General features: G+C 68.1%; 46 protein-coding genes, 1 pseudogene and 1 riboswitch (1 of these 48 running past the window's edge). Of the genes and pseudogenes, 32 read left to right on the top strand and 15 right to left on the bottom strand.

Features of this window, described 5'->3' with window-relative positions; genetic code table 11:
* Positions 1–338: 338 nt before the first annotated feature.
* Positions 339–1115: an NRDE family protein gene (locus tag NSQ78_RS03395; RefSeq protein WP_064237663.1), complete on the bottom strand. Its 777-nt coding sequence runs from the start codon at positions 1113–1115 to the stop codon at positions 339–341.
* 369 nt (positions 1116–1484) lie between these two features.
* Between NSQ78_RS03395 and NSQ78_RS03400 the strand changes: the two genes are divergently transcribed.
* From NSQ78_RS03400 to lpxC, 15 genes and pseudogenes are all read left to right on the top strand, one after another.
* Positions 1485–1886 carry a division/cell wall cluster transcriptional repressor MraZ gene (locus NSQ78_RS03400; RefSeq protein ID WP_008266948.1) on the top strand — a complete coding sequence of 134 codons (402 nt, stop codon included), beginning with the start codon at positions 1485–1487 and terminating at the stop codon, positions 1884–1886.
* A 14-nt stretch (positions 1887–1900) separates the two neighbouring features.
* Positions 1901–2869: a 16S rRNA (cytosine(1402)-N(4))-methyltransferase RsmH gene (rsmH, locus tag NSQ78_RS03405; RefSeq protein WP_049468237.1), complete on the top strand. Its 969-nt coding sequence runs from the start codon at positions 1901–1903 to the stop codon at positions 2867–2869.
* Entirely contained in the window at positions 2866–3129 is a 264-nt protein-coding gene (ftsL, locus tag NSQ78_RS03410; RefSeq protein WP_005415286.1) for a cell division protein FtsL, read from the top strand. The genes rsmH and ftsL overlap by 4 nt, the downstream gene beginning before the upstream one ends.
* Positions 3126–4970 (top strand): penicillin-binding transpeptidase domain-containing protein, encoded by a 1845-nt coding sequence (locus tag NSQ78_RS03415; protein ID WP_049406060.1) that lies wholly within the window; start codon positions 3126–3128, stop codon positions 4968–4970. Before ftsL ends, NSQ78_RS03415 begins: the two co-directional genes overlap by 4 nt.
* The gene (locus NSQ78_RS03420; RefSeq protein ID WP_053505689.1) at positions 4967–6475 is read left to right on the top strand and encodes a UDP-N-acetylmuramoyl-L-alanyl-D-glutamate--2,6-diaminopimelate ligase; all 1509 of its coding nucleotides are present in this window, start codon (positions 4967–4969) and stop codon (positions 6473–6475) included. Before NSQ78_RS03415 ends, NSQ78_RS03420 begins: the two co-directional genes overlap by 4 nt.
* On the top strand, positions 6472–7866 hold the full coding sequence (gene murF, locus NSQ78_RS03425; RefSeq protein ID WP_064237665.1) for a UDP-N-acetylmuramoyl-tripeptide--D-alanyl-D-alanine ligase: 1395 nt from the start codon (positions 6472–6474) through the stop codon (positions 7864–7866). Before NSQ78_RS03420 ends, murF begins: the two co-directional genes overlap by 4 nt.
* Positions 7856–8941 (top strand): phospho-N-acetylmuramoyl-pentapeptide-transferase, encoded by a 1086-nt coding sequence (gene mraY / locus NSQ78_RS03430; protein ID WP_033834434.1) that lies wholly within the window; start codon positions 7856–7858, stop codon positions 8939–8941. Before murF ends, mraY begins: the two co-directional genes overlap by 11 nt.
* A gap of 1 nt (position 8942) precedes the next feature.
* A complete protein-coding gene (ftsW, locus tag NSQ78_RS03435; RefSeq protein ID WP_064237666.1) occupies positions 8943–10268 on the top strand; it encodes a putative lipid II flippase FtsW in 1326 nt (441 codons plus the stop codon).
* Entirely contained in the window at positions 10265–11353 is a 1089-nt protein-coding gene (gene murG, locus NSQ78_RS03440; protein WP_064237667.1) for an undecaprenyldiphospho-muramoylpentapeptide beta-N-acetylglucosaminyltransferase, read from the top strand. The genes ftsW and murG overlap by 4 nt, the downstream gene beginning before the upstream one ends.
* Positions 11354–11393: 40 nt before the next feature.
* Positions 11394–12830, top strand: a complete 1437-nt coding sequence (gene murC / locus NSQ78_RS03445; protein ID WP_049468223.1) for a UDP-N-acetylmuramate--L-alanine ligase — start codon at positions 11394–11396, stop codon at positions 12828–12830.
* Positions 12827–13789, top strand: a complete 963-nt coding sequence (locus NSQ78_RS03450; RefSeq protein ID WP_064237668.1) for a D-alanine--D-alanine ligase — start codon at positions 12827–12829, stop codon at positions 13787–13789. The genes murC and NSQ78_RS03450 overlap by 4 nt, the downstream gene beginning before the upstream one ends.
* Positions 13786–14460, top strand: a pseudogene (locus NSQ78_RS03455) (cell division protein FtsQ/DivIB); the annotation flags it as partial. The gene NSQ78_RS03450 and the pseudogene NSQ78_RS03455, both read left to right, overlap by 4 nt.
* A gap of 71 nt (positions 14461–14531) precedes the next feature.
* Positions 14532–15767, top strand: a complete 1236-nt coding sequence (gene ftsA, locus NSQ78_RS03460) for a cell division protein FtsA (RefSeq protein WP_005408083.1) — start codon at positions 14532–14534, stop codon at positions 15765–15767.
* A 169-nt stretch (positions 15768–15936) separates the two neighbouring features.
* A complete protein-coding gene (ftsZ, locus tag NSQ78_RS03465) occupies positions 15937–17178 on the top strand; it encodes a cell division protein FtsZ (RefSeq protein ID WP_049468218.1) in 1242 nt (413 codons plus the stop codon).
* 205 nt (positions 17179–17383) lie between these two features.
* Positions 17384–18295 carry a UDP-3-O-acyl-N-acetylglucosamine deacetylase gene (gene lpxC / locus NSQ78_RS03470; RefSeq protein WP_049468216.1) on the top strand — a complete coding sequence of 304 codons (912 nt, stop codon included), beginning with the start codon at positions 17384–17386 and terminating at the stop codon, positions 18293–18295.
* A gap of 281 nt (positions 18296–18576) precedes the next feature.
* Here lpxC and NSQ78_RS03475 read toward each other — a convergent pair whose 3' ends face one another.
* The gene (locus NSQ78_RS03475; protein ID WP_032956682.1) at positions 18577–19026 is read right to left on the bottom strand and encodes a DUF721 domain-containing protein; all 450 of its coding nucleotides are present in this window, start codon (positions 19024–19026) and stop codon (positions 18577–18579) included.
* Positions 19027–19038: 12 nt separating this feature from the next.
* Between NSQ78_RS03475 and NSQ78_RS03480 the strand changes: the two genes are divergently transcribed.
* The 3 genes from NSQ78_RS03480 to NSQ78_RS03490 all read left to right on the top strand — a co-directional run bounded on the left by NSQ78_RS03480 (position 19039) and on the right by NSQ78_RS03490 (position 24051).
* Positions 19039–19995, top strand: a complete 957-nt coding sequence (locus NSQ78_RS03480) for a M23 family metallopeptidase (protein WP_053462174.1) — start codon at positions 19039–19041, stop codon at positions 19993–19995.
* A gap of 267 nt (positions 19996–20262) precedes the next feature.
* Positions 20263–22995 carry a preprotein translocase subunit SecA gene (gene secA, locus NSQ78_RS03485; RefSeq protein ID WP_064237669.1) on the top strand — a complete coding sequence of 911 codons (2733 nt, stop codon included), beginning with the start codon at positions 20263–20265 and terminating at the stop codon, positions 22993–22995.
* Between the two features lie 102 nt (positions 22996–23097).
* Positions 23098–24051, top strand: coding sequence for a Nudix family hydrolase (locus NSQ78_RS03490; protein ID WP_064237670.1), 954 nt, complete (start codon positions 23098–23100; stop codon positions 24049–24051).
* Positions 24052–24155: 104 nt separating this feature from the next.
* On the opposite strand, the gene NSQ78_RS03495 is transcribed toward NSQ78_RS03490, so the two are convergent.
* Together NSQ78_RS03495 and metF are read right to left on the bottom strand one after the other, a co-directional pair.
* The gene (locus NSQ78_RS03495) at positions 24156–24737 is read right to left on the bottom strand and encodes a DUF4124 domain-containing protein (protein WP_053505683.1); all 582 of its coding nucleotides are present in this window, start codon (positions 24735–24737) and stop codon (positions 24156–24158) included.
* A 40-nt stretch (positions 24738–24777) separates the two neighbouring features.
* Complete coding sequence (gene metF, locus NSQ78_RS03500; protein WP_049468206.1) at positions 24778–25605, bottom strand: methylenetetrahydrofolate reductase [NAD(P)H]; 828 nt, start codon at positions 25603–25605, stop codon at positions 24778–24780.
* Positions 25606–25808: 203 nt separating this feature from the next.
* Between metF and NSQ78_RS03505 the strand changes: the two genes are divergently transcribed.
* Genes NSQ78_RS03505 through NSQ78_RS03520 form a run of 4 tightly spaced genes read left to right on the top strand, consistent with a single transcriptional unit; the run spans position 25809 to position 29144 of the window.
* A complete protein-coding gene (locus NSQ78_RS03505; protein WP_064237671.1) occupies positions 25809–26735 on the top strand; it encodes an alpha/beta hydrolase in 927 nt (308 codons plus the stop codon).
* A gap of 26 nt (positions 26736–26761) precedes the next feature.
* Positions 26762–27808, top strand: a complete 1047-nt coding sequence (locus tag NSQ78_RS03510; protein WP_064239608.1) for a histidine kinase — start codon at positions 26762–26764, stop codon at positions 27806–27808.
* Positions 27805–28536 (top strand): LytTR family DNA-binding domain-containing protein, encoded by a 732-nt coding sequence (locus NSQ78_RS03515; protein ID WP_064237672.1) that lies wholly within the window; start codon positions 27805–27807, stop codon positions 28534–28536. The genes NSQ78_RS03510 and NSQ78_RS03515 overlap by 4 nt, the downstream gene beginning before the upstream one ends.
* Positions 28537–28586: 50 nt before the next feature.
* A complete protein-coding gene (locus tag NSQ78_RS03520; protein WP_064237673.1) occupies positions 28587–29144 on the top strand; it encodes a DUF3228 family protein in 558 nt (185 codons plus the stop codon).
* 76 nt (positions 29145–29220) lie between these two features.
* Here NSQ78_RS03520 and NSQ78_RS03525 read toward each other — a convergent pair whose 3' ends face one another.
* The 3 genes from NSQ78_RS03525 to ahcY form a co-directional block, all read right to left on the bottom strand.
* A complete protein-coding gene (locus NSQ78_RS03525; RefSeq protein WP_064237674.1) occupies positions 29221–29706 on the bottom strand; it encodes a hypothetical protein in 486 nt (161 codons plus the stop codon).
* Positions 29706–30179 carry a Cys-tRNA(Pro) deacylase gene (gene ybaK, locus NSQ78_RS03530; protein ID WP_064237675.1) on the bottom strand — a complete coding sequence of 158 codons (474 nt, stop codon included), beginning with the start codon at positions 30177–30179 and terminating at the stop codon, positions 29706–29708. Before ybaK ends, NSQ78_RS03525 begins: the two co-directional genes overlap by 1 nt.
* 175 nt (positions 30180–30354) lie before the next feature.
* On the bottom strand, positions 30355–31800 hold the full coding sequence (gene ahcY / locus NSQ78_RS03535) for an adenosylhomocysteinase (protein ID WP_053462184.1): 1446 nt from the start codon (positions 31798–31800) through the stop codon (positions 30355–30357).
* Between the two features lie 36 nt (positions 31801–31836).
* Positions 31837–31920: riboswitch (S-adenosyl-L-homocysteine riboswitch) on the bottom strand.
* 120 nt (positions 31921–32040) lie between these two features.
* On the opposite strand from ahcY, the gene NSQ78_RS03540 reads away from it, so the two are divergent.
* A complete protein-coding gene (locus tag NSQ78_RS03540) occupies positions 32041–34557 on the top strand; it encodes a prolyl oligopeptidase family serine peptidase (protein ID WP_064237676.1) in 2517 nt (838 codons plus the stop codon).
* Positions 34558–34683: 126 nt separating this feature from the next.
* The gene (gene ppc / locus NSQ78_RS03545) at positions 34684–37395 is read left to right on the top strand and encodes a phosphoenolpyruvate carboxylase (protein WP_064237677.1); all 2712 of its coding nucleotides are present in this window, start codon (positions 34684–34686) and stop codon (positions 37393–37395) included.
* Positions 37396–37482: 87 nt separating this feature from the next.
* On the opposite strand, the gene NSQ78_RS03550 is transcribed toward ppc, so the two are convergent.
* Both NSQ78_RS03550 and metK read right to left on the bottom strand, forming a co-directional pair.
* Complete coding sequence (locus NSQ78_RS03550) at positions 37483–37989, bottom strand: acyl-CoA thioesterase (protein ID WP_049468190.1); 507 nt, start codon at positions 37987–37989, stop codon at positions 37483–37485.
* 140 nt (positions 37990–38129) lie between these two features.
* Positions 38130–39341: a methionine adenosyltransferase gene (gene metK / locus NSQ78_RS03555; RefSeq protein WP_005408103.1), complete on the bottom strand. Its 1212-nt coding sequence runs from the start codon at positions 39339–39341 to the stop codon at positions 38130–38132.
* Positions 39342–39672: 331 nt separating this feature from the next.
* On the opposite strand from metK, the gene NSQ78_RS03560 reads away from it, so the two are divergent.
* From NSQ78_RS03560 to NSQ78_RS03570, 3 genes are all read left to right on the top strand, one after another.
* Complete coding sequence (locus NSQ78_RS03560) at positions 39673–41388, top strand: lysophospholipid acyltransferase family protein (protein WP_064237678.1); 1716 nt, start codon at positions 39673–39675, stop codon at positions 41386–41388.
* Complete coding sequence (locus NSQ78_RS03565; protein ID WP_064237679.1) at positions 41385–42185, top strand: UDP-2,3-diacylglucosamine diphosphatase; 801 nt, start codon at positions 41385–41387, stop codon at positions 42183–42185. The genes NSQ78_RS03560 and NSQ78_RS03565 overlap by 4 nt, the downstream gene beginning before the upstream one ends.
* 139 nt (positions 42186–42324) lie before the next feature.
* Complete coding sequence (locus NSQ78_RS03570; protein ID WP_064237680.1) at positions 42325–43371, top strand: metal-dependent hydrolase; 1047 nt, start codon at positions 42325–42327, stop codon at positions 43369–43371.
* A 344-nt stretch (positions 43372–43715) separates the two neighbouring features.
* Here NSQ78_RS03570 and NSQ78_RS03575 read toward each other — a convergent pair whose 3' ends face one another.
* The 5 genes from NSQ78_RS03575 to NSQ78_RS03595 all read right to left on the bottom strand — a co-directional run bounded on the left by NSQ78_RS03575 (position 43716) and on the right by NSQ78_RS03595 (position 48641).
* Positions 43716–44543, bottom strand: a complete 828-nt coding sequence (locus tag NSQ78_RS03575) for a class I SAM-dependent methyltransferase (protein WP_049468181.1) — start codon at positions 44541–44543, stop codon at positions 43716–43718.
* Positions 44544–44628: 85 nt separating this feature from the next.
* Positions 44629–45624, bottom strand: a complete 996-nt coding sequence (gene dusB, locus NSQ78_RS03580; RefSeq protein WP_064239609.1) for a tRNA dihydrouridine synthase DusB — start codon at positions 45622–45624, stop codon at positions 44629–44631.
* A 147-nt stretch (positions 45625–45771) separates the two neighbouring features.
* On the bottom strand, positions 45772–46203 hold the full coding sequence (locus tag NSQ78_RS03585) for a hypothetical protein (RefSeq protein ID WP_064237681.1): 432 nt from the start codon (positions 46201–46203) through the stop codon (positions 45772–45774).
* A gap of 148 nt (positions 46204–46351) precedes the next feature.
* Complete coding sequence (locus NSQ78_RS03590) at positions 46352–47317, bottom strand: ribokinase (protein WP_049466532.1); 966 nt, start codon at positions 47315–47317, stop codon at positions 46352–46354.
* 25 nt (positions 47318–47342) lie between these two features.
* A complete protein-coding gene (locus NSQ78_RS03595; RefSeq protein ID WP_049466534.1) occupies positions 47343–48641 on the bottom strand; it encodes a nucleoside transporter C-terminal domain-containing protein in 1299 nt (432 codons plus the stop codon).
* Positions 48642–48834: 193 nt separating this feature from the next.
* On the opposite strand from NSQ78_RS03595, the gene NSQ78_RS03600 reads away from it, so the two are divergent.
* From NSQ78_RS03600 to NSQ78_RS03620, 5 genes are all read left to right on the top strand, one after another.
* A complete protein-coding gene (locus NSQ78_RS03600) occupies positions 48835–49806 on the top strand; it encodes an aldo/keto reductase (RefSeq protein ID WP_064239610.1) in 972 nt (323 codons plus the stop codon).
* 290 nt (positions 49807–50096) lie between these two features.
* Positions 50097–50291, top strand: a complete 195-nt coding sequence (locus NSQ78_RS03605; protein WP_005412278.1) for a hemin uptake protein HemP — start codon at positions 50097–50099, stop codon at positions 50289–50291.
* A gap of 154 nt (positions 50292–50445) precedes the next feature.
* On the top strand, positions 50446–52638 hold the full coding sequence (locus tag NSQ78_RS03610; RefSeq protein ID WP_064237682.1) for a TonB-dependent hemoglobin/transferrin/lactoferrin family receptor: 2193 nt from the start codon (positions 50446–50448) through the stop codon (positions 52636–52638).
* Positions 52639–52642: 4 nt separating this feature from the next.
* Positions 52643–53242 (top strand): hypothetical protein, encoded by a 600-nt coding sequence (locus tag NSQ78_RS03615; RefSeq protein ID WP_064237683.1) that lies wholly within the window; start codon positions 52643–52645, stop codon positions 53240–53242.
* A gap of 73 nt (positions 53243–53315) precedes the next feature.
* Positions 53316–54251 (top strand): DUF6607 family protein, encoded by a 936-nt coding sequence (locus NSQ78_RS03620; protein ID WP_064237684.1) that lies wholly within the window; start codon positions 53316–53318, stop codon positions 54249–54251.
* 102 nt (positions 54252–54353) lie between these two features.
* Here NSQ78_RS03620 and NSQ78_RS03625 read toward each other — a convergent pair whose 3' ends face one another.
* A protein-coding gene (locus tag NSQ78_RS03625; RefSeq protein ID WP_064237685.1) for an FtsX-like permease family protein crosses the window boundary here: on the bottom strand, positions 54354–56787 show its 3' portion. Its footprint extends 77 nt past the window's final position; only the last 2434 of its 2511 coding nucleotides appear in the window; its start codon lies beyond the right edge, outside the window; its stop codon occupies positions 54354–54356.

The raw sequence follows: 56787 nt of genomic DNA on the forward strand, positions 1-56787 counted from the left end.
CACCCTGGGAGGTGAGGGCCGACATTTATAGACACAGTGCCGAATGCGAAAAGGACACAGTGGGCGGGCTGCGATGCTGAAATCCCTGTGGCGCGGACGGATCGCGGTCGGCGCTGGAAGCTGAATGACGTTTCAGGCGTGGTGCGCTGACGACGACCGTCACTTCAATGACGACACGCGTGCGGGTAGTGCTAGGCCGCTGGTACAACGTCCTGTCTGTCCAGACATCGCAGCGCTGTAGGCCAGCGGCGGCACTACCACGCTGGCAATCGAATCCGGCCAGCGGCCGCACTACCTCCCCCGCCGAGAGCATCCGGCCAAGGGCCGTCATGACCGGGTCAGAAAATGACGTGGCTCTGTCCGCTGGGGACACCCTGCGGGCCGAAGCGGCGCTCGTGGATCTCGCCGTGGCCGTCGCCATCGATCAGCAGCACGGTGCTGGCACGGGTGCCGTAGTCGTCGCCGCGGATGAAGGCCGGGCTCAGCCAGCGCTCGCGCTCCAGGCCGATGCCGGTGTCGGGCAGGTCGCTGTCGGCGGGGCGGTGTTCGTCGGCCAGCGCGGCCCAGAGCGGGGTCAGATCCCTTTCGCGCTGCGAAAGGGATCTGACCCCGTCTTCCTGCAGCCAGGCTTCAAGGGCCGCCATCAGCCGCCGGGTCTTCGGCCAGGGGGCGTCCAGCGCGCCGTTGGACATGCCGTGTACGCCCGGACCGAGGGTCTGCCGTTCGGCGGGGTGGTTGCCCAGGTACTCCAGGCTGTCGCTATCGGCCAGCAGGAGATTGAACGGGGCGTAGGCGCCAGCCACGGTCGCCAGGCGGTCGATATGCACGGCCGCCGGCTCGCGGCCGCGCAGGAAGTCGGCCACCAGCGCGCCCCGCGACGGGCCGGTCTGGGCGGCCAGCGGGTCGCGGACGTTGGTGACCACCGCCATCCGGCCCGAGGCGCCAACCCCGGCCCAGCCTCCGCCGGAGCGCAGGTCGCGACCGCCGATGACCGACGTCTCATCCTGCCAGGGGGCCAGCGCCGCCGTCGGGCGGGCGTGGAACTCATCACGGTTGCCGGCCATCACCAGCCGCCACCGCGGGTGGTGCATCCAGCCAAGAGCGAGCAGGCACATGGCTTCATTGTGCACGGTTTGCGCAGTCTGGCGCCGTTTCCGGGCCGCTCCGGATGAATGCGCGGCTGATGTTTCACGCCCTGTCCACGCCCCTGAACTTCCGTTCAATCTCAAAAATTGAGACGGATCAGCAACTTGTGGATAAGCCTTGAACAATTCTCTAAAGGTTGTTGCAAGCCATTGATGCGGCTGGCGATTTCCCTGCTGAAAAGTTGTTGACAACCCTCCGCCCGCTGCTAAGGTGGGCATCAGAGGGAAATCCGGGTGTTTTGTGGGTTTTCGTGGTTCAATGTTTCACCGGGCGAAGGACAAGGTGCAGGCGTCGTGTTCCAGGGCGAGACGGCCATCACAGTTGACGACAAGGGGCGCATGGCGGTTCCCACCGCTTACCGCGACCTCGTCGCGCGCGCCAGCAACAACCGTCTCGTGCTGACCTACAACCCGTTCGAAGCCGGCTGCCTGTGGCTGTACGCAGAGTCGGAATGGGAGCGGGTCCGCGACGATGTGATGTCCAAGCCCAACACCCAGCGCGTCGTGCGCCTGTTGCAGCAGAAGCTGGTCGGCTCGGCCGCCCATCTGGAACTGGACGGCAACGGTCGCATCAGCATCCCCGCCAGCCACCGCGGTGCGGTGGGCATTGAGAAGAAGGCGGTATTGCTCGGCATGGGCGACAAGTTCGAATTGTGGAGCGAGCAGGCGCATCGGGCCCTGATCCAGCAGACGTTGTCTGACGAGGATCTGGGTGATGGGTTGCTCGACCTGAAGTTGTGAGCCGGGGTGCCCGGATGCGCCCAGAAGCGCAGGCCGGTCACCTTCCGGTGTCGCAGTCGCCGGCGGTGCACCTGCCGGTCCTGTACACCCAGGTCCTTGAAGGCCTGAGGGTGATCGAAAACGGACGTTATCTGGATGGCACGTTCGGTCGTGGCGGTCATGCACGTGGCGTGCTCACCCAGCTCGGTCCCGAGGGGCGCCTGCTGGTCATGGACAAGGATCCGGAAGCCATCGCCGTTGCCGAGCGCGATTTCGCGCCGGACCCGCGCGTGTCCATCTTCCGTGGCAGCTTCGCCCAGCTGCTGCAGTGGGATGCGACGGCCGAAGGCCTGGATGGCGTGCTGTTCGACCTGGGGGTGTCGTCGCCGCAGCTGGACGTGGCCGAACGTGGCTTCAGCTTCGGCAAGGACGGCCCGCTGGACATGCGCATGGACCCGGACAGCGGTGAAAGCGCCGCGCAGTGGATCAACCGCGTGGAAGAGCGCGAGATCGCTGATGTGCTGTGGACCTATGGCGAAGAGCGGCAGAGCCGGCGCATCGCCCGCGCCATCGTGGCCCGCCGCGAGAAGCAGCCGTTCTCCCGCACCGCCGAACTGGCCGAGCTGATCGCCTCGGTGATGCCGCGTGGGAAGGACAAGATCCACCCGGCCACGCGCAGCTTCCAGGCCATCCGCATCCATATCAACCGCGAGCTGGCCGATCTGGAAGCCGGGCTCGATGCGGCGGTGGAACGGCTCAAGCCCGGTGGCCGCCTGGCGGTGATCAGCTTCCACTCGCTGGAAGACCGCATCGTCAAGCAGTACATGAACCGCCTGGCCAAGGCGCCGCCGGCCAACCGCCGGCTGCCCGAGGCGGTTGCGTTCGTGCCGACGCTGGACCTGATCGGCGGCGCCATCAAGGCCACCGACGAAGAGCTGGCCGCCAACCCGCGTGCCCGCAGCGCCGTGCTGCGCGTGGCACAGAAGCGGGAGGCCGATGCATGAGCCGGCTGCTGCTGATCATCCTGCTGGCCTGCACCGTCGCCTCGGCGATCGGCGTGGTGTTCGTGCGCCACCGCCACCGGCAGACCTTCATCGAGCTGTCGCGTGCCGAGCGCAAGCGCGATGACATCAATCTTGAGTTCGGCCGCCTGCAGCTGGAACAGGCCACCCTGGCCGAAGCCAACCGCGTGGACCGCATTGCCCGAGAGAAGCTCGGCATGAAGTTCCCCGAGGCGGCTGACATCGTGGTGGTGCGCCCATGAGCAAGACCGGCCGCAACCGCCCGCGCAACGCCTTCAACCTGCGCCAGCGCCTGCGCTGGGTCGCGCTGGCGCTCGGCCTGTGCTCGGTGTCGCTGGTCGGTCGCGCGGCCTACGTGCAGATCATCAACAGCGACTTCTACCAGCGCCAGGGCGAGGCCCGCTACCTGCGCGAGCTGCCGATCAAGACCTCGCGCGGCATGATCACCGACCGCAACGGCGAGCCGCTGGCGGTGTCCACCCCGGTCGCCTCGATCTGGGTCAACCCGCAGGACCTGCTGCGTTCGCCCGAGCGCATCCCGGAGCTGGCCCAGGCGGTCGGCATGTCGGTGGATGAGCTGAGCAGCCGCCTGTCGCAGAAGTCGGACAAGGAATTCATGTACCTGCGCCGCCGGATCAATCCGGACGAGGCAGAGAAGGTGGTCGCGCTGAAGATCCCGGGCGTGGCCGCGCAGCGCGAGTTCCGCCGCTTCTACCCGCAGGGTGAGGCGATGGCGCACGTGCTGGGCTTCACCAATATCGACGACCGCGGCCAGGAAGGCCTGGAACTGGCGTTCGACGAATGGCTGCGCGGCAAGCCCGGTGCGAAGCGGGTGATCCGCAACCGCAAGGGCGAGACCGTCGAAAGCGATCTGCTGCGCGCCGCCGAGCCGGGCAAGGACCTGACCCTCAGCATCGACCGTCGCATCCAGTACCTGGCCTTCAAGGAACTGCGCAACGCGCTGGTGGCCAACAAGGCGGCCGGCGGTTCGATGGTGATCATGGACGTGACCACCGGCGAGATCCTGGCCATGGTCAACCTGCCGACCTACAACCCGAACTCGCTGACCGGCGCGATCCCCGATACGCGCCGCAACCGCGCGGTGACCGACCTGGTCGAGCCGGGTTCGACGATGAAGCCGCTGACCATCGCCACCGCGCTGCAGGCCGGGGCGGTGACCAAGGACACCATCATCGATACCAACCCGGGCTATATGACCCTGGGCCGCTTCACCATCCGCGACGTGCCGCGCAACAACGGTGTGCTCAACGTGACCGGCGTGATCACCCGCAGTTCGAACGTGGGTGCGGCCAAGGTTGCGGCGAAGATGCCGGACCAGACCTTCTACGACGGCGTGCGCCGCTTCGGCTATGGATCGGCGCCGCACAGTGGTTTCCCGGGGGAATCGGCCGGCGTGGTGATGCGCCCGGCGCGCTGGTCGGGCACCACCAAGACCACCATGTCCTACGGCTACGGCCTGTCGGTGACGCCGCTGCAGATCGCTACGGCGTATTCGGCGCTGGCCAACGGCGGCAGGTTGATCGCGCCGACCTTCGTCAAGGGCCAGCGCAACGAGGGCCAGCAGATCATCGACGAGAACGTCGCCCGGCAGGTGGTGGCGATGATGGAAACGGTGGTCACCCAGGGCGGTGCCAAGCAGGCGGCCGTGCTGGGCTACCGCGTGGCCGGCAAGACCGGTACCGCGCGCAAGGCCGGCCCCGGCGGTTACGAGCGCGGGCATTACAACGCGCTGTTCGCCGGCGTGGTGCCCGCCACCAACCCGCGCTTTGCCACCGTCATCGTCATCAACGACCCGCAGGCCGGCAAGTTCTACGGCGGCCTGGTCTCGGCGCCGGTCTACCACAACGTGATGGAAGGCACCCTGCGCCTGATGGACGTGCCGCTGGACGACCTGCAGTCGTGGCTGGCCGCACAGCAGTCCGGCAAGGTCGGCCATTCGGCTTCGATCCTGCCTGCGCCGCCGGCCGAGACCGCGCTGCCGGTCGATGCCGCCGCTGAATTCGACGCTGCGCTGCCGAGCGCGCAAGCCCAGACGCCGCCCGCTACGGGAGGCACGCAATGAGTCCTTCGATGTTGCTTTCGCAGTTGCTTCCGGATGTGGCCCTGGCGGGTCATGATCCCGTTCTGACCGGCCTGGTGCTGGACAGCCGTGCCGTGCGCCCCGGTAACGCCTTCGTCGCCATCGCCGGTTTCGGCGCGCATGGCCTGGGCTTTGTCGAGCAGGCGCGCGCTGCCGGTGCCAGTGCCATCCTGTTCGAACCGCCGGCACCGGCCGATCTGCCGGCACCGGCCGATGCGATCGCCGTGCCGGGCCTGCGCGCGCGCATGGGCGCGATGGCCGACCAGTTCCATGGCGCACCGTCGCGGGCAATGGCGATGGTCGGCGTGACCGGCACCAACGGCAAGACCTCCACCGTGCAGCTGCTGGCCCAGGCCTGGCACCTGCTCGGAACGCCCAGTGGCAGTATCGGCACGCTGGGCGCCGGACTTTATGGTGCCGTCGAGCCGACCGGCTTCACCACGCCGCTGGTGCTGCAGATGCATGCGTTGCTGGCCCAGCTGCGCGACGCCGGTGCGCGCGCGGTGGCGATGGAAGTCAGCTCGCATGCGCTCGACCAGGGGCGCGTGGACGCCGTGCACTACGACGTGGCGGTGTTCACCAACCTCACCCGCGACCATCTGGATTACCACGGCGACATGGCCAGCTACGGCGCGGCCAAGGCGCGGCTGTTCCATCGCCCGGGCCTGAAGGCGGCGGTGATCAATCTGGACGATGCCTTCGGCCGCCAGCTGTTCGCGGGCCTGCCGGCCAGCGTGCAGCCGATCGGGCTGAGCTCGCGTGGTGCCGAGGACGCCAGCGTGCGCGCCGAGGCGCTGCAGCTTGACGGTCGTGGCATCGCCTTCGAACTGGTCATCGACGGCCAGCGCGCTGCGGTGCAGTCGCCGCTGCTGGGCCGCTTCAACGTGGACAACCTGCTGGCCGTGGCCGGTACCCTGCACGCGCAGGGGCAGCCGCTGCCGCGTATCGCCGAAGTGCTGTCGGCGCTGCAGCCGATCCGTGGCCGCATGAACCGGCTTGGCGGCGAGAACGGCCTGCCGACCGTGGTGGTCGACTACGCACATACCCCGGACGCGCTGGAGCAGGCGCTGGACAGCCTGCAGGGCCACCTGCACGGCGCGCTGTTCTGCGTGTTCGGCTGCGGTGGCGAGCGCGATACCGGCAAGCGCCCGCAGATGGCGGCGATCGCCGAGCGCCTGGCCAACCAGGTCATCGTCACCGACGACAACCCGCGTGGCGAAGACGGCGACGTGATCGTGGCCGACATCCTGGCCGGCTTCCAGAACGCCGATGCCGTGACCGTGCAGCGCAGCCGCGCGCGCGCGATCGGCCTGGCGGTGAAGCGCGCCGGTGCCGGCGACATCATCCTGATCGCCGGCAAGGGCCACGAGCCGTACCAGGAAGTGAATGGCGTGCGCCATGACTTCGACGACACCGAAGTGGCCGCGGCCGCACTGGCGGCCAAGGCCGGTGTTCTAGAGGCACAGGCCGGGGAGGGCGCCGCATGAAGCGCACCCTGCTTTCGCTGATCGCACACTGGGCCGGCGGCGAGATCCACGGCGACGACGTGGCCATCGATGCGGTCAGCAATGACACCCGCAACCTGGGCCCCGGCAGCCTGTATGTCGCGCTGCGCGGCGAGCGTTTCGACGGCCATGACTTCGCGGCCGACGCGCAGGCGCGCGGTGCCAGTGCGCTGCTGGTCGAGCGCCTGCTGCCGATCGAACTGCCGCAGGTGCTGGTGGCCGACAGCGAACTGGCACTGGCCAGGATCGCCACCGGCATGCAGCGTGACCGTGGCACCGAGGTGTTCGCGATCACCGGCAGCAACGGCAAGACCAGCGTGAAGAGCCTGCTGCTGTCGATCCTGCAGCAGGTGGCCCAGCACGCGCACAAGGTGGTCTACGCCAATCCGGGCAACCGCAACAACGAGATCGGCCTGCCGCTGGCGGTGATCGATGCACCGGAAGATGCCGACTATGCCGTCTACGAGATGGGTGCCGGCAAGCCGGGCGACATCGCCTACCTGACCGACATCGCCCGCCCGCGCTACGCGCTGGTCAACAACATCGCCCCGGCGCACCTGGAGCGGATGGGCAGCCTGCTCGGCGTGGCGGTGACCAAGGGCGCGATCTATGCCGCGCTGCCCGCCGATGGCGTGGCGGTGATCAATGCCGACGATGCGTACGGCCGCTGGTTCGAACAGCATTTTGTCGGCACCCCGGCGCGCTGCCGCGTGCTGCGCTTTGGCCTGGAGCATTCGGCAGACGTGACCGCGCGCGACATCCGCGCCGGTGCGCAGGGCAGCCAGTTCACCCTGGTCGCGCCGGCCGGCGAAGCCCGCGTGGTGCTGGGCCTGCCGGGCCGCCACAACGTCAGCAATGCACTGGCCGCCGCCAGCCTGGCGCTGGCCGCCGGCATCGACCTGGCACGCATCGCGGCAGGCCTGGCCGAGGCCCAGCCGGTGCCGGGCCGCCAGATCGCCCATCAGCTGCGCAGTGGCGCGGTGCTGGTGGACGACAGCTACAACGCCAACCCCGGTTCGCTGGCAGCGGCCATCGATGCCTTGGCCGCCGCGCCGGAAGAGGGCTGGCTGGTGCTGGGCGACATGCGCGAGCTGGGCCCGGATGCCGAAGCGCTGCATGCGCAGGCGGGCCTCCGCGCACGCGCCGCCGGGCTCAAGCGCCTGTATGCGCTGGGTCCGCTCAGCGCCGCCGCCGCTGCCAGCTTCGGCGACGGTGGCCGTCATTTCGCCACCCATGACGCGCTGTCGCAGGCGCTGAAGGACGAGCTGCACGCCGGCGTGCGCTGCCTGGTCAAGGGGTCCCGTGGCAGCGCCATGGACACGATTGTCAAAGCGCTGCTGGCGCAAGGAGAGGAATCCCCGCATGTTGTATGAACTGGCTCGATGGTTGCAGCAGTTGGAGAGCCTGTTCGGGCTGTTCAACTACCAGACGTTCCGCGCCATCCTTGCCGCGCTGACGGCCCTGTTCCTGTCGCTGTGGCTCGGCCCGGCGATGATCCGCAAGCTTGCCCAGTTCAAGGGCGGCCAGCCGATCCGCAAGGACGGTCCGCAGACCCATTTCTCCAAGGCCGGCACGCCGACCATGGGCGGTTCGCTGATCCTGCTCACCGTCACCCTGTCGGTACTGATGTGGGCCGACCTGCGCAACCGCTACGTGTGGCTGGTGCTGGCGGTGATGCTGTGCTTTGGCGCCATCGGCTGGTATGACGACTGGATCAAGATCGTCCGCCGTGACCCGAACGGCCTGAAGTCGCGCTGGAAGTACCTGCTGCAGTCGATCTTCGGCCTGGCCGCGGGCCTGTTCCTGTTCTATACGGCTGACGTGCCGGCGGCGCTGACGTTCTACATCCCGATGTTCAAGTCGGTCGCGCTGCCGCTGGCCGGCATCGGCTTCGTGGCCATCGCCTACTTCTGGATCGTCGGTTTCTCCAACGCGGTGAACCTGACCGACGGCCTGGACGGCCTGGCGATCATGCCCACCGTGCTGGTGGCCTGCGCACTGGGCGTGTTCGCCTACGCCTCGGGCAACGTGGTGTTCGCCAACTACCTGCAGATCCCGCAGATTCCGGGCGCAGGCGAGCTGGTCATCATCTGCGCGGCGATCGCCGGCGCGGGCCTGGGCTTCCTGTGGTTCAACACCTATCCGGCCATGGTGTTCATGGGCGACATCGGTGCACTGGCGCTGGGTGCGGTGCTGGGCACGATCGCGGTGATCACCCGCCAGGAGCTGGTGCTGGTGATCATGGGCGGCGTGTTCGTCATCGAGACGCTGTCGGTGATGATCCAGGTCGCATCGTTCAAGCTGACCGGCAAGCGCGTGTTCCGCATGGCGCCGATCCACCACCATTTCGAACTGAAGGGCTGGCCGGAGCCGCGCGTGATCGTGCGCTTCTGGATCATCTCCGTCGTGCTCGTGCTGATCGGCCTGGCCACGTTGAAGGTGCGCTGAGATGAACGACCTGTCCCGCCAGGCAACACGCCTTGAAGCCATCGAAGGCAGCTACGACAAGTGGCTGCTGGGCGCGATCATCGCGCTCACCGGTGTCGGCGTGGTGATGGTGGCCTCCAGCTCGATCGCGCTGATGAGCAGTCCGTTCTATTACCTCAACCGCCACCTGATCTTCCTGGCGGTGGGTATCGTGCTGGCGGTCATCGCCGCCCGCACCGAGCTGAAGTCGATCGAGCAGTACAACCAGATGCTGCTGCTGGGCTGCTTCGTGCTGCTGCTGGCGGTGTTCGCGCCGGGCCTGGGCAGCACGGTCAACGGCGCACGCCGATGGATCAACCTGGGCATTTCCAAGTTCCAGACGGTCGAGGCGGTGAAGGTGCTCTACATCGTCTGGCTGTCCAGCTACCTGGTGCGCTTCCGCGACGAGGTCAATGCGACCTGGCCGGCGATGCTCAAGCCGCTGGGCGTGGCCGGCGCGCTGGTGGTGCTGCTGCTGCTGCAGCCGGACTTCGGTTCCTCGACCCTGCTGCTGGCGATCACCGCCGGCATGCTGGTGCTGGGCGGGGTCAACATGCCGCGCATGTCGATGCCGGTGATCATCGGCCTGGTCGGCATGAGCGCGCTGGCGATCATCGAGCCGTACCGCATGCGCCGCATCACTTCCTTCCTGGACCCGTGGGCCGACCAGCAGGGCGACGGCTACCAGCTGTCCAACGCACTGATGGCGGTGGGCCGTGGCGAATGGACCGGCGTCGGCCTGGGCAATTCCGTGCAGAAGCTGTACTACCTGCCGGAAGCGCACACCGACTTCATCTTCTCGGTCACCGCCGAGGAATTCGGTTTCCTGGGCACCTGCGTGATCGTGGCGCTGTATGCGCTGCTGGTCGGCCGCACCTTCTGGCTGGGCATGCGCTGCGTGGAAATGAAGCGCCACTTCTCCGGCTACATCGCCTTCGGCATCGGCCTGTGGATCAGCATGCAGACCTTCGTCTCGATCGGCGTGAACCTGGGCATCCTGCCGACCAAGGGCCTGACCCTGCCGCTGATCTCCTCCGGCGGTTCGTCGGTGCTGATGACCTGCGTGGCGATGGGCCTGCTGCTGCGCGTGTCGTATGAACTCAAGCGCGCCGAGCGCCGCCAGGCCGTGCGCATCGGTGGCGCCGAAGACGCCCCGACCGAGCCAGTGGACGCGCCGGCCGCACCGATGGTCACCGGCGTGCCGCTGAGCGCCGCGCCGGTCGCTCCCGCGCCTGCTGCAGCGAACGCCGCGCGCGGCACCAGCCGACTGCAGTCGCGCATCGAACCGACCTTCGGGAGGCTGTCATGAGCGCGGCCACCGATAGCGCGCGTCCGGTGATGATCCTCGCCGGTGGCACCGGCGGCCACATCTTCCCCGGCTTGGCCGTGGCCCGCGTGCTGCGCGGGCGTGGCGTGCCGGTGACCTGGATGGGGGCCGAAGGCGCGATGGAAACGCGCCTGGTGCCGCAGCACGACATTGCCATCGATACGCTGGCCATCACCGGCCTGCGCGGCAAGGGCAAGCTGGCCCTGCTGGCGGCACCGTGGCGGCTGATGCGTGCACTGCGCGCGGCCGGGTTGATCATCCGCAAGCGCCAGCCGCGCGCGGTGGTCGCCTTCGGTGGCTTCGCCTCCGGCCCCGGCGGCATGGCTACGCGCCTGCATGGCCTGCCGCTGATCGTGCATGAGCAGAACCGTGCGCCGGGCCTGACCAACCGCATCCTGTCGCGTTATGCGCGCCGCCTGCTGACCGGTTTCCCGGGCACCTTCGCCCAGCGCGAAGAATTCGTCGGCAACCCGGTGCGTGCGGAAATCGCCGCCATTGCGCCGCCGGAGCAGCGCTTCGCCGACCGTCACGGCCCGCTGCGCGTGCTGGTGGTCGGGGGCAGCCAGGGCGCGCGTGCGCTCAACACCGGCGTGCCGCAGGCGATCGCCGCGCTGGGCGCCGACGTGCCGGTGCAGGTGCGCCACCAGAGCGGCGAGAAGATGCATGCCGAAGCGGTCGAGGCGTATGCCAAGGCCGGCGTGCAGGCTGAGATCACCCCGTTCATCGCCGACATGGCCGAGGCCTTCGCCTGGGCTGACCTGGTCGTCTGCCGCGCCGGCGCGTCCACCCTGGCCGAGCTGTGCGCGGTCGGTGTCGGCAGCGTGCTGGTGCCATTCCCCGCTGCCGTCGACGATCACCAGACCCGCAACGCGGAGTACCTGGTCGAGCGCGGCGCGGCGGTGTTGCTGAAGCAGGACGGAACGCTGGCCGACGGCATCGCCGCACTGCTGCGCGATCTGTCCGAAAATCCCGCCCGCCGCATGCAGATGGCGCAAGCCGCGCGTGCCCTGGCCAAGGTCGATGCCGCCGAGCGCATCGCCGATATCATTCTCGAGGAAGCTGTATGAAGAAGGCATGCCACCGCGCCTGCCCTGCGCGAGGCCGCGCATGATCCGTCGCCTGCACGACACCAACGACCTGGTGCGCGCGTTCCCGCGCGTGCACTTCGTCGGCATCGGTGGCACCGGCATGAGTGGCATCGCCGAAGTGATGCTGACGCTGGGCTACGAAGTGTCCGGCTCGGACAACGCTGACAACGTGGCGACCCGCCGCCTGGCCAGCCTGGGTGCGCGCATCATGCGCGGCCACTCGGCAGCCAACGTGCTGGGCACCGACTGCGTGGTGGTCTCCAGTGCCATCCGCGAGGACAACCCGGAGCTGATGGAAGCGCGCAGCCAGCGCATTCCGATCATGCCGCGCGCGGCGATGCTGGCCGAGCTGATGCGCTTCCGCCGCGGCATCGCCGTGGCCGGTACCCATGGCAAGACCACCACCACCAGCCTGACCGCTGCGGTGCTGAGCGAAGGTGGCCTGGACCCGACGTTCGTGATCGGTGGCCAGCTGCTGGCCGCCGGTGCCAACGCCAAGCTGGGTGGCGGCCAGTGGCTGGTGGCCGAGGCCGACGAAAGCGATGGCAGCTTCCTGCGCCTGAACCCGCTGATGTCGATCATCACCAACATTGATGCGGATCATCTGGAGAACTACGGCAACGATTTCGCCCGCGTGCAGGCGGCGTTCGCCGAGTTCCTGCAGCGCCTGCCGTTCTATGGCCTGGCGGTGCTGTGCATCGATGATCCGGAAGTGGCGGCATTGGCTGCCAAGACCCCGCGCCACGTGATGAGCTACGGCATGAGCCCGCAGGCCGACGTGCGCGCCGAGAACGTGGTGCAGGAAGGCTCGCGCATGCGCTTCACGCTGCGCCTGCCGCAGGGCACCAGCCAGGAAGTGGTGCTGGCGCTGCCGGGCAGGCACAACGTGCTCAACGCGCTGGCCGCCGCGGCGGTGGGCTGGCAGCTCGGCGTTGCCCCGGACGCGATCGCGCGCGCGCTGGAAGGCTTCGCCGGTGTCGGCCGCCGCTTCAACGACCTGGGCGAAGTGACCACCGCCAGCGGTGCCAAGGTGCGCATCATCGACGACTACGGCCATCACCCGAGCGAGCTGGAGGCCGTATTCGCCGCCGCCCGCGGGGGCTGGACCGACAAGCGCCTGGTGGTGGCCTTCCAGCCGCACCGCTACAGCCGTACCCGCGACCAGTTCGACAAGTTCGCCGCGGTGCTGTCCAGCGTCGACGCGCTGGTGCTGAGCGAGGTCTATCCGGCCGGTGAGGAACCCATTGCCGGTGCCGACTCGCATGCGTTGGCCCGCGCCATCCGCGCGCGCGGCCGCAGCGAGCCGGTGGTGGTGGGCAAGGCCGCCGAGCTGGCCAGCGTGCTGCCGGATGTACTGCAGGACGGTGACCTGCTGCTGATGATGGGGGCCGGCGACATCGGTGCCGTGGCTACCCACATCGCGGTGGAAGGCTTCAAGGGGGAGGGCCAGGCGTGAACACGCTGACCTTCCCGCCGCTGCGCGTGACCGACCCGGCCGTGTTCGGCCGCGTCGCCGTGCTGCTCGGCGGCAGCTCCAGTGAACGCGAGGTGTCGCTGGACTCGGGCCGCAACGTGCTCGAAGCCCTGCAGTCGCGCGGCGTCGATGCGTTTGCCGTGGATGGCATCCCGGCGCTGGCCAGCGCGCTGGCCGCCGGTGGCATCGACCGCGTCTTCAACATCCTGCACGGCCACAACGGTGGCGGTGAGGACGGCATCGTGCAGGGCCTGATGGACGCCTTCGGCGTGCCGTATACCGGCTCGGACGTGCTGGGCTCGGCGCTGAGCATGGACAAGATCCGCACCAAGCAGGTGTGGCTGTCGCTGGGCCTGCCGACCCCGCAGTACCGCAAGGTCGACGCCTCGAACGTGCATGCGCTGGCCGCCGAGCTGGGCCTGCCGGTGGTGGTGAAGCCGGCCAACGAAGGCTCCAGCGTGGGCATCAGCCGGGTCACCGACGAGGCGGGCCTGGATGAGGCCGTGGCCCTGGCCGCGCGCTACGACGGCCAGCTGCTGATGGAACAGATGGTGGTCGGCGACGAACTGACCGTGGCCATTCTGGGCGACGTCGCGCTGCCGTCGATCCGCATCGTGCCCAAGGGCCAGTGGTACGACTACAACGCCAAGTACATCGCCGAGGACACCCAGTACCTGTGCCCGGGCCTGGAAGGCGATGCCGAGGACGAGATCCGCCGCATCGCGCTGGCCGCGTTCCGCGCCGCCGGCTGCCGTGGCTGGGGCCGCGTGGACGTGATGCGCGACCGTGCCAGCGGCCGTTTCTTCCTGCTGGAAGTGAACGCCGCGCCGGGCATGACCAGCCATTCGCTGGTACCCAAGGCGGCGCGCCAGGCCGGCATCGGTTTCGAGGAACTGGTGTGGCGCGTGCTGGAACAGACCCTGGAGGCCGCGCACGCATGAACGCGCTGCTGCGCATCTTCGTCTGGCTGTTGGCGCTGTCGGTGGTTGCACTGCCGGTGGTGGCCGTGGTCAATGGCTGGGTCGGCGCCGAGCGCTGGCCGCTGGCGAAGCTGCGCGTGCATGGCGAGTTCAAGCGGGTACCGGCCGAGCAGCTGCAGCAGGTGCTGCTGCCCTATGCGCGCGCCGGGTTCTTCGCGGTCAAGCTGCAGGATGCGCAGGATGCCCTGGAAAAGCTGCCCTGGGTGGAGAGTGCCCAGGTACGCAAGCAGTGGCCGGACGTGCTGGAAGTGACCCTGGTCGAGCACAAGCCGTTCGCACGCTGGGGCACCGACCGCCTGGTGTCCGAGCAGGGCAAGCTGTTCCCCACGCCGAAGAAGCTGTCCGACCTGGCGTTGCCCGAACTGGATGGCCCGGACAGCCAGACCGGAGAAGTGATGAAGCTGTACAGCGACGCACGTGCATTGTTCGCACCGGCCGGCGTCGATGTGCGCCGGGTGACGATGGATGCGCGCGGCAGCTGGTCGCTGGTGCTGAGCAACGGCACCGAAGTGGTGGTCGGCCGTGACGACGCCCGCTCGCGCATGCAGCGCTTCGTCAAGGTGCTGCCGCAGCTCAACCGTCAGGACGCGCCGATCGAGCGCGCCGATCTCCGCTACACCAATGGTTTCACGCTGAGCTGGGGTACCCCGGCCACGCCGGCGAAAACGCCGGCGACCCCGGCCAGAAGCACGCAGGAAAGGACATGAATCGCAAGGGTGACAAATCGCTGATCGTTGGCCTGGACATCGGCACCTCCAAGGTGGTGGCGCTGGTGGGCGAGTATTCGCCGGGCAACCCGATCGAAGTGATCGGCATCGGCTCGCACGAATCGCGCGGGCTGAAGCGTGGCGTGGTGGTGGATATCGAATCGACCGTGCAGTCGATCCAGCGTGCGGTGGAAGAAGCCGAGCTGATGGCCGGCTGCGAGATCCGTTCGGTGTACGCCTCGATCTCCGGCAACCACGTGCAGTGCAAGAACTCGCCGGGCATCGTGCCGATCCGCGACGGCGAAGTGACCTGGGGCGACCTGGATCGCGTGCTCGATGCGGCCAAGGCGGTGGCGATCCCGGCCGACCAGAAGATCCTGCACGCGATCCCGCGCGAGTACGTGCTGGACGATTCGCAGGAGGGCATCCGCAATCCGGTGGGCATGACCGGCGTACGCCTGGAGGTGCATGCGCACCTGGTGGTGTGCGCGCAGTCGGCCGCGGCCAACATCAGCAAGTGCGTGCAGCGCTGCGGCCTGCAGGTGGATGACCTGGTGCTGTCCTCGCTGGCCTCCAGCGTGGCGGTGCTGACCGCCGACGAGCGCGAGCTGGGCGTGGTGCTGGTCGACATGGGCGCCGGCACCACCGACATCGCCGTGTTCGTGCAGGGCGCGATCTGCCACACGGCCTCGCTGCCGATCGCCGGCGACCACGTGACCAACGACATCGCGCACATGCTGCGCACGCCGACCCCGGAAGCCGAGCAGATCAAGGTGCGCTATGCCTGCGCCCTGGCCCAGCTGGCCACCGCCGAAGAGAGCATCCAGGTGCCGTCGGTGGGTGATCGTCCGCCGCGCCGCATGCCGCGCCACTCGCTGGCGCAGGCCGTGCAGGGCCGTTACGAGGAGATCTTCGAGATGGTGCAGGCCGAACTGCGCCGCTCCGGCTTCGAGGAACTGGTGCGCGCCGGCATGGTGCTGACCGGAGGCGCGTCGAAGATGGAAGGCGTGGTCGAACTGGCCGAGGAAATGCTGCAGATGCCGGTGCGCGTGGGCATCCCGCAGCACGTCACCGGCCTGGGCGAAGTGGTCGGCAACCCGGTGCACGCCACCGGCGTGGGCCTGCTGCTGATGGGCAGCCAGATCGAGCACCCGCGGCGGCCGTCGCTGCCGACCGGGCGCGCTGGAAGCATGTTCAAGAAACTCAAGACCTGGTTCCGCGGCGAGTTCTGACGCGGAACCCGCAACACCCGGGTCACCCCGGTGCAACACCCGCAGTACCCGCATCACAACGCAGCAACGCACTACACAACCCACACAGCCGCAACGGCAACATGACACGCGAAGGCAGGAGGCCCGACCGTCCATGCCACCGACAAGCGGATACAACGAGGACACGGACATGGCGCATTTTGAACTGATCGAAAAGATGGCACCCAATGCGGTGATCAAGGTGGTTGGCGTGGGCGGCGGCGGCGGCAACGCCGTGGCGCACATGGTCAACTCGGCGGTGGATGGCGTGGAATTCATCACCGCCAACACCGACTCGCAGGCCATCAAGAACTGCGGTGCCAAGCTGCAGCTGCAGCTGGGTACCAACGTGACCAAGGGCCTGGGCGCAGGCGCGAACCCGGAAGTCGGCCGCCAGGCCGCGCTGGAAGACCGTGAGCGCATCATGGATGCGCTGCAGGGCGCGGACATGGTGTTCATCACCGCCGGCATGGGTGGCGGCACCGGCACCGGCGCTGCGCCGGTGGTGGCACAGCTGGCCAAGGAAATGGGCATCCTGACCGTGGCCGTGGTCACCAAGCCGTTCCCGTTCGAAGGCCGTCGCCGCATGCAGGTGGCGCTGAAGGGCATCGAGGAACTGAGCCAGCACTGCGACTCGCTGATCACCATCCCGAACGAGAAGCTGATCACCGTGCTGGGTCGCAACGCGACCATGATCCAGGCCTTCCGTGCCGCCAACGACGTGCTGCAGGGCGCCGTGCAGGGCATCGCCGACCTGATCGTGCGTCCGGGCCTGATCAACGTCGACTTCGCCGACGTGCGCACCGTCATGTCCGAAATGGGCCTGGCGATGATGGGTACCGGCACCGCCCGTGGCGATGACCGTGCCCAGGCCGCTGCCGAAGCCGCGATCCAGAACCCGCTGCTGGACGATGTGAACCTGGCCGGTGCCAACGGCATCCTGGTCAACATCACCGCCGGCGCCGACTTCACCATGGCCGAGTTCGACGAGATCGGCCGCACCATCGATGGCTTCGCTTCGGAAGACGCCACCGTGGTGGTCGGCACCGTGCTCGATCCGGACATGCAGGACGAAGTGCGCGTGACCGTGGTCGCCACCGGCCTGAACCGCGTTTCGGCCAGCAAGACCCAGCGTCCGGGCGAGCGCGCACCGATCAAGCTGGTCCGCAATGCCACGACCGGCCAGCCGGAGTTCGGCGACTTCGACAACGGCGGCGACGCCGTGTCCAAGGCCGTCGGCGGGATGGGCATGGGCATGGGCCTGCGTCGTGCCAGCAGCGACACCGCGGCGGCGTCCGCACCGTCGGCCCCTGCCGCATCGGCCCCGGCGGCGGCGGAACTGCCGAACGATTACCTGGACATCCCGGCCTTCCTGCGCCGCCAGGCGGACTAAGCGGGGCGGCCCGGGGTTGTCCTCCCCGGGTTGCGCCACCATGTCCTGAAAACGCGGGCGCCGGGCCAGGATGGGCCCGGCCGCCCTGCTTCACGCGCTTTCCAGCGGCGTGCCGGTGGGTCCTGCCGGTGGCTGCCACTGGCGTTTCAGCCAGGGTAGGGGAGTGCGCGTGTTAATCTAATGTGTCACTTCCGGTCCATCCCCCATGATCCAGCAACGCACCCTCAAGAACACGATCCGCGCCACCGGCGTTGGCCTGCACAGTGGTGACAAGGTCTACATGACCCTGCGCCCGGCACCGGTCAACCATGGCATCGTGTTCCGCCGCGTGGACCTGGACCCGGTGGTGGAGGTGCCGGCCAAGGCCGAACTGGTCACCGAAGTGACCCTGTGCACCGGCCTGACCTGCAACGACGCCAAGATCCAGACCGTCGAACACCTGATGTCGGCGCTGGCCGGCCTGGGTGTGGACAACATCATCGTCGAACTGTCCTCGGCCGAGCTGCCGATCATGGACGGTTCGGCCGGCCCGTTCGTGTTCCTGCTGCAGTCGGCAGGCATCGTCGAACAGGATGCGCCCAAGCGCTTCATCCGCGTGCTCAAGACCGTGGAAGTGACCGAGGGCGACAAGGTCGCCCGCTTCACCCCGTACGAGGGCTACAAGCTGGGCTTCACCATCCAGTTCGACCACCCGATGATCCCGGCCAAGCAGTCGCGCCAGGAAATCGAGTTCTCGACGCTGGCCTACACCAAGGAAATCTCCCGGGCGCGCACCTTCGGTTTCATGCGCGACCTGGAATACATGCGCGAGCGCAACCTGGGCCTGGGCGGTTCGATGGACAACGCCATCGTGCTGGACGAGTTCCGCGTGCTCAACGAAGACGGCCTGCGCTATGCGGACGAATTCGTGCGCCACAAGATTCTTGACGCAATCGGCGACCTCTACCTGGCCGGTGGCCAGGTGCTGGGCGCCTATGAGGGCTTCAAGTCCGGCCATGCGCTCAACAACAAGCTGGTGCGGGCCCTGATGGCCGACGCCAGCGCCTGGGAATGGGTCACCTTCGACTCGCCGGCCACCCCGGATCCGGTTGAATACGCCACCCCGGCCTACGCCTGATTCCGTAGATCATTGAATTTAAAGATAAAAACGCCGCCTTTCCGGGCGGCGTTGTTGTTTCCGGCGTCGCCGACGCATTCAGTGCGCTTGGATCGTGTCAGGGCCGGTTGGAGATCACGGTTTTGTGAACCTGTTGGATCGGAAGCCTGAATTTAACGAAAGTTTAACTCCAATCTAACGACAGGCCCCCGGATGGCCGCTAGGATGCGACCCGGCCCCGGAAATGTTTCACGCCGTGGTGACACGCGCGACGGGGAGCGGAGCCGGATGCTCCGTTGCCATCAGGACCGCTTCTTCGGCTTCGAGGGAACGTCCTGCAGGCAAGCCAAGGCGTCGCGTAGCCCTTTGTGCGTGGCGGCTGAAACTGCGTGGGGGCCATTCCGGTTATCGATCGCTGGGGAGCGTGAGGGAGTGGTGGACGCAGTCTTGATGGTCACCCTGGTGGCCTTCAGCCCGATGGAACGGGCCGCGTCGAGCAACTGGGCTTCGGCAAGCCGCAACTTGGCATGCCAGACCGGCGATTCGACGAGAAAAACGAGGTGTTCCCCGTCCACATTGGCCAGCCGGCAGCGGCTGCGCAGAGGTGGCGGCAACTGGGGGCGCAACTGCCGGTCCAGCGCGTCGAGCCACAAGGCCCGACGCAGCGGGTTCCCGCTTTTGTCCGCCATTACCGCATCCAGCGCCGGTTTCGGCACTGACGCGGGGCGAACGCTGGATTTCGGCTCAGACATGAAAACTCACTGATGGCATTCAAAAAGATCGTAATCAAAACGCGTGAAGGACAGGCCAAGGCGTCGCCGATCACGCGTTTGCGGTTCTATTTCGAGGACCGCCCCCGCGCCCTGCTGGGCAGCGTGCTCGGGGTAGGCTGCATTATCGGCCTTGCCGGCGGCATTGGCGCCAGTGCGCTGAATGATTCGCGCCTGCAGGCCAAGGTCGAGCGCCAGGATGCGGAGCTGGCCAAGGTCAAGCGCGATGCGCAGACCCAGGTCAACGCGCTGGCCGCCCGTCTCGGCGAGCTGCAGGCGCAGGCCACCCGCCTGAACGCCCTTGGCGAACGGCTGACCCAGATGGGCAAGCTGGAAGATGGCGAGTTCGACTTCAACGAGACCCCCGGCCTCGGTGATGGCGACGCCGGCGGCCCGACCAGCGACATCCCGGTCAAGGACGTCAACGCCGACTTACAGGTGCTGGAGCAGCGCTTCGCTGCTTCAGGCCGCCAGTTGTCGGTGATGGAATCGCTGATGTTCGACCACCAGCTGCAGCAGAACGCCGTGCCCTCGCGCATGCCGATCCGCAACAGCTACGTGACCTCCGGTTTCGGCACCCGTGCCGACCCGTTCGGCCGCGGCGCCGCCACCCACAAGGGCATGGACTTCCACGCCAAGGTCGGTGATCCGGTGATGGCCGTGGCCGAGGGCGTGGTCAGCTTCGCCGGTGTGAAGGGCGGCTACGGCAATGTCGTCGATGTCGACCACGGTAACGGCTACGTCACCCGCTACGCGCACAATTCGCGCCTGGTGGTGAAGGCCGGTGACCTGGTCCGTGCCGGCCAGGAAGTGGCCAAGGCCGGTTCCACCGGCCGTTCGACCGGTGCCCACGTGCACTTCGAGGTGTGGGAGAACGGCAACGTGGTCAACCCGCGCAAGTTCCTCGGCGACGGCGGCAACACGCCGGTCGGCCGCATCAGCCGCGGCTGATGCCCGGGTCGGATCCGGTTGATCTGGTAGTGCCGGCCGCTGGCCGGCAACCTCATGATCTGCGGCGGCATCGCGTACCCGGCCAGCGGCCGGCACTACCGGGAATGTTCGGATGTCATTGCCGCCAAAGGGTTGAAACCCCTCGCGCCCGTCCCAAGCTACAATGGGTGTTGCCATCGACAGGGCGCCAGGCGCCCTGTTTCGTTTGCGGCGGACGGATCCCCAGGGGGAGGCCGGGCGTCGTGTCCATCCAACCCGGTTCCTTCAATGATCAACAGCCTGCTTACCCGCGTATTTGGCAGTCGTAACGAACGACAGCTGCGCCAGCTCAACCGCATCGTCGCCAAGATCAATGCGCTGGAGCCGGAGATCGAGAAGCTGTCCGACGAGCAGCTTCAGGCCAAGACGCCGGAGTTCAAGCAGCGCATCGCTGGCGGTGAAGCCCTGGACAAGGTGCTGCCGGAAGCGTTCGCGGTCTGCCGCGAAGCCGGCCGCCGCGTGCTGGGCATGCGCCATTACGACGTGCAGCTGATCGGCGGCATGGTGCTTCACCTGGGCAAGATCGCAGAAATGCGCACCGGTGAAGGCAAGACCCTGGTGGCGACCCTGCCGGTGTATCTCAATGCACTGGAAGGCAAGGGCGTGCACGTGGTCACCGTGAACGACTACCTGGCCCGTCGCGACGCCGCGCAGATGGGCAAGCTGTACAACTGGCTGGGCCTGAGCGTGGGCGTGGTGTACCCGGGCATGCCGCACAGCGACAAGCGCGAAGCCTACGCAGCCGACATCACCTACGGCACCAACAACGAATTCGGTTTCGACTACCTGCGCGACAACATGGCGCTGTCCAAGGCCGATCGCTACCAGCGCGGCCTGCACTACGCCATCGTCGACGAAGTCGACTCCATCCTGATCGACGAGGCGCGTACCCCGCTGATCATCTCCGGCCCGGCCGATGATTCCCCGGAGCTGTACATCCGCGTCAACCGCGTCGTGCCGCACCTGGTCAAGCAGGAAGCGGAAGACGGCGAGGGTGATTTCTGGGTCGACGAGAAGGGCAAGCAGGTGCACCTGTCCGAGGCGGGCATGGAGCACGCCGAGCAGCTGCTGGTGGAAGCCGGCATCCTCGACGGCGAGACCGAAGGCCTGTACGCGGCGCAGAACCTGACCGTGGTCCACCACCTCAACGCCGCCCTGCGCGCGCACGCGATCTACCAGCGTGACGTGGACTACATCGTGCGCGACGGCGAAGTGGTCATCGTCGATGAGTTCACCGGCCGCACCCTGGCCGGCCGCCGCTGGTCCGATGGCCTGCACCAGGCGGTGGAAGCGAAGGAAGGCGTGCCGGTCCAGCGCGAGAACCAGACGCTGGCGAGCATCACCTTCCAGAACCTGTTCCGCATGTACAAGAAGCTGTCCGGCATGACCGGTACGGCCGATACCGAAGCATTCGAGTTCCAGAGCATCTACGGCCTGGAAGTGGTGGTGATCCCGACCAACCGCCCGACCATCCGCAAGGACAGCCCGGACCAGGTGTTCCTCAACCGCAAGGGCAAGTTCAATGCGGTGCTGGCCGACATCGAAGAGTGCGCCAAGCGCGGCCAGCCGGTGCTGGTGGGTACCACCTCGATCGAAACCTCGGAAATGCTGTCCGAGCACCTGAGCAAGGCGGGCGTGAAGCACGAGGTGCTCAATGCCAAGCAGCACGACCGCGAAGCGACCATCGTCGCCAACGCTGGTCGTCCGGGCGCGGTGACCATCGCCACCAACATGGCCGGCCGCGGTACCGACATCGTGCTGGGCGGTTCGCTGGAAGCCGAGATCCACGCCCTGGGCGAGGACGCGACCGACGAGCAGAAGGCGGCGGTCAAGGCCGAATGGCAGAAGCGCCACGAGGCAGTGAAGGCGGCCGGCGGCCTGCACATCGTCGGTACCGAGCGCCACGAATCGCGTCGTATCGACAACCAGCTGCGCGGCCGTTCGGGCCGCCAGGGTGACCCGGGTTCGTCCCGCTTCTACCTGTCGCTGGAAGACAACCTGATGCGCATCTTCGCTTCCGACTGGGTGCAGAAGGCCATGCGCATGATGGGCATGAAGGAAGACGACGTCATCGAGGACCGCCTGGTCAGCCGCCAGATCGAAAAGGCGCAGCGCAAGGTCGAGGCCCACAACTTCGACATCCGCAAGAACCTGCTGGACTTCGACGACGTCAACAACGACCAGCGCAAGGTGATCTACGCCCAGCGCGACGAGCTGCTGGACGCCGAGTCGGTGAAGGCTAACGTCGACGGCATCCGCGACGACGTGATCTTCGACACCGTGGCGCGCTTCGTGCCGCCGAACTCGATCGACGAGCAGTGGGACCTGCGTGGCCTGGAAGCGACCCTGGAGTCGGACTTCGGCCTGCAGATGTCGCTGACCGACATGGTCAAGGCGCACGAGGAACTGGACGCGGAGGCCATCGCCGCCAAGGTCCAGGAGCGCGTCAACCAGCACTTCGCCGAGAAGGAAGCCGGCCTGGGCGAAGAGACCATGCGCGCGCTGGAGAAGCACGTGATGCTGACCGTGCTGGACCAGAGCTGGAAGGAACACCTGGCACGCATGGATTACCTGCGCCAGGGCATCTACCTGCGAGGTTACGCGCAGAAGCAGCCGAAGCAGGAATACAAGAAGGAAGCCTTCGAGCTGTTCTCGGACATGCTGGAGAACGTCAAGCGCGAAGTGGTGACCCTGCTGGCCCGCGTGCGCATCCGCAGCGACGAGGAAGTGCAGGCGCTGGAAGCGGCCGAGCGCCAGCAGGCGCAGGCCCGCCTGAGCCAGTCGCAGTTCCAGCACCAGGATGCGGGCGGTTACAGCGCCGACGAGGAAGCCGCGCAGGTGGAAGCCGCCCAGCAGGGCGTGGCCACGCTGCAGCGCGACGAGCCGAAGATCGGCCGCAATGATCCGTGCCCGTGCGGCAGTGGCAAGAAGTACAAGCACTGCCACGGCCAGCTGAGCTGACCCCGGAAGGCCCCGCGCAAGCGGGGCCTTCTGTTTTGGCGCGGGCAATCCGGCGCGGATTCGTGATTGCGCTGGTCGCCCTGTTCTGGGCATGCTGCCCCCATGGTTTCCCCCACCCGATCGATCCACGTTGTCGCTGCCGTCATCACCGACGCCCGCGGCCGCGTGCTGCTCAACCGCCGTACCGAGAACCGCGACATGGCCGGCCTGTGGGAATTCCCCGGCGGCAAGCGCGAATCCGGCGAGACCTCCGAACAGGCGCTGGTGCGTGAACTGCGCGAGGAGCTGGGCATCGAGGCCGATGTCGGGCCGTGGCTGATGGACGTGCCGCAGCGCTACCCCGACAAGCACCTGACCCTGGAAGTGCGCCATGTGCGCAGCTGGAAGGGCACCCCGCGTGGCCGCGAGGGCCAGGCGATCACCTGGGTGGCGCAGGACAAGCTGGGCCGCTACTCGATGCCGCCGGCCGACCTGCCGGTGGTGGCCGCCTTGCGCCAACCGGACCGCTACCTGATCACCCCGGCCCCGGCCGACGATGCCAGCGGCGTGCAGCACTGGCATGACTGCCTGCAGCGCGCGGTCGCGGCGGGCCAGCAGCGCATCCAGCTGCGACTGCCGCCGGAACACCCGCAACGGCAGGCGATGATCGAACAGGCCGTGCGCGCGCATCGTCGCGGCGTGCAGTGGCTGCTCAACCGCGATATCGCGCTGGCACGCTCACTGGGCGTGGGGGTGCACCTGGGCAGCGAGCAGCTGCATGACCTGCAGGAACGGCCCTTGCCGGAGGGGCAGCTGGTCGCCGCGTCCTGCCATGACCTGGACCAGTTGCAGGCGGCGCAGCGGCTGGGCTGCGACTTCGCAGTGCTCGGCCCGGTGCAGGCCACGGCCAGCCACCCCGGGGCAGTGCCGCTGGGCTGGGAGGCCTTCGCCGCACTGCGTGCGCAGGTGTCGCTGCCGATCTACGCCCTGGGCGGCATGGCCGCGGGACACATCACCGAAGCCCGCCGCCATGGTGGGCAGGGGATCGCCGCCATCCGCGGGCTGTGGCCAACGTAACGCCGCGCACGCGGGGTCAGATCCCTGCGCAGCAGGCCTCTGACCCCATGGCCGAGATCCGGGGTCAGAGCCCTTTCCGCTGGAAAGGATCCGGCCCCTTCCGATCACAACGTGATCCAGAAACACCCGTATTGCCGCCGCAACCCCAGCACGGTCGACGCGCGCGACACGCTGCCGGGCAGCGTCTGTTCCAAGCGCAGGCCGATCGGATGGCGCGCCGCAGGCGGCTCGGGGTCGGATTCCTGCGCCGCAGCGCTCTGACCGTCCTCCTGCGAGGCCACCAGCCCCTGTGACGGATACACCGGCACCACGTCCACCAGCGGCCGCCGCGCCAACGATTCCAACTGGCCGAGGATGCGCTGTGCGCCCGCATCGGAAACCGCGCCCCACAGGTACAGTGAGGACAGCCGGTTCACATCGTTGCTGACGATGCCGGTACGCAGCGCCTCCACCAGTTCGCTGAGCCGCCGCGGGCAGCGCGCACCCAGGGTGTCGCGCGGCGGGGTGTTGCCGGCGGGCGCGGGCGGTGGCAATCGTGATCGGGCGCCGACGCTGTCGCAGGGCCGGTCGGTATACACGCTCTGGCCCTGCGCATCGGTGCAGCGGTTCAAGCGCGTGGACTGCGCATGGACAACGCTCGATGCCGAGCACAACGACAGCAGCAACAGGAAGGAAAGCCGGTTCATCGCCGCAGGGTAGCGCCGATCGTGGCCAGATGGCGTGCTTTCAGCCGTGCAGCAGCTTCAACACCGACGTGGTCGGCTTGGCCAGGTTCAAGGTGTAGAAGTGCAGGCCCGGCGCGCCGCCCTCGACCAGGCGCTGGCACAGCCTGGCCACCACTTCGGTACCGAACGCGCGCACCGATTCGGCGTCATCGCCATAGGCCTGCATCTTGCGGCTGATCCAGCGCGGAATTTCCGCACCGCACTGTTCGGAAAAGCGGCGCAGCTGGCTGAAGTTGGCGATCGGCATGATGCCGGGCGTGATCGGCACCTGCACGCCGAGCCGGCGCACGGCATCGACGAAATGGAAATACGCATCCGGGTTGTAGAAGTACTGGGTGATCGCCGCGTCGGCGCCGGCATCGATCTTGGCCTTGAAGTGCTTCAGGTCGGCCAGTGCATCGGAGGCCTGTGGGTGGGTCTCCGGGTAGGCGCCGACCTCGATGCGGAAGGCGTCCCCGTGTTCGGCGCGGATGAACTCGATCAGCTCGGCGGCATAGCGCATGTCGCCGGGGAAGCCCATGCCGGAGGGCAGGTCGCCACGCAGCGCGACCAGGCGATGGCAGCCGATGGCGCGGTACAGCTTGAGCAGTTCGCGGATTTCCTGGCGGGTGCCGCCGACACAGGACAGATGCGGTGCCGCCTCGAAGCCGTGGTGCTGGTTGAGGTGGCGCACGGTCTCGGAGGTGTAGCTGAGGGTCGAGCCACCGGCACCGAAGGTACAGGACACGTACTCGGGGCTGTAGTCCTTCAGCCTGGCCGCGGCGCGGTCCAGCTGGCTGCGCTGTTCGTCGGTCTTGGGCGGATAGAACTCGAAGCTGATGGCGGTCATGGCACGGGCGGCAGCGGCGGGTGCGGATCAGTATATCGCTTCATCAAGATGGATGTGCGATTGCGGTGTGAGGGCGGCTCGTCCGGGGCACGCGACCGTTCGCGGCGGCGACCGGCCGTTGCTCCGGAATCACAACCGGCGGCCCTGCGCCGGCGCCACGCTGTTCCCATCCCGGCAGTACCCACCCGACGAAGGAGCAGACGATGAAGATCTTGCTGGCACTCTGGTACGCAATGAACGCTCTGGCCCGGCTGGCGATGATCGGCATGGCGATGGCCGTGCTGGGCTCCGGTTCCGCACATGCCGCCACCGGCGCGAGCGCTGGCAAGGTGCAGGTCGAGGTGGTCGGCAAGGGCCGCCCGCTGCTGATGATCCCCGGTCTCAACAGCAGCGCCGAGGTCTGGCGCGGGACCTGCCGGGCCCTCAAGGAGGTGCAGTGCCACCTGGTACAGCTGCCGGGGTTTGCCGGCGCCGCGCCGGCAGACCCGCGGCCGGCGGATTTCCTTCCGGCCATGCGCGACCAGCTGCTGGCCTATGTGCATGACCAGAAGCTGGACCATCCGGCGGTGATCGGCCACAGCCTGGGCGGCGTGCTGACGCTGCAGATGGCGGTGGAGGAACCGGACGCACTGGGGCCGCTGGTCATCGTCGATTCGTTGCCGTTCTATGCAGGCATGCAGAACCCGCAGGCGACCGCACAGAGCGTGCAGCCGATGGCCGAAAGGATGCGCACTGCGATGCTGGCTGCAGACCCGGCCAGCTACCAGGCGCAGGCCGAAGCGGCGCTGGCCCCGCTGACCAGCAGCACTGCGCGCCTGCCCGAACTGAAGCGCTGGGGCCATGACAGCGATCGCGCCACCACCGCCGATGCGATGTACTCGATGCTGGTGACCGACCTGCGCAGCGAGGTGGCCGGCATCCACTCGCCTGCGCTGGTCCTGGGCGCCTGGGCGTCCTACCAGGCACTCGGTGCGACCGAATCATCGGCGCGTGCGATCTTCCAGTCACAGTACGCCGCGCTGCCCGGCGTGCGCATCGAACTGAGCGCGACCGGCCACCACTTCCTGATGTGGGATGATCCGCAGTGGCTGCGGGGGCAGGTGCAGGCATTCCTGGACAGCCACCGCTGATCCTTCCGACCGCTCCGGCCATGGCCATGCCCGATTCGACTTCCACACTGCGCTTCTGGTTGATCAACACCCTCGGTTGGGCGCTGTTCTGCGCGCTCAGCCTGGCGATGACCAGCACCTTCGGCGGCGGCGTCAGCAGTGGTGGCACGCTCATCAGCGTCGGCCTGGGCGTGCTGCTGTGGGGCATCAGTGCGGGCGTGCGTGCACTGGCCCTGCGGCGCCGCTGGTGGCAGCGGGAGTTCAGCGCGCTGGTACTGCGGCTTGCGCTGGCGGTGCTGCTGGGCGCGCTGCTGGCACAGCTGCTGCTGATGGCCGTGCTGCAGCCGGCGCTGGCACTGGGTTGGGTGGATTTCGGTGGGCAGCCGGGTGACTTCCGCCCGGTGGCACGGCTGGCCTATCTGCTAAACACCGTGCTGCTGCTGGGCCTGTGGACCGCGCTGTGGGCCGGCCTGCACAGCCTGCGCCAGGCGCGCCGCGCGGAACTCGAACGCCTGCGTGCCGAAGCCGAACGCAGTGCGCTGGAACGTGATGCGCTGCGTGCGCGGCTCAATCCGCACTTCATGTTCAATGCGCTGAATAACCTGCGCGCGCTGATCCTGGAAGATCCCGAGCGTGCGCGCGACATGGTCACGCGGCTGTCGCGCACGCTGCGCCAGGCGCTGGCGCACAACCGCAGCGAGCAGGTGACGTTGGCCGAGGAACTGGCGGTGGTCGACGATTACCTGGCCATCGAGGCGGTCCATTTCGAACAGCGCCTGCAGGTGCGGCAGCAGATCGATGCCGATGCCACGCAGGCGCAGCTGCCGGCGATGGCGTTGCAGTTGCTGGTGGAGAACGCGATCAAGCACGGTATCGCCAGCCGCCCCGGCGGCGGCGAGGTACAGATCCGCGCCACGCTGGACAATGACGTGCTGCGGTTGCAGGTGGAGAACCCACGTGCAACCGGCAGCGAACCCACCCATGGCCATGGCGTGGGCCTGGCCTACCTGCATGCGCAGTTGGGCACGCGTGGCCGATTCGTGCTGCAGCCGGTCGGCGACCGCATGCAGGCCCTGCTGGAGATTCCACAATGAGTGGCCTGCTGCGCGTGTTGATCGTGGATGATGCGCGGCTGGCGCGGCAGGAACTGCGTACGCTGTTGTCGGCGCTGCCGTGGGTTCAGTGCGTCGGCGAGGCCGACGACGTGCCCGCCGCACGCGAGGCGATCGCCGCGCTGGCGCCGGACCTGGTGCTGCTGGACGTGCAGATGCCTTCCGGCAGCGGCTTCGACGTGCTGGAGGGCCTGGAGACAGTGCCGGCGGTGGTCTTCGTCACCGCCTATGACAGCTACGCGGTGCGCGCGTTCCAGGCCAACGCGCTGGACTATCTGGTGAAGCCGGTGGAGGCACCGCGCCTGTTGGAAGCACTGGAGCGCGCGCGCGCGCGCAACGTAGGGGCGAGCGGGGCGCCGGCACTGCGCAGCACGCTGGCTGCGCAGGACCAGGTGTTCGTGCGCGAGGGGGAGCGCTGCTGGTTCGTCGCCGTGTCCGAGATCCGCAGGCTGGTGGTGGATGGCAACTACACGCGGCTGTGGTTCCGCGACCAGAACGCGTTGCTGACCCGCAGCCTGAGCGCGCTGGAGGCTCGCCTGCCGCAGGAGCTGTTCTTCCGTGCCAACCGCAACACGCTCGTCAATCTGCGCCGTATCCGCGGCATAGCGCCCAGCATCGGCGATGGCTACGACCTGACGCTGGAGGATGGCAGCGAGGTGGAGGTGTCGCGGCGGCAGGCGCGGGAGCTGCGCGAGCGGATGGCGCTGTAGGCGCTGCCAGCGGTTACCCTGTGCAGCGGATTCCCAGATCACGCCGCGCCATGTCCATCGTCCTCACCGATTTCGCCCGTCCCCGCCTGTTCCCGCGCGTACCGCGTGGCAACACGATCCAGGACTGCACTGCCGAACAGTTCGAGGCGCACCTCAACGCGCACGCGCCGCTGAAGGTGCTGGACGGCTATGCGCCGTTCTGCAAACTGTTCGTCTACGAGAACTGGACCAGCACGCGCTGCCTGACCGTGCCGATCACCGAGGCCAACCGCCATCTGCTGCGCAGTGGTTACGAGGCACGCAATCGCGACGAGCTGCCGGTGCTGGTGCGCTGGTTCGAGGGCGTGGAGTCGCCGCGTGCGAACTACCTGGTGGTGATCCTGTACAGCGCCGGGCAGCTGGCCAAGGAAGGCTCGCCGATCGAGGCCGAGTGGGGCATCGTCGGTTGCATCTATACCGCCGAGCCGGAAGAGGTGCCGATGGCGCCGATCACGATGATGCGCAATGCGCTGGGCGTGGAAGAGGGCGGTTCCGGCGTACCACTGGACCGCGAGGCCTACCGGCGCTCCGTTACGTTCTGGGAGAACAACGCCAACTGGCGGCCCTGAGCGGCGTTGGTCATCCACGCCTCACGTGAAATGTACAGACCGCAGTAGAGCCACGTCATGCGTGGCTGCCTGGCCTTCAGGCAGCTTTCCATTCCCACCACGGGTAGTGGTACTCGCGGTCGATGGCCTGCCAATGCTGGCCGCAGTGCGTGCAGGCAACGTTGTGGCAATCGCCCCAGCCCTCCTCGGCCGCCTGCAACGCGAGCAGCTGCATCTGCCCTTGTTCGATCAGGCGGCGCGGATCGAAGAACGGGTAGCCGGGATTGAGCGCGCACAGGCAGCCTGCGTGCGCCTGCCAGTACCGCAGCCGTTTCAGGGCCGCCTCCAGATGCGCCTGGTTGCTGATCAGCATGCCGCCGAAAGCGATGCCCTGGCAGCTGCGTTCGATCAGGTCCACATGCGCGGCCAATGCGTCCAGCGACGGTGCACTGAACAGTCGTGCGACGACGCGTGCGGCGTCGGTGATGCGCTCGGCGTCGCGCGACAGCAGGTCCTGCAGCAGCACATCGGCCTGCGCATCGCCCAGCCGCGGTATCGGGCGGGCAGTCCAGGGCCAGCGCATCAGCGTGCCTTGCCGATGGCGGCGAAGTGGCCAGCGGTCAGGCGCAGCAGGTCGGCCGGCGCCAGTTCCACTTCCAGGCCTCGGCGGCCGGCGCTGACATGCAGCGTGGGCAGCGCTTCGGCGCTGGCGTCCAGGAACGTGCGCAGGCGCTTCTTCTGCCCCAGTGGGCTGATGCCGCCGACCAGGTAGCCGGTCGCGCGCTGTGCGGCGTCGGCGGCGGCCATCTCGCACTTCTTGCAGCCGGCCGCTTCGGCCAGCGCCTTCAGGTCGAGCTGGCCGGCCACCGGCACGATCGCCACCAGCAGTTCGTGGGCCTCGGTACTGGCCAGCAGGGTCTTGAACACCTGGGCCGGGTCGAGGCCGAGCTTGTCGACGGCTTCGCCGCCATACGATTCGGCGTGGGCGTCGTGCACGTAGCTGCGCACGGTGTGGGCGATCTTCTCGCGCTTGAGCAGGTTGATGGCCGGAGTCATGCAGGCATCGTAGCGTGCGGCGGGGGCGTTGCCTTGACCGAGGCTATTGTTGCCGCCCCGGGTGAGGATGCGCGGTGTCCGGCCGCACGCAAACGCAGAACGGGCGCCCGAAGGCGCCCGTTCCGTTCTTTGCATGCACCGGTAGTGCCGGCCGCTGGCCGGCACCCCGTAGGCATCAGTAGCGGTAGTGGTCCGGCTTGAACGGGCCTTCCACCGGCACGCCGATGTAGTCGGCCTGGTCCTGGGTCAGGGTGGTCAGCTTCACGCCGATCTTTTCCAGGTGCAGGCGGGCCACTTCCTCGTCCAGCTTCTTCGGCAGCAGGTAGACCTTCTTCTCGTAGCTGTCCTTGTTCGCCCACAGGTCGATCTGTGCCAGGGTCTGGTTGGCGAAGCTGTTGGACATCACGAAGCTCGGGTGGCCGGTGGCGCAGCCCAGGTTCACCAGGCGGCCTTCGGCCAGCAGGAAGATCGCATTGCCGTTCGGGAAGATGTACTTGTCCACCTGCGGCTTGATGTTGACGTGCTTGATGCCCGGGTAGGACACCAGTGCGTCGACCTGGATCTCGTTGTCGAAGTGGCCGATGTTGCAGACGATGGCCTGGTCCTTCATCGCGCTCAGGTGCTCGATGCGGATGATGTCGCGGTTGCCGGTGGTGGTGACGTACAGGTCGGCACGGCCCAGGGTCGATTCGATGGTGTTGACTTCGTAGCCTTCCATCGCCGCCTGCAGGGCGCAGATCGGGTCGATCTCGGTGACGATCACGCGCGCGCCGTAGGCACGCAGCGAGGCGGCGCAGCCCTTGCCGACGTCGCCATAGCCGCAGACCACGGCCACCTTGCCGGCCAGCATCACGTCCATCGCGCGCTTCAGGCCATCGGCCAGCGACTCGCGGCAGCCGTACAGGTTGTCGAACTTGCTCTTGGTGACCGAGTCGTTGACGTTGATCGCCGGGATCAGCAGGGTGCCGGCCTGGGCCAGCTGGTACAGGCGGTGCACGCCGGTGGTGGTCTCTTCGGAGACGCCCTTCCAGTCCTTGACCACGCGGCCCCAGTAACCCGGGCGCTCCTTGGCCACGCGCTTGAGCAGGTTCTTGATGACCTGTTCTTCGTGCGAGGACGAGGCGGTGTTGACCCAGTCGCTGCCGTTTTCCAGCTCGTAGCCCTTGTGGATCAGCAGGGTCACGTCACCACCGTCGTCCACCACCAGCTCCGGGCCGGTCAGGGTGCCGTCGGCCAGGGTGAAGGTCAGCGCGTCCAGGGTGCAGTCCCAGTACTCCTCCAGGGTCTCGCCCTTCCAGGCGAACACCGGGGTGCCGGTGGCGGCGATAGCGGCAGCCGCGTGGTCCTGGGTCGAGAAGATGTTGCACGAGGCCCAGCGCACGTCGGCGCCGATGTCCTTCAGGGTCTCGATCAGCACCGCGGTCTGGATGGTCATGTGCAGCGAGCCGGTCACGCGCACGCCCTTCAGCGGCAGCTCGGCCTGGTACTTGCGGCGGATCGACATCAGGCCCGGCATCTCGTGCTCGGCGATGTCCAGTTCCTTGCGGCCCCAGTCGGCCAGCGTGATGTCGCGGATCTTGTAATCACCTTCGGTGGAGAAGGTCTTGGCAACAGCGTTCATTGATGTGCTCCGGTTGTGGGCGAGCGGGTGCTCGCATCTGGCCGGGCGCCGTTGTTACAAAGCCACCTTACCGAGCCTGGCCGGGCCTCGGGGGATCCGGTCGCAGCGCCCCTCGGCAGGGGAGAACCCCCATTATATCGCGGCCTCGCCATGACATCCGGATGACCCAACCATCGGCAGGTGGGCAAGCGTGCATGGGCTGTTAAGGTCGGTGTTTTCACGCATCACACAGGTGGAACGATGAGCATGCACGCGCGCCGTACGCGGCGCTGGACCGGCCTGGTCCTGTCGATGGGACTGCTGGCAGTGGTCCCGCTGGCCTCGGCGGTGGCGCCGCAGTCGGCTGCGGCACCGGCCCAGGGCGTGACCGGCTATGAATTGCCGTCGGCGGCGTTGCAGGCGGTGGTCGATGCGCCGCGCGCGCCGTCGCTGTTCCTGTCGCCGCGCCGCGACGTGGCCGCGATGATGCAGATGCCGTCGCTGCCGTCGATCCAGGTGGTGGCGCAACCGGAGTTGAAGCTGGCCGGCCTGCGCATCAACCCGCGCACGTTCTCCGACAGCCGTTTCAGCTTCGGCGAGAAGCTGTGGCTGATGAACGTGGCCGATGGCAGGGAACGGCCGATCAGCGGCCTGCCGGCCACGCTGTCGATCGCCAGCCTGATGTGGTCGCCGGACCAGAAGTGGCTCGCTTTCAACCAGGTCGACGCCACCAGCGGCGCCAACGAACTGTGGCTGGTGGACGTGGCCGCCGGCAGCGCCCGCCGCCTGGTTGCGGGCTTGAACACTGTCATCGGCAGTGGCTACCAGTGGTTGCCGGACAGTCGGGGGCTGGTGGTGTTCACCCGCCCGGCGAACCTGGGGCCCGCCCCGGCCGCCGACGGCATCCCGACCGGCCCGGCCGTGCAGCAGACCCGCCAGGATGGCGGCGTCGTGTCGATCCGGACCTACCAGGACCTGCTGAAGAACGAAGCCGATGCGCGCCAGTTCGACTACTACGCCACCACCCAGCCGGTGGAAGTCAGCCTGGACGGGCGCACCCGCGCGATCGGTGCGGCCGGCATCTTCATGGGCTTCTCGGTGTCGCCCGATGGCCGCTTCGTGCTGCGCCAGCCGGTGCAGCGCCCGTATTCCTACGTGGTGCCGGTGAGCAGCTTCCCGCGCCGCATCGAAGTGATCGACCGCGCCAGCGGCACGCTGGTGCACACCGTGGCGGTGCGGCCGCTGGTGGAAGGCCTGCCGACCGGCAACGATGCCGAAGTGACCGGCGTGCGCGACATCAGCTGGCGGGGGGATGCCGATGCCACCCTGGTCTGGGCCGAAGCGCAGGATGGTGGCGACCCGAACAGGGACGCCAAGGTGCGCGACGCGGTGCTGATGCAGGCCGCGCCGTTCGACAAGCCGCCGGTGACGCTGGCCCAGCTGGGCAGCCGCCTGGCCGGCATCAGCTGGGGCCGCGGTGACCTGGCCGTGCTGACCGAATCGTGGTGGAAGACCCGCAGGACCAAGACCTGGCTGATCGCCCCGGACACTGCCAGCGCCGAACCGCGCCTGCTGTGGGATCGCGATGCGCAGGACCGCTACGCCGATCCGGGCCGGCCGCTGCTGGCCAGCGACGAGCGCGGCCGTTCGCTGCTGCAGACCAGTCCCGATGGCGGCAGCCTGTACCTGGCCGGCGCCGGCGCGTCGCCCGAAGGCGACCGTCCGTTCGTGGACCGCTTCGACCTCGCCACGGGCAAGGCAACGCGCCTGTTCCACTCGCAGGCGCCGAGCTATTCGCTGCCGGTGGCATTGCTGGACAACCAGGGCAGCTCGCTGCTGCTGAGCCGTGAGAGCCCGGACGAGCCGGCCAATTTCTTCGTGCAGTCGCTGGCCGATGCCAGCGCCGCGCCGCGCGCACTGACCCACTTTGCCCATCCGCTGCCGCAGCTGAAGGGCGTGCAGAAGGAGCAGATCCGCTACAAGCGCAAGGACGGCGTCGACCTGACCGCGACCCTGCTGCTGCCGCCGGGCTACGACCCGAAGCGCGATGGCCCGCGCCCGCTGCTGATGTGGGCCTACCCGGGTGAGTTCAAGAGCGCGGCCGCGGCCAGCCAGGTGACCGATTCGCCGTACCGCTTCAATGCGATCAGTTACTGGGGCCCGCAGGCGTTCCTGGCCAAGGGCTACGTGGTGCTGGCCAGCCCGTCGATGCCGATCATCGGCGAGGGCGACAAGGAGCCCAACGACACCTATATCGAACAGCTGGTGGCCAACGCACAGGCGGCCGTGGATGAAGTGGTGCGCCGTGGCGTGACCGATCGCGACCACATCGCTATTGGCGGCCACTCCTACGGTGCGTTCATGACGGCCAACCTGCTGGCACACACCCGCCTGTTCAAGGCCGGCATCGCACGCAGCGGTGCCTACAACCGCACGCTCACGCCGTTCGGCTTCCAGGCCGAGGAGCGCAACTACTGGCAGGCACAGGACGTCTACCAGAAGATGGCGCCGTTCAACTACGCCGACAGGATCAAGGATCCGATCCTGTTCATCCACGGCGTGGACGACAACAACTCCGGCACGTTCCCGATCCAGAGCGAGCGCATGTTCGCCGCGGTGAAGGGCCTGGGTGGCACCGCGCGGCTGGTGATGCTGCCCAACGAATCGCATGCCTACCGCGCACGCGAATCGATCATGACCATGCTGGCCGAGAGCGAGCGCTGGCTGGAGCAGACCATCGGCCCGGCCGCGCAGGGCACGGCGAAGAAGAAGCGCTGACCGAACCGGGTAGTGCCGGCCGGCGGCCGGCACTACCAGATGAAACCATTTTTGCATCGCAGCACGACGCCCGATCTGGGATAGGCTTGGGGTCTGGATCCGTTGACCGAGGCCTGTGCGTCGCCGATGAACGAGTACCGCAGCAGCATCGAGTTTGCTTCTCCCGATCTTCCGCTTCGCGATGACGTGCGCCGGCTCGGCGCACTGGTCGGCGACCTGCTGGTCGAACAGGTATCGGCCGCGTTCCTCGATGATGTCGAGGACGTGCGCACCCGCGCCATCGCCCGCCGCGAGAACCAGGCGCCGCTGTCGGAGCTGGCCGAAGGGCTGGCCGGGCGCACGCCGCAGCAGGCCGAAACCATGGTGCGGGCATTCAGCACCTACTTCCAGGTGGTCAACATCGCCGAGCGCGTGCATCGCATCCGCCGCCGCCGCGATTACCAGCGCGCGGGCACCACCGCGCCGCAGCCCGATGGCCTGCAGGATGCGCTGCAGCACCTGAAGGCGCAGGGCGTGACGCTGGACGAACTGGCGCAGTGGCTGCCGCGCATCGACATCGAGCCGGTGTTCACCGCGCACCCGACCGAAGCCGTGCGCCGCGCGCTGCTGGAGAAGGAGCAGCTGATGGTGGCCAGCCTGGTCGACAACCTCGACGGCCAGCGCACGCCGGGCGAGGCGGCCGCCGATGCCGCGCGCTTCCGCATGGCGCTGACCGCTTCGTGGCAGACCACCGACTCCTCGCCGGTGCGGCCCACCGTCGACGACGAGCGCGAGCACGTCGGCTTCTACCTGGTGCAGGTGCTGTACCGGGTGATTCCGGTGCTGTACGAATCGCTGCAGCAGGCGCTGCGTGATACCTACGGCGAGGAACTGCCGCTGCCGCGCCTGCTGCGCTTCGGTACCTGGGTGGGCGGCGACATGGACGGCAACCCGAACGTGGACGCGCACACCATCCGCAATACGCTGGATGCGCAGCGGCAGGCAGTGCTGGGGCGCTACCAGAAGGAACTGCTGCAGCTGGCCAGCCTGCTCAGCCAGTCCACCGAGCGGGTGGGGGTGAGCGAGGCGCTGCAGGCGCGCGTGGCGCACTACCAGCAGCTGCTGCCGCAGGTGCAGTCGCGGCCGCGCCATGCGGACATGCCGTACCGCCTGCTCAACGACCGCATGCGCGCACGCCTGCAGGCCACGCTGGAGGATGGCGAAGGCGCCTATACCGGCCCCGACGAACTGATCGACGACGTACAGCTGATCCTGGACAGCCTGCGCGCGAACCGCGGTGAACATGCCGGTGGCTTCGCTGTGCAACGCCTGCTGTGGCGGGTGAAGACCTTCGGCTTCCATCTGGCACGGCTGGACGTGCGCCAGGAATCGAGCGTGCATGCGCGCGCGCTGGCCGCAGTGATGGGCGGCGACGCAGCGTGGGAGGGTCTGGATGCCTTGGGTCGCGCGCGCCTGCTGGCCCCGCATGCCAGCGGTGAGGCCCCGTTGCCGAAGGGCGACGACGAAGGCAACCGGCGCCTGGACGCCGTGTTCGCCGCACTGGCCGATGCGCGTGCGCGCCACGGTGGTGACGCGCTGGGCAGCTACATCATTTCGATGGCACACGACCGCAGCGACGTGCTGGCGGTGCTGGCGCTGGCGCGCCGTGGCGGGCTGGTGGAAGGCAATGGATCAGTCCCGCTGGACATCGCGCCGCTGTTCGAGACGGTGGACGACCTCAAGCGCGGCACGGCGACCCTGCGTGATCTGCTGGCCGATCCGGTGTACCGCGCTCACCTGCGTGCGCGCGAGGACGTGCAGATGGTGATGCTCGGCTATTCGGACAGCAGCAAGGACGGTGGCATCGCCGCCTCGCGCTGGGGCCTGCAACGTGCGCAGGTGGAACTGCTGGAGGTGGCAGCCGAGGCGGGCATCCGCCTGACCTTCTTCCATGGCCGTGGCGGCTCGATCAGCCGCGGTGGCGGCAAGACCACGCATGCGGTCGATGCGTCGCCGCGCGGCAGCATCGATGGCCGCCTGCGGGTGACCGAGCAGGGCGAGGTGATCCACCGCAAGTACGGCATCCGTGCGCTGGCGCTGCGGTCGCTGGAACAGGCCACCGGTGCGGTGCTGCGCGCCAGCCTGCGCCCGCGTGCCGCCGAATCCCGCGAGGACGACTGGCGGCCGGTGATGGACGCGGTCGCCTCTGCCAGCAGCGAGGTGTATCGCGCCTTCGTTGGCCAGGCCGGTTTCATGGATTACTTCCGTACCGCCACGCCAATCGACGTGATCGAGCGGATGACGCTGGGCTCGCGGCCGTCGCGCCGGCTCGGCCAGGATGCCGCGCTGGGCAACCTGCGTGCGATTCCGTGGGTGTTCGCCTGGAGCCAGGCGCGTGCCGTCATTCCCGGCTGGTACGGCGTGGGCAGCGGCCTGCAGGCGGCGGTCGATGCCGGCCACGAACAGACCCTGCGCGACATGGCGCGAGACTGGCCGTTTTTCCGCACCTTCCTGGACGACATCGCGATGGTGCTGTCCAAGGGCGATATCACCATCGCCGAGCAGTTCTCGCGGTTGTCGGGCGACCTGCACGGCCGGTTCTTCCCGCAGGTGCAGCGCGAACTGGAACTCACCCGGCACTGGCTGCTGGCGTTGATGGGCCAGCAGACGCTGCTGGACCACGATGCGCGTCTGGCATTGTCGATCCGCCTGCGCAATCCCTACGTCGACCCGATCAGCGTGCTGCAGGTCGACCTGCTGCAGCGCTGGCGGGCCAGCGGGCGCGAGGATGACGATCTGCTGCGCGCGCTGGTAGCGTGCGTGAACGGCGTTTCGCAGGGTGTGCAGAACACCGGCTGAGGTGTCGCGGTAGTGCCGGCCGCTGGCCGGCAACCTCATGATGTTTGCCGGCACGCACGAGGTTGCCGGCCAGCGGCCGGCACTACCTCATTCTTCCGGCGACGGCGGATTCGATGCCAGCAGTTCCAGATGGCGCTGCTCCATTTCCTGGCGCAGCTGGCGGCGGATCTGCGCTGCGGCCTGGCGGCGTTTTTCGTCGGACGTTGCCGGCTGCAAGGACGGGACGGGCGTCGGCCGGCCTTCCTCATCCACCGCCACCATGGTGAAGAAGCAGCTGTTGGCGTGGCGCACGCTGCGCTTGAGGATGTCCTCGGCCACCACCTTGATGCCGATCTCCATCGACGAGGTGCCGGTGTAATTCACCGAGGCCAGGAAGGTGACCAGCTCGCCCACCGCGATGGGCTGGCGGAACATCACCTGGTCCACCGACAGGGTGACCACGTAGCTGCCGGCGTAACGGCTGGCGCAGGCGTAGGCGACCTGGTCGAGCAGCCGCAGGATGGCGCCGCCGTGGACCTTGCCGGAGAAATTGGCCATCTCCGGCGACATCAGCACGGTCATGGACAGCTGGTGGGTTTTCAGTTCGGTCGACATGGGGCGATTGTATCGGCAACCGGGTAGGGCCGGCCGCTGGCCGGCAACCGCGCGATTGTTTCCGGAGGCCATGAAAAAGCCGGCCAGCGGCCGGCTCTACCAGAAAAGAGAAGGGCCGCTTGCGCGGCCCTTCGTCTGTCTTACTTCAGCTTCGCATCGGCGCGCAGGGCGGCGGCGCGGTCGGTCTTCTCCCAGGAGAAGGCCGTGGCGTTGACGGTCTCGCCTTCGCCGTTGAGGTAGCTGAACTCCTTCGGCTTGCGGCCGAAGTGGCCATAGGCCGCGGTCTGCTGGTACATCGGGTGGATCAGGTCCAGCATCTTGATGATGCCGTACGGGCGCAGGTCGAAGTGCTTGCGGATCAGCTTCTCGATCTTGTCGTCGCTGATCTTGCCGGTGCCGAAGGTGGTGACCGAGATCGAGGTCGGCTCAGCCACGCCGATGGCGTAGGAGACCTGCACTTCGCAACGGTCGGCCAGGCCGGCGGCGACCACGTTCTTGGCGACGTAGCGGGCCGCGTAGGCCGCCGAACGGTCGACCTTGGACGGGTCCTTGCCGGAGAACGCGCCACCACCGTGACGGGCCCAGCCGCCGTAGGTGTCGACGATGATCTTGCGGCCGGTCAGGCCGCAGTCGCCCACCGGGCCGCCGATCTCGAACTTGCCGGTCGGGTTGATGTGGAACTTGGTGCCCTTGTGCAGCCACTTGGCCGGCAGCACCGGCTTGATGATCTCTTCGCGGACGGCCTCGATGAGGTCCTTCTGCTTGATGCCCGGGGCGTGCTGGGTCGACAGGACCACGGCGTCGATGGCCGAGACCACGCCGTTCTCATAGCGCAGGGTGACCTGGCTCTTGGCGTCCGGGCGCAGCCACGACAGCGGCGAGTTCTTCTTCTTGCGGATCTTGGCCTGCTGCTCGACCAGGCGGTGCGACAGGTGGATCGCGGCCGGCATGTAGCTGTCGGTCTCGTTGGTGGCATAGCCGAACATCAGGCCCTGGTCGCCCGCGCCCATTTCTTCCGGCTTCTTGCGGTCCACGCCCTGGGCGATGTGCGGCGACTGCTTGCCGATCAGGTTCAGCACGCCGCAGGTGGCGCCGTCGAAGCCGACGTCGGAGCTGTCATAGCCGATGTCCGTGATGACCTTGCGGGTCAGCGCTTCCAGGTCGATCCAGGCGCTGGTGGTGATTTCACCGGCCACGATGGCAACGCCGGTCTTGACCATGGTCTCGCAGGCCACGCGGGCGCGCTGGTCCTGGGTCAGGATCGCGTCCAGCACCGCATCGGAAATCTGGTCGGCAACCTTGTCCGGATGGCCTTCGGAGACCGACTCGGAGGTGAAGAGATAGCTGGACATCAGGCGTAATATCCCTTGATTCGGATGGAAAGATGGGCGCGCATGATACACGGGGTGCGCCGCCTGTGCATTGTGAACCTGTACCGGTTGCCGGTGGTTAAGCCCGTGTCGGCCTGCAGGGCCTGTCCCAGCGGGATTGGGCCCCGGGCGCGGGGCCCAGTGTTCCACCAGCGTGACAGCGGGGCGGGGGCTGCCGGGGCCGGCCGCGCAGGTCGCGGGTCCGTCGGCAGGGGGCGGGCGTCATCGTTCTGCCCCGAAACCGCCATCTGGCTGCCGCCTGGCGGGCGCAGGCTGTCGGCCAATCCGGCCGCCGGGCATCCGTGGATTCGCCATGCAGGAACTCGAACAGCGCCTCCAGCAACGTTTCCCCGACTGGTTCCACGGCCGTCGCGGCCAACTGGCGCGGCCGTTGCTGCGCAGCGTCGGCCGCTGGTCGCGGCTGGACCAGATCGAAGCCTTCCTGCAGCGCAGTGCGGGATTGCGCGGCTTCGGCTTCGTCGCCGCCGGCCTGGAATTCATCGGTGGCCAGTACCAGGTGGATCCGGCCGCGCTGGCCAGGATTCCGGCCACCGGCCGCCTGCTGATCGTCGCCAACCACCCTTCCGGAGCCCTGGATGCGCTGGCGCTGCTGGACGCGGTCGGCCGTATACGCCGCGACGTGCGGATCGTGGCCAATGACCTGCTGGGGGCGATCGCACCGCTGCAGGATCTGCTGCTGCCGGTGCGCATTCTCGGCGGCAAGGCGCAGCGCGGCAGCCTGCATGCGGTGGAGCAGGCGTTGGCCGCCGAGCAGTGCGTGATCGTGTTCCCGGCCGGCGAGGTCTCGCGCCTGTCGCTGCGCGGCATCCGCGATGGCCGCTGGCAGCGCGGGTTCGTCCGCTTTGCCCGCGCCGCCGGTGCACCGGTGCTGCCGGTACGGGTGGAGGCGCGCAACTCGGCGCTCTTCTACGGCGCCTCGACCCTGTTCAAGCCGGCCGGTACCGCGCTGCTGGCACGTGAGATGTTCACCCGTCGTGGCCGCCCGCCGCGGCTGAGCATCGGCGAGCCGATGCAGCTGGGCAAGGGCGGTGACCCGGGCGCGCAGCTGCTGGCCGTGCGCCGTGCGCTGTACGCGCTGGGCCGCAACGGCGCGGCCGACCCTGCCGCTGCGTTCACCGGTCCCGAGCCGTTGGCGGCGCCGGTGCCGCCTTCGCGGGTCGCCGCCGGCATTGCCGCAGCGACCCAGCTGGGCCAGACCGCCGATGGCAAGCAGATCCTGCTGGCCACCTGCACCGCTGATTCCCCGCTGCTGCTGGAGCTGGGCCGCCTGCGCGAGCTGACCTTCCGCCAGGTCGGCGAGGGCACCGGGCGCAGCCGCGACCTGGACGACTACGACCCACGATACGAGCACATCGTGATCTGGGACGCGGCCGCGCAGCGCATCGCCGGTGCCTACCGGATCATGCGCGGTGCGCAGGCCCTGGCCCGGCACGGCCTGTCCGGGCTCTACAGCGCGTCCCTGTTCCGCTATTCCGACGATGCGATCACCCACATCGCCGAGGGCCTGGAACTGGGCCGCAGCTTCGTGGTGCCCGACTACTGGGGCAGCCGCAGCCTGGATTACCTGTGGCAGGGCATCGGCGCCTACCTGCAGTGCCGGCCCGGCATCCGCTACCTGTTCGGCGCCGTGTCGATCAGCGCGGCGCTGCCGCGCGAGGCACGCGAGCAGCTGGTGGCGTACTACCAGCGCTACTACAGCGGTAGCGCCGGGCTGGCCGAATCGAACCGCCCCTTCCAGTACTTCGCCGCGCCGCCCAGTTTCGGCGAGCTGGATGCAGGCGCAGCCTTCGATGTGCTCAAGGCCAATCTGGCCGCGCTCGGCACCGGCGTGCCGACGCTGTACCGGCAGTACACCGATCTGTGCGAACCCGGCGGCGCACGTTTCCTTGCGTTCGGCGTCGACCCGGACTTCAGCGATTCGATCGACGGCCTGATCGAAGTGGACCTGTGCGCGATCCGGCCAAACAAGCGCAAACGCTATCTGCGCGACGCGGGGACGCCGGCATGAGCACGCTGGCGAACCTGTCGCCGCACCGGCGCGCTGTGTTCGTCTCCGACGTGCACCTGGGTTCACGTCATTGCCATGCCACCGAGCTGGCACGGTTCCTGTCGCAGCTGCGCTGCGAACGGCTGTACCTGGTCGGCGACATCATCGACCTGTGGTGGATGGCGCATCGCCGCGCCAACTGGCGGCAGTCGCACAGCGACGTCATCCAGGCCCTGCACGCGCTGCGCCGTGCCGGTACCGAGATCATCTACATTCCCGGCAACCACGACGCATCGCTGCGCCACGTGTGCGGGGTGATGCTGCCGGCCATGCAGGTGCGGCGCCGTGCCATCCACGTGACCGCCGATGGCCGCCGCCTGCTGGTCGCACACGGCGACGAGTACGACGGCGTGACCCACTTCGGCGGCCTGCAGGAAAAGTTCGGCGACTGGCTGTACTACCGCATCCTGACCGGCAACCAGGCCTTGAATGCAGTGCGGCGCCGGCTGGGCATGCGCTACTGGTCGCTGTCGGAGTTCCTGAAGAAGCGCAGCGGGGCCGCTGAACGCTACATCGAGCGCTTCGTGCAGGCCGGGCTGGACGACGTGCGCCGGCGTGGCCTGGACGGCATCGTCTGTGGCCACATCCATCGTGCCGCACTGCTCGAACGCGATGGCCTGGTCTATGCCAACGATGGTGACTGGGTGGAGAGCCTGACTGCACTGGCCGAAGACCATGATGGCGCGCTGCGCCTGCTTGACCACAACGGCCAGGCTCTGGCGGAACTGCCAGGCGCGCGCTTGTCGCAGGCAGCATGACCCGTTTCCGTAGCGTCGACTGTCGCGCGTAGCGCGCGGTTTCCGCAACCTGATGGAAGAGCAGTCGACTGGCAGTCGACTCTACAGAAGCGGTGTCCGGGAGTGAGACGGCGCGCCCGCAAGCGGCTAGCATCAGGCCATGGATTCATTGACCCAGATCGTGCTCGGCGGCGCCGTCGCTGCTGCCATCGCTCCGCCCGGCCATCGCCGCGCGGCCCTGCTGGCCGGTGCCGCGCTTGGCACCCTGCCGGACCTCGACGCCCTGTGGCTCGGCTTCACCGCCGCCGACCCGGTGGTGAACATGATCGAGCACCGCAGCTTCAGCCATTCGCTGCTGGTGCTGCCCTGGGTGGCGGCGCTGGTCTGGTGGCTGTTCAAACGCTTCGGCAACGGCCGTGTCGCGCAGTCACCGGTGCGCTGGTTCTGGGCGATCCAGCTGGCGCTGGTCACCCATCCGCTTTTGGATGCGTTCACCGTGTATGGCACGCAGCTGTGGTGGCCGTTGCGGCCACATCCGACCATGGGTTCCAGTGTCTTCATCATCGACCCGGGCTACACGGTGTGGCTGCTGCTGGGCTGCGTGCTGGCCTGGTTTGGCCGCGCCCGGCCGTGGGTGGGCAAGGTGCTGGGCGTGGCGCTGCTGATCAGCAGTGGCTACCTGGGCTGGGGCCTGATCGCCAAGGCGCAGGTCGACCGTGCCGCACAGCAGAGCCTGGCCGCGATGGGCCTGGGCGATGCGCCGCGCTTCTCGGTGCCGATGCCGTTCAACACCCTGCTGTGGCGGGTGGTGGCGATGACGCCCAATGGCTACGTGGTGGGTGATCGCTCGCTGGTGGCCGACCACGGGCCGATGCGGTTCGAAGGCCTTGCGTCCAACGTGCAGGCCTTGCGCGAAGCGGGAGACATCCCGGCGGTGCAGCAGCTGCAGTGGTTCAACCGTGGCTTCATGCGTGCACGGGTGGTGGACGGCCGGCTGGTGCTGAGTGACCTGCGCATGGGCCTGGAGCCGGACTACACCTTCAACTTCGTCGTGGCCGAGCAGGCCGACGGGCAGTGGCGGGCGATCGTTCCCGAGCAGGTGCGGATGGATTACCGCAGCCCGGCCGCGCGCGCCGACGCCGGTCGCCGGCTGGCCGCGATGTGGCAGCGGATCTGGCATGCGCCCGTAGCCGGTGCCGTTGAGTAGACCCACGCCATGCGTGGATGAAGGGACATCGGCGGTGGCAGCCACGCATGGCGTAGCTCTACTGCGTCGATCAGCGCCCGCAGCCGGCGCCGTTGAGTAGATCCACGCCATGCGTGGATGAAGGGACATCGACGGTGGCAGCCACGCATGGCGTGGCTCTACTGCGCCGATCAGCGCCCGCAGCCGGCGCCGTTGAGTAGATCCACGCCATGCGTGGATGAAGGGACATCGGCGGTGGCAGCCACGCATGGCGTGGCTCTACTGCGTCGATCAGCGCCCGCAGCCGGCGCCGTTGAGTAGATCCACGCCATGCGTGGATGCGGGAGCATTAGTGCCGCGTCGGCTCAATACACCGTGGCGCGGCCCTGCACGAACGAATAGAAGAACACCGCATTGGGGTCGTTCTGCACCAGGCGGAACTCGCGGCGCATGCCTTCCACGGTTTCCTCGTCCACCGAGCCGGCCTGCAGCAGCTGGTCGGCCGCCGACAGCAGCAGTTGTTCCCAGAACGCGATCATCGTCTTGCGACGCGCCGGTTCGCGGTTGTCCAGGTGGATGGTCTTGATCTCGGTGTGCACGTCGCGGAAGCCGCCGGCCAGCAGCAGGTTGCCCAGCTTGGCGCCGACGAACGGGTCGCCGCCGTGGTCGTACTGGAAGTCGTTGAAGGCCATCCAGTAGCGCCAGATGTGCGGCGAGTACGGGTCGAGCAGGAACGAGGCATTCATCACCTCGGTGATGTAGACCGGCGAACCCGGTGCCAGCACGCGGCGCACTTCGCTCAGCACCCGCGCAGGTGAAGGCACGTGTTCCAGCACCCAGCACAGGAACGCCGCGTCGAAGCTGCGTGCCTCGAACGGCAGCTCGCCGGCGTCGGCCTGCTGCAGGGTGTAGCGGTCGCTGCACCACGGCGTGCGCGCCAGGTTCTCGCGCGCGGTGGCCAGCTGCGTTTCGCTCAGGTCCACGCCGGTCACGTGCAGCTCGGGGAAGCGGCGCAGCAGGATCTCGGTCTGTGCACCGACGCCACTGCCGACTTCCAGCAGGCGCCGCGCGCCGCCGTAGTCGATCTGGCCGAAGATGCTCGATTCCAGCAGCCGGGCCTGGGTCATCAGGCGCTGCTGTTCGGTGCCGGAAAATCCGTGCAGGTAAGTCGGGGAGGAAATCGGCGGGGTCATGGGGCGGGCTCTTGTAGCGTCGAGCATGCTCGACGGCTCTGGAAATTCAGTCGGGCAAGCTCGACTCGACGGCGTGGCAGTACGCTCAGGCAGCAGATGACAACGCCGGTTCCCCGGCGATCAGGCGGTCGAAGTATTCGGTGGTCAGCGCGATCTGGCTCTGCGGGTCTTCGGCGCGGTTGACCACTGCGCGGAAGGCGGCATTCTCCGGCCGGTCCTTGGCATACCAGCCCAGGTGCTTGCGTGCGATGCGCACGCCCTGCGGCTCGCCGTAGAACGCGTGCAGGGCATGCAGGTGGCCGAGCAGGATGTCGCGCACTTCCGCCAACGACGGCGGTGGCAGTTCCTCGCCGGTGGCCAGGTAGTGCGCGACTTCGCGGAAGATCCATGGCCGGCCCTGCGCGGAGCGGCCGATCATCACGGCATCCACCCCGGTCTGCTGCAGCACGTAGGCCGCCTTCTGCGGCGAATCGATATCGCCGTTGGCGATCACCGGAATGCGCAGCGCGGCCTTGATCTCGCCGATGGTGCCGTACTCGGCCTGGCCGGTGTAATGCTGGTCGCGGGTGCGGCCATGCACGGCCAGCGCGGCGATGCCGCTGTCCTCGGCGATGCGCGCGATCAGCGGGCCATTGCGATGGTCGCAGTCCCAGCCGGTGCGGATCTTCAGCGTGACCGGCACGTCCACCGCATTGACTACGGCGTCGAGGATGCGCGCCACCAGCTGCTCGTCGCGCATCAGCGCCGAACCGGCCCAGGCGTTGCACACCTTCTTGGCCGGGCAGCCCATGTTGATGTCGATGATCTGCGCGCCATGGTCCACGTTGTAGCGCGCCGCGTCGGCCAGCTGCTGCGGCTCGGTGCCGGCGATCTGCACGCTGATCGGCGCCGGCTCGCCGTCATGGTCCATGCGGTGGATCGACTTGCGCGTGGTCCAGAAGCGCGGGTCGCTGATGGTCATTTCCGAGGCGGCCAGCCCCGCGCCCAGCCGTTTGCACAGCAGGCGGAAGGGCTTGTCGGTGACGCCGGCCATGGGCGCCAGCACGACGTTGGGGGCGATGGTGTACGGGCCGATCTGCATGCGCCCATTGTAGGGCGCAAGCGGCGGCCCGACCGTGCCGGGCGCGGTCCGGTTCAGGCCGATCGGCACCGACCTCATGCCGTACCGGCATCAGCAGATGCTTGACGGTTGCTTCCGTCGCCCCAAGGGCCGCGCGATGGTGGGCGGCTAACCCAGGCGCTGCCAGGCCTGGTGGGCGCCCAGGGTGAAGGCCAGGCCCAGGCCCAGGCAGGCCAGCGAGCTGACCACCCAGAAGCGCACGCCGTTGTAGCCGGGGCGGAACAGTGCCAGGCCGAAGCCCATCGTGGCGCGCAGCAGCAGCAAGGCACCGATGGCGGGCAGAACCCAGCGGCTGGCCGGCAGCGGCGAATGCCAGCCCGCGGCGGCCAGTGCGTACAGCGTCCAGGCCACCAGCACGGCCGTAATGCCGGCGGTCATCAGCGGCGGCCACCAGTGCCCGGCGTGCGCCAGCCGGACCACGCGCGGGCCGGCACCGAAGTACCTGTACCACGCGGCGCCGAAGGCGATGCAGCCGATGTGCAGCAGGGCCGCGATGGCACTGCCTGCGGCCGCGACCAGCAACCAGGGGAATCCGTCCATGTCCTGCCCGTGCAAGGAAGCTGCGCCGATGGTGGGCGCAGGCCAGGGGGCCGGCAATGCGACCGGCGGTCGCAGGAGCGGGGGATGGGCAAAAGAAAGGCCCGGGTGCCTGCGCCCCCGGGCCGTCTCATCCACGCGTGGGGTGGATCTACTTGGCTTCGGAATCGGCCGGGGTGAAGCGCGGCATCGCTGCAGCGGCGCCTTCCTTCTCGGTCGAACGACCGGCGAACTGGTTGGCGAAGCGTACGTGGCGGGCGAACGGTGCATCGGCCACCTGTGCCAGCGACGCAGCCAGCGCACCGTTGAAGGCATCACCGGCACCGGTGGTGTCGATGGCCTGCACCTGTTCGGCACCGACGCGGTAGTACGGCTGGGTGTCGCCGCGCAGGTTCTCGTCGGCGTGCGAGACGAACACGCCCACCGAACCCAGCGTCACCACCACGGTACCGTTGCCGACCAGCTTGCGGCACAGCGCGTGCAGGCTGGCGCCATCCAGCGCGGCGACGTCGTTGGCGTCCACGCGCTCACCGACATGGCGGCCGAGCAGGGCGGCGAACTCGGTCTCGTTCGGGGTGATCACATCGGCCAGCTTGAGCAGGCCGATGGTCGAGGGCGCGTCGGCCGGCGCGGTGTTGAGCACGGTGGTGACACCAGCCTCGCGGGCCGTGGCCAGCGCCGCTTCGATGGTCTGCACCGGCGATTCCAGCTGCACCAGCACCACCTTGGCACCGGTCAGCAGGGCCTGCTGCTGTTGCAGGAAATCGGTGCCCAGCGCGGCGTTGGCGCCCGGTCCGATCACGATCGTGTTGCGGCCACGCGCATCCACGTAGATGCCGGCGGTGCCGGTCGGCTCGCTGCTGGCCTCGGCGATCAGCGCGAAACCATCCTGCGCAGCCAGTTCACGCGCAGTGGCGCCACCGGCGTCATCGCCCAAGGCGCACACGAAGTGCGTCTGGGCACCGGCGCGGCAGGCCGCCACGGCCTGGTTGAAGCCCTTGCCCCCGGGGCCGGTGCTGTAGCGGCCGGCAATGGTCGCACCCGGTGCCGGCAGCGACTCGCACCGCCACACGTGATCGACATTGAAGGAACCGACGACAACGACACTGCTGCTCATAGGAAATCTTTTCTCAACCAGGGGTTCAACTGAAGTGCGTGAGCACGCCGGCGATGGTCGCCGTCATGAAGGTGGCAATGGTACCGCCCAGCACCGCGCGCAGGCCGAACTTGGCCAGGTCGTGGCGACGTTCCGGGGCCAGGCCGCCGATGCCGCCGATCTGGATCGCGATCGAGCTGAAGTTGGCAAAGCCGCACAGTGCATAGGTGGCAATCAGGCGACCTTCGGCGGACAGGCTCACGCCGGGGATCTGGCCGTTCACGATCTGCGACAGCTCGGTGTAGGCGACGAACTCGTTGATCACGACCTTCTGGCCGATCAGCGAGCCGACGGTGGTGGCGTCGGCCCACGGCGTGCCGATGACCCAGGCGATCGGGGCCAGCACGTAGCCGAAGATGGTCGACAGGTTGGTCGGCTTGCCGATGGCAGCGGCCAGGCCGGTCACCTCGCCGAACCAGGTCAGCGGGGCGTTCAGCAGCGCGATCAGGGCGATGAAGGCCAGCAGCATCGCGCCGATGTTCAGCGCCAGCTTCAGGCCGTCGCCGGCACCGGCAGCGGCCGCATCGATGATGTTGCTGGAGGTCTTTTCGACTTCCATCTTCACCGTGCCGCGGGTCAGCGGGGTGCCGGTTTCCGGAATCAGCAGCTTGGCCACGACCAGGGTGGCCGGTGCGGCCATGATGCTCGCTGCCAGCAGGTGCTTGGCGTAGAAGGCCTGCTGCGCCGGGTCGCCACCGCCGAGCATGCCCACGTAGGCCGCCAGCACGCCGCCGGCGATGTGCGCCATGCCGCCGATCATCATGGTCAGCAGCTCGGACTGGGTCATCCTGGCGATGTACGGGCGCACGGTCAGCGGCGCCTCGGTCTGGCCGATGAAGACGCTGGCGCAGACGCTGGTGGTTTCCGCGCCGGACACGCGCATCACCTTGGTGATCGACCAGGCCATCACGCGCACGATCGCCTGCATGACGTTGAGGTGGTACATCACCCCCATCAGCGCCGAGAAGAAGATGATGGTCGGCAGCACCTGGAAGGCGAAGATGAAGCCGTAGTTCTTGGTGTCCATCAACGAGCCGAAGATGAAGCCCGAGCCCTCGTTGACGAAGCTGAGGATCTTGACGAAGCCCTTGCCCAGCGCATCGAACACGTCGCGCCCGCCCGGCACCAGGATCACCAGCGCCGCAAAGGCGATCTGCAGGGTGATACCGGTGGCAACCAGCTTCCAGTCAACTGCACGCTTGTTGTTGGAAAACAACCAGGTGATGCCGATCAGCACCGCCAACCCGAACAGGCCGAAGCCGATCCTGCCCAAACCTTCGACCATGTGAGTGACTCCCCTGGGGCGTCGCGAAAAACGGGAAGCCTAGTGCAGGGCAGGGGCCGGGGCAAGAAAAAGCAGCGTGCGCGCACCCAACGGTACCGATCGGGCCAGCAACGGCAAGGGCTTGCGGCCGACGACGGCAGGTAGAATGGGGTTCGATCCCGGCCCGGATGCGGGCCCGCAGCAGGAGATTCGCATGCAATACCGTCGCCTGGGCTCTACCGGCCTGCCGATTTCCGCCCTGTCCTTCGGCGCCTGGGTGACCTTCGGTGACCAGATCCCGCGCGACGAGGCCCGCAACCTGGTGGCGGCCGCCTGGGACCACGGCGTCAACTTCTTCGACAACGCCGAGGGCTATGCCAACGGCCGCGCCGAACAGGTGATGGGCGACGTGATCGCCGACCTGCGCCTGCCGCGCGACGGCATCTGCGTCTCCAGCAAGGTGTTCTTCGGCAGCGCCAAGGACCCACGGCCGACCCAGCGCGGCCTGTCGCGCAAGCATGTGACCGATGCCTGCCACGCCGCGCTCAGGCGCCTGCGGGTGGAGTACCTGGACCTCTACTACTGCCACCGGCCGGATCCGGACGCGCCGATCGCCGAGACCGTGCACGCCATGGACACCCTGGTGCGGCAGGGCAAGATCCTCTATTGGGGCACCTCGGAGTGGTCGGCGGCGCAGATCCAGCAGGCGCTGGACATCGCCGAAGCGCACAACCTGCAGGGCCCGTCGATGGAACAGCCGCAGTACAACCTGCTGCACCGCGAGCGGGTCGAGGTCGAGTACGCGCCGCTGTATGCCGGTGCCGGGCTGGGCACCACCATCTTCTCGCCGCTGGCCTCGGGCCTGCTGACCGGCAAGTACGACCAGGGCATCCCGGCCGATGCGCGGCTGGGCCGCGAGGGCATGGAATGGCTGCAGGCGCTGGTGCTGGGTGACGACACCGAGGCCCGCCTGGCCCAGGTGCGCCGCTTCAGTGCGGTCGCGCGCGCACTGGGGCAGGCGCCGGCCACGCTGGCCATCGCCTGGTGCCTGCGCAACCCGAACGTCTCCAGCGTGATCCTCGGCGCCAGCCGGGTCAGCCAGCTGCTGCAGAACCTGCAGGCACTGGACGTGCTGGAGCAGGTCGACGCGGCCGGCTGGGCCGACGTCGAAGCCGCCTTCGCCTGAACCCCGGGGCCGACCGGGCCTGGGGCTCGGTCGGGCCGGCTCGGCCGAGGGAACGGGAACGGGAACGGTAGAGTCGACTGTCAGTCGACTGCTTTGAATAACCGACCGCTTCGAGCAACCGCAGTCGACTGACAGTCGACTCTACACGGCTGCGTCTCCCTTTGATTGACATGATCTATCGAATTTCAGAATTCGATCATTAATCTCATCAATCAAATTGAGAATGGTTGTTGATTGTCAACTGAGAATCATTATCATTTAACTCGTCCCTCGCACGAGTCCAGATGCTCATGAATGCTCAACCTGTACTGCTGCGCCCCGAAACGCTGACCCTCCGCGATCGCCCGGTCCGTGTCGTTCCGCCGGAAGAGGTCATCGACAGCGAAGCCCTGCTCAAGGGCCGTCGTGAAATCCTGATCCAGCACGGCGACCGCTTCTATCGCCTGCGGCACACCAGCAACGACAAGCTGATCCTGACCAAGTAATCGCGGCCTGGTCGCCCGCCCGCCCTCCCTCCTGCCGGCCGCGCCGGCAGGGTGGGCGACCCGTCCGCTCCCGCTCTCTCCCCCCCGGTCTACCGCGTGCACCTTCCGGGTGTGCCGGTAACCGGGGGTTCCCCTGCCTGACCGAACGAACCCGATGACCCGCCCTACCGCCCTTTGCGTTGCCGTCTGGATGGCCCTGCCGCTGTCCGCCCATGCTGCTGACGCGGCCACCGCCGCACCCGATGCGCGCGAATTCGACCGCGTGCAGGTCACCGCCACCCGCACCGAGCGGGCGGTCAGTGACGTGGCGGCCACCGTCGATGTCATCGACCGCGAGCAGATGGACCGGCACCTGGTGCAGGACATCAAGGACCTGCTGCGCTACGAGCCGGGCCTGTCGGTCAGCCGCAGCGCCGCGCGCTTCGGCCTTGGCAGCATCCGCATCCGCGGCCTGGACGGCAACCGCGTGCGCGTGCAGACCGACGGCATCGCCATGCCCACCAGCTTCGCGATCGGTTCGTTCTCCAACGCCAACCGCAACTTCACCGATCTGGACACGCTCAAGCGCGTGGAGATCGTGCGCGGTCCGGCCAGCTCGCTGTATGGCTCCGATGCGCTCGGGGGCGTCGTCGCCTTCGTCACCAAGGATCCGGCCGATTACCTGAAGGATGGCAAGGACAGCTACGTCGGCCTGAAGTTTGGCTACGACGGCGAGTGGAAGGGCCTGCTCGGCGGCGTGACCGGCGCGTTTGGTGGCGAGCACTGGAGCGGCATGGTCAACCTCAACCATCGCCAGGGCCAGGAAACCGGCAACAAGGGCGATGTGCGCAGCCTCGACAACACCCGCACTGCGCCCAACCCGCAGGACCGCGACGGTCGCAGTGGCCTGGCCAAGCTGGTCTATGCGCCCAGTGAAGACCAGCGTTTCCGCCTGACCGTGGAAGGCAACGAAGACACCACCGATACCCACGTGCTGTCCTCGATCGACCGCACCACCACCACCGGCATGAAGGCACGCGACACCCAGAACCGCACCCGCGTGTCGTTCGCACATGAAATGGATGCGCTGGACAAGGGCTTCGCCGACAGCCTGCACTGGCAGCTGTATACCCAGCACAGCGAGACCAACCAGGTCACCGACGAAGACCGTGCCAACCGCAGCCGCCGCCACCGCGCGTTCAATTTCGACCAGCGCGTCTACGGCCTGCAGGCACAGTTCAACAAGGCGTTCAGCACCGGCAGTGTCGGACACGCGCTGACCTACGGCTTCGAGGGCGCGCGTACCGAGATCCGCCAGAAGCGCGACGGCTACCAGGTGCTGGCCAATGGCCAGACCAGCACCACCATCCTGCCCGACGCCTTCCCGGTACGCGATTTCCCGATCAGCAAGACCACCGAGCTGGGCCTGTACGCGCAGGATGAAATGCGCATGGCCGGCGGCAAGCTGTCGCTGGTGCCGGGCGTGCGCGTGGACCGCTACGAACTGAAGCCGGAAGTGGACAGCATCTTCGCCGAGGACAATCCCGGCGTTGCGGTGGCCAGGCTGACCAAGACCAGCGTCTCGCCGAAGCTGGGCATGGTCTATCGCTTCACCGACGAATGGTCGCTGTTCGCCGGCTACTCGCGTGGCTTCCGCTCGCCGCCGTACAACGACGTCAACCTCGGTTTCACCAACTTCGCCTTCGGTTACACCGCCATTCCCAATCCCGACCTGAAGCCGGAAACCAGCGATGGCCTGGAGTTGGGCCTGCGCTTCCTGTCGCCGGCGGCCTACGTCAGCGTCAGCGGCTACTACAACGAGTACAAGGACTTCATCGAGTCGCAGTCGCTGGTCGGTACCAACGCGCAGGGCCTGATGGTGTTCCAGTCGCGCAACATCGCCGACGCGCGCATCTACGGCGCCGAACTGAAGGCCGGCGTCGACTTCGGCCAGATCAGCCCGGGCCTGCAGGGCTGGGCACTGCGCAGTGCGGTGGCCTGGTCGCGCGGCGACAACAAGACCGAAGACACGCCGCTGGATTCGGTCGACCCGCTGCGCGGTACCGTCGGCCTGATGTACGACACCGATACCTGGGGCTTCGAACTGGCCGGTACCTTCGTCAAGCGCAAGGACCGCGTCACCGCAGCGACGGTGTACCGCCCGGCCGGCTACGGCGTGGCCGACCTGATGGCGCACTGGAACTTCGCGCCGGGCGCCACTTTCAACGTCGGTGTGTTCAACCTGGGCGACAAGCGCTACATCGACTGGTCCAACGTGGGCTCGACACTGTCGCCGACCAGCCGTGTGCTGGATCGCTACACCAGCCCGGGCCGCACCTTCTCCGCCAGCCTTGCCGTTTCCTGGTGACTCCATGAGCCGAGCACTGTCCGCACGCAGGAATGACTCCATCGCCGCGCTGCACAGCGCGGCCTGGCCGACCCCGGCACAGCTGGCCACGCTCGGCACCGTGCTGTGCCTGTACCACGCCGATGGCAACGAGCTGGGAGGCTGGCGGCAGGCCGTACGCGTGCACGCCTGCCAGGGCGTGGACAGCGAAGGCCTGCGCGAAAGCCTGTGCTTCCTCGATGGCCGCGGCCGCTGCGTGTGGCGCCTGTACCTGCTGCCCGACAGCGATTTCCTGGCCTGGGACCGGCTGGTCGCGGCGCTGCCGCCGGGCCCGGCGCACGACAGCGAGGGCAGTGTCGGCGAGCGCCTGTGGCGGCGCCTGGCCGGCCATCTCGGTGGCCAGCGCTGGCGGCTGTGTGCGCTGCGCCTGCATGCCGCCGACGACGGCCGCACGCTGGCGGCCAGCCTGTCGACGCTGTCGTCGCTGGGCGCGACCGCCGCGCGACGTATTGCGCGCCTGGAAGGCGCCGAAGGCGAGCTGGTCGTCGACGATTGCTGCTGCGCCGATGCCGCACGTCGACCTGCGGCGCGCCTGCCCGGCGAGCCGCCACTGATCCGCCTGTGATCGGCGGCGGGCCGAATGTCCGTTGGCCGCCGATGGCCTCTCATTACATCTGCAACCCCGAAGGAAGACCCCGATGAAGCTCCAGACAGCCAGCGTCCTGCTGCTGCTCGCCACCGGCGGCGTGGCCAGCGCGCAGCCCTCCGATGTCGCCCGCGACCACGACAGCATCCTTGCCCTGCAGGGCGAGTACACCGTCGATTTCGCATTCGACGAGACCGTGCTGCTGAAGCCCGGCTACGAGCGCGCCCCGGCGATGCGCAGCGGCGGCAACGAGCTGGTGATCGTGGTCGAGGACACGCCGAAGCGCATCGTGCTGCAGCACCTGCTGCTGGATGAGAAGAGCGGCCACATCACCAAGCACTGGCGCCAGGACTGGGTCTACGAAGCGCCGAACCGTTTCGAGTTCAGCGCCGACCAGACCTGGCAGGTGCGCCGCATTCCCGCAGCGGTGAACCAGGGCGCCTGGACCCAGTGCGTATACGAAGTGAGCGACGCACCGCGCTACTGCGGCACCGGCAAATGGACCTACACCAACAACGTGCCGAGCTGGACCAGCGACCTGAGCTGGCGCCCGTTGCCGCGCCGCGAGTACACCAAGCGCAGCGACTACAACGCGCTGGCCGTGGTCAACCGCCACACGCTCACGCCCAATGGCTGGACCCACGAGCAGTTCAACACCAAGGTGCAGCGCAACGCCGACGGCAGCCAGGTGGAGATCGCCCGCGAGTTCGGCTTCAACGACTACGTGAAGACCACCGAGGTCGACTTCACCCCGGCGCGTGACTACTGGAAGGCCACTGCCGGTTACTGGGCCAAGGTGCGCCAGCGTTGGGACGGTTTCCTCGGCCAGGCCCCGGGCGTGCACCTGAAGACCAAGATCGATGGCATGGCGATGATCATTCCGCTGTTCAACCAGGCCGAAGAGATCCAGTCTGGCAAGAAGGTGAAGGACAAGCAGATCGACGAAGTGTTTGCCAAGTACGTGGAAAAGGCGCCGAAGGAAGGCTGATCGCCGCGGTGGAGAAGGGTGCCGGGCGTACCCGGCACCGCATCCACCTGCTTCCGGTGGGTGCCGAGCCTGCTCGGCACGCCGTCCGGAGGCGCAACCGATTCAGGCCTCGCGCAGCGCCAACGCCGGCGGCGTATGCAGGATCGCCCGCGTACCCCACCAGCCCGCCAGCAGGCTCAACCCGATGCCGACCACGCCGCCGATCAGCAGGCCCGGCCACGGCGGCAGCAACGGCAGCTCGAACACCTTCTGCGACACCGCCACACCGATCGCTGCGGCCGCGCCCACCGCCAGCATCGCCGCCAGCGTGCCCAACGCGCCGAACTCCACCAGCACGGCACCGCGCAGCTGGCGCCGGGTCGCACCCAGCGTGCGCAGCACCGCGCTGTCGTAGCGGCGCTCGCCGGCGGTGGCCTGCAGCGCCGCCAGCAGCACCAGCACGCCGGCCAGCAGGCTGAACACCATCACCAGCTGCACCGCCTGCGCGACCCGTTCCATCACGTCGCGCACCTGCGAGATCACCGCGTCCACGTCCAGCAGCGACAGGTTCGGCTGCGCGCGCACCAGCTCGCCCAGCCCGGCCGCGTTACCGGACGGCAGATGGAAGGCCGACAGCAGGTTGTGCGGCGTATCGCCCACCGCGTTGGGGTTCAACAGCACGAAGAAATTCGGCCGGAACGTGTTCCAGTCGGCCTTGCGGATGCTGGTGACGGTGAACTCGCGCTGCTGCTCGCCTACGGAAATCGTAATGCGATCGCCCAGGTGCGCGCCGTAGCGCCGCGCCCAGCCGGTTTCCACCGAGGCTTCCGCCGCGGTGCTGCCGGCCTGCCAGAAGCGGCCTTCCAGCAGCGCATTGGCGGGCGGGAAGGTGCTGCGCCAGCTGAAGTTCAACGGCCGGTTCTCGTCGTCGTCCTCGCGGGGGCCGTTGCTCGTGCCGTTCCCTTCGGTGGCGGCCGGGTCCACGCGCAGCGGCGGCTTGCCGTCGATCGCGATCAGGCGGCCGGTCGCCATCGGCTCGATGCTGGCGTCGCCGGCGCCCAGTCCACGCAATGCGGCCAGCACGCTGTCGCGTTGCTCGGGCTGGATGTTGATCAGGAAGTAGTTCGGCGTATCCGCAGGCAGGCGCTCGCGCCACTGCTGCAGCAGGCCGGGGCCGGTCACCGCCAGCAGCAACAGCGCGCACAACGACAGCGACAGCCCGACCAGCTGCATCACTGCCAGCATCCGGCGTCGGGTCAGCGCGGCCAGGCCGAGCCGCCAGTGGCCGTGCAGGCGGTGCTGCAGGCCGCGCAGCAGCTGCAGCAGCACGAAGCCGACCGCACCGGCCGCCAGCGCCAGCGCGGCCAGGCCGCCGAGCACCCACAGCGCCAGTTTCAGGTCGCCGGTGACCTGCACCGCCAGCAGCAGGCTGGCCGCCAGCGCCGCCGCATAGGCCAGCAACGACGCCGGCGGCAGGGCGGCGAAGGAACGGTTGAGCACGCGCATCGGCGGTACCCCGCGCAGGCGCAGCAGCGGCGGCAGGCCGAAGCCGAACAGCAGCAACAGGCCAATGCCCGCGCCGGTCAGTGCCGGCATCGCTTCCGGCAGCGGAAGGCGCTGCGGCACCAGGCTGCCCAGCACCTGCACCAGGCCTTCCTGCGCGGCCATGCCCAGGCCGATGCCGAGCGCGCAGGCCGGCACCGCCAGCATCAGCAGCTGCAGCGCCAGGCCCAGCAGGATCTCGCGCTGGCGCGCGCCCAGGCAGCGCAGGATCGCGACCTGGTCGATGCGGCGCAGCGCGAAGCGGTTGGCCGCCAGCGCGGTGGCCACACCGGCCAGCAGCACCGCCAGCAGCGCGCTCAGGCCGAGGAAGCGCCCGGCCAGATCGAACGCCTGGCGCACGCCGCGCTGGGTGTCGTCCACGCTCAGCAGGCGCAGGCCCTTGACCTGCGGCATCAGCCACTGGCGCAGGGCGGCAACCTGATCGGCCGGTCCGGCAAACATCAGCCGGTAATTGATGCGGCTGCCGGGGCCGAGGAGGCCGGTGCCCTCCACATCGGCGCGGTTGACCAGCAGGGTGGGCGACAGTGTCAGCAGGTCGCCGCCGGCATCCGGCTCGGCCTCGATGATGCCGGCGATGCGCAGCGTGCCGGCGCCGAATTCGAGGTCATCGCCGGCCTTCAGGCCCAGCCCCTGCAGCAGGCGCGGGTCGGCATAGGCCTGGCCCTTGGGCGGCATGCCGGCACCTGCGATCAGCGCCCCGCCGGGCGTGGCCCGAACCCGCAGCGTGCCGCGCAGCGGATAACCCGCCTGTACCGCCTTGATGCTGGCCATCTGGCTGGCATCGCCGTTGAACAGCACGCTGCCGAAGCTGGCGATGCGGGTATGCGCCAGGCCACGCCGTTGCGCTTCGTCGGCGAATGCCGGCGGCGGATCATCGCGCCCGGCGATGCCGAGGTCGCCGCCGAGCATTTCCGCCGCGCTGCCGGTCAGCGCCAGGTTGACCCGGTTCACCAGCGTGCCCACGGCGGTCATCACCGCCACGCCCAGCACCAGC

It is taken from the genome of Stenotrophomonas sp. FSL W7-1447 (assembly GCF_037966425.1).
Taxonomy (GTDB): Bacteria; Pseudomonadota; Gammaproteobacteria; order Xanthomonadales; family Xanthomonadaceae; genus Stenotrophomonas; species Stenotrophomonas pavanii.

Excerpts from the sequence above, each read along its gene's own strand:
- NSQ78_RS03590 (WP_049466532.1), bottom strand. The coding sequence starts at position 47,317 with ATGAGCAGCAGTGTCGTTGTCGTCGGTTCCTTCAATGTCGATCACGTG.
- murG (WP_064237667.1), top strand. The coding sequence starts at position 10,265 with ATGAGCGCGGCCACCGATAGCGCGCGTCCGGTGATGATCCTCGCCGGT.
- murF (WP_064237665.1), top strand. The coding sequence starts at position 6,472 with ATGAAGCGCACCCTGCTTTCGCTGATCGCACACTGGGCCGGCGGCGAG.
- NSQ78_RS03585 (WP_064237681.1), bottom strand. The coding sequence starts at position 46,203 with ATGGACGGATTCCCCTGGTTGCTGGTCGCGGCCGCAGGCAGTGCCATC.
- NSQ78_RS03560 (WP_064237678.1), top strand. The coding sequence starts at position 39,673 with ATGCAGGAACTCGAACAGCGCCTCCAGCAACGTTTCCCCGACTGGTTC.
- NSQ78_RS03495 (WP_053505683.1), bottom strand. The coding sequence starts at position 24,737 with ATGAACCGGCTTTCCTTCCTGTTGCTGCTGTCGTTGTGCTCGGCATCG.
- NSQ78_RS03600 (WP_064239610.1), top strand. The coding sequence starts at position 48,835 with ATGCAATACCGTCGCCTGGGCTCTACCGGCCTGCCGATTTCCGCCCTG.
- NSQ78_RS03620 (WP_064237684.1), top strand. The coding sequence starts at position 53,316 with ATGAAGCTCCAGACAGCCAGCGTCCTGCTGCTGCTCGCCACCGGCGGC.
- metK (WP_005408103.1), bottom strand. The coding sequence starts at position 39,341 with ATGTCCAGCTATCTCTTCACCTCCGAGTCGGTCTCCGAAGGCCATCCG.
- NSQ78_RS03515 (WP_064237672.1), top strand. The coding sequence starts at position 27,805 with ATGAGTGGCCTGCTGCGCGTGTTGATCGTGGATGATGCGCGGCTGGCG.
- NSQ78_RS03420 (WP_053505689.1), top strand. The coding sequence starts at position 4,967 with ATGAGTCCTTCGATGTTGCTTTCGCAGTTGCTTCCGGATGTGGCCCTG.
- NSQ78_RS03610 (WP_064237682.1), top strand. The coding sequence starts at position 50,446 with ATGACCCGCCCTACCGCCCTTTGCGTTGCCGTCTGGATGGCCCTGCCG.
- NSQ78_RS03575 (WP_049468181.1), bottom strand. The coding sequence starts at position 44,543 with ATGACCCCGCCGATTTCCTCCCCGACTTACCTGCACGGATTTTCCGGC.
- NSQ78_RS03605 (WP_005412278.1), top strand. The coding sequence starts at position 50,097 with ATGAATGCTCAACCTGTACTGCTGCGCCCCGAAACGCTGACCCTCCGC.
- ahcY (WP_053462184.1), bottom strand. The coding sequence starts at position 31,800 with ATGAACGCTGTTGCCAAGACCTTCTCCACCGAAGGTGATTACAAGATC.
- NSQ78_RS03475 (WP_032956682.1), bottom strand. The coding sequence starts at position 19,026 with ATGTCTGAGCCGAAATCCAGCGTTCGCCCCGCGTCAGTGCCGAAACCG.
- NSQ78_RS03525 (WP_064237674.1), bottom strand. The coding sequence starts at position 29,706 with ATGCGCTGGCCCTGGACTGCCCGCCCGATACCGCGGCTGGGCGATGCG.
- NSQ78_RS03595 (WP_049466534.1), bottom strand. The coding sequence starts at position 48,641 with ATGGTCGAAGGTTTGGGCAGGATCGGCTTCGGCCTGTTCGGGTTGGCG.
- lpxC (WP_049468216.1), top strand. The coding sequence starts at position 17,384 with ATGATCCAGCAACGCACCCTCAAGAACACGATCCGCGCCACCGGCGTT.
- ftsA (WP_005408083.1), top strand. The coding sequence starts at position 14,532 with ATGAATCGCAAGGGTGACAAATCGCTGATCGTTGGCCTGGACATCGGC.
- NSQ78_RS03480 (WP_053462174.1), top strand. The coding sequence starts at position 19,039 with ATGGCATTCAAAAAGATCGTAATCAAAACGCGTGAAGGACAGGCCAAG.
- secA (WP_064237669.1), top strand. The coding sequence starts at position 20,263 with ATGATCAACAGCCTGCTTACCCGCGTATTTGGCAGTCGTAACGAACGA.
- NSQ78_RS03490 (WP_064237670.1), top strand. The coding sequence starts at position 23,098 with ATGGTTTCCCCCACCCGATCGATCCACGTTGTCGCTGCCGTCATCACC.
- ftsL (WP_005415286.1), top strand. The coding sequence starts at position 2,866 with ATGAGCCGGCTGCTGCTGATCATCCTGCTGGCCTGCACCGTCGCCTCG.
- ftsW (WP_064237666.1), top strand. The coding sequence starts at position 8,943 with ATGAACGACCTGTCCCGCCAGGCAACACGCCTTGAAGCCATCGAAGGC.
- NSQ78_RS03570 (WP_064237680.1), top strand. The coding sequence starts at position 42,325 with ATGGATTCATTGACCCAGATCGTGCTCGGCGGCGCCGTCGCTGCTGCC.
- NSQ78_RS03415 (WP_049406060.1), top strand. The coding sequence starts at position 3,126 with ATGAGCAAGACCGGCCGCAACCGCCCGCGCAACGCCTTCAACCTGCGC.
- NSQ78_RS03395 (WP_064237663.1), bottom strand. The coding sequence starts at position 1,115 with ATGTGCCTGCTCGCTCTTGGCTGGATGCACCACCCGCGGTGGCGGCTG.
- ftsZ (WP_049468218.1), top strand. The coding sequence starts at position 15,937 with ATGGCGCATTTTGAACTGATCGAAAAGATGGCACCCAATGCGGTGATC.
- ybaK (WP_064237675.1), bottom strand. The coding sequence starts at position 30,179 with ATGACTCCGGCCATCAACCTGCTCAAGCGCGAGAAGATCGCCCACACC.
- mraY (WP_033834434.1), top strand. The coding sequence starts at position 7,856 with ATGTTGTATGAACTGGCTCGATGGTTGCAGCAGTTGGAGAGCCTGTTC.
- NSQ78_RS03540 (WP_064237676.1), top strand. The coding sequence starts at position 32,041 with ATGAGCATGCACGCGCGCCGTACGCGGCGCTGGACCGGCCTGGTCCTG.
- NSQ78_RS03615 (WP_064237683.1), top strand. The coding sequence starts at position 52,643 with ATGAGCCGAGCACTGTCCGCACGCAGGAATGACTCCATCGCCGCGCTG.
- metF (WP_049468206.1), bottom strand. The coding sequence starts at position 25,605 with ATGACCGCCATCAGCTTCGAGTTCTATCCGCCCAAGACCGACGAACAG.
- NSQ78_RS03565 (WP_064237679.1), top strand. The coding sequence starts at position 41,385 with ATGAGCACGCTGGCGAACCTGTCGCCGCACCGGCGCGCTGTGTTCGTC.
- NSQ78_RS03510 (WP_064239608.1), top strand. The coding sequence starts at position 26,762 with ATGCCCGATTCGACTTCCACACTGCGCTTCTGGTTGATCAACACCCTC.
- NSQ78_RS03400 (WP_008266948.1), top strand. The coding sequence starts at position 1,485 with ATGGCGGTTCCCACCGCTTACCGCGACCTCGTCGCGCGCGCCAGCAAC.
- NSQ78_RS03505 (WP_064237671.1), top strand. The coding sequence starts at position 25,809 with ATGAAGATCTTGCTGGCACTCTGGTACGCAATGAACGCTCTGGCCCGG.
- NSQ78_RS03550 (WP_049468190.1), bottom strand. The coding sequence starts at position 37,989 with ATGTCGACCGAACTGAAAACCCACCAGCTGTCCATGACCGTGCTGATG.
- NSQ78_RS03520 (WP_064237673.1), top strand. The coding sequence starts at position 28,587 with ATGTCCATCGTCCTCACCGATTTCGCCCGTCCCCGCCTGTTCCCGCGC.
- rsmH (WP_049468237.1), top strand. The coding sequence starts at position 1,901 with ATGCGCCCAGAAGCGCAGGCCGGTCACCTTCCGGTGTCGCAGTCGCCG.
- ppc (WP_064237677.1), top strand. The coding sequence starts at position 34,684 with ATGAACGAGTACCGCAGCAGCATCGAGTTTGCTTCTCCCGATCTTCCG.
- dusB (WP_064239609.1), bottom strand. The coding sequence starts at position 45,624 with ATGCAGATCGGCCCGTACACCATCGCCCCCAACGTCGTGCTGGCGCCC.
- murC (WP_049468223.1), top strand. The coding sequence starts at position 11,394 with ATGATCCGTCGCCTGCACGACACCAACGACCTGGTGCGCGCGTTCCCG.